The organism is Streptomyces sp. NPDC051976 (assembly GCF_040680795.1).
Lineage (GTDB): Bacteria > Actinomycetota > Actinomycetes > Streptomycetales > Streptomycetaceae > Actinacidiphila.
Map to the genome: position 1 here is coordinate 1 of NZ_JBFAXL010000037.1, position 57671 is coordinate 57671.

Genomic DNA, 57671 nt, shown 5'->3' on the forward strand with positions numbered 1-57671 from the left:
TGGTCGGGAGACAACGCGTCTGCCCCATTGGGGCCGGTGGTGACCTGCAGCCCGGTCATGGGCTGGTCGCGCAGTTCCCCGCGCCCCTACGGGGCTTGACCTCTTCCGCTGGCGCAGCGCGCCTCAGGCGGTGGTGCGGCGGGGGGTGGTGAGGAGGTAGGGGGTGGAGTGGCGGGTGCGGTGGTGGGTGGACTGCCAGCCGCGGGCGGCGAGGAGCTGGGCGCAGCGGGTGAGGGCGTCCGCGGCGTCGGCGGGCGTGGGGGCGCCGCGCCAGGAGACCTCGGCCATGCCGTCGTCCTGGGCGGAGACGGTGACCGTGTAGCCACCGGTGGAGGTGGTGGCGGGCGGGCAGCCCGCCGCCTCCAGGGCCAGCGCCACGGCGTGGACCGGGCGTTCGCGCTCCCACGGCGCCGGTACGCCGGTCGCGCCGTCGAGCAGCACCGCGCGGATCTGCAGCAGCCCCTCCCAGGCCGCGGCGACCTCCGCCGCCCGCCGCGGGCCGCCGGGCGGAGCCGTCCCCGTACCGTCGTCGGCGGTGAACCCGCCACCCGGCGCGGGCGGTTCCGGCGCCGCGGCGGGCGCCGACACCGCCGCCCACTCGGCGCGCAGCCGCATCCCCTCGGCCGTCAGGTAATAGCTGTGGTGCCCGCCGCGGCCGTGCCGCACCGCCAGCCCGGCCGCCGCCAGCGCGGCACAGACGTCGGCCCGCGCCGCCAGGCGCCCCGTCGCCGGATCGGACCCGGCGACGGCCCGCCGCTGCGCGGGCGTCAGCGCTCTCGCCATGCGACCGGCCTTCCTCTCCGACGGTCACGGCGCCGACGGCGCCACCGACGGCAGCCGTCACCGCAGGTCTCCGCGGCCGTCACCGCACGCTACCGCCCGCCACCGACATTCACCGCCACGCGACCCCGCGCGACCACACGCCCCCGCGGCCCCGCGCGAGCAGTTCCCGGATTTCGCCGGTGAATTTCCCGACCCGCCCCCGCCCCCCGGCGAATGCGGCGCCGCACCGCTACCCGGCCGCGCCCGGCGCCCGGTACATGAAGGACTTCTCCTGTCGACGGACGGCGATCAGCCACCGTCCGTCGACACGCGCCAATTCGTCCGCGTACCAGATGCCGCAGAAGAGCACGCCGCCCTCGCCCGCGTCGGAACCGCCCGGCAGCACCAGCGGGTTGAGGCACATCGTGCGTGCGGTGGCGCGGTCGCCGTCGAGGGTGACCGCGCAGTTTCCGAGCAGATGCTGATACGCGGGAAATCCCGGCATCACCGAGCCGAGGAACTCCTTGATCTCCGGAAGGGTGCCCTTCGGGCCGCCGGTCGCGGTGTAGTCGATGACGGCGCCGTCGGTGAACACCGCGTCCAGCAGGCCCCATTGACCGGTGTCGACGGCATGGCTGTAAGCGGTCAGCAGATCCTGGATCTCCAGCCGGTCGGAGATCTCGCCGAGCGTGAGCATCATGCGGCCCCTCCTGCCCGCGCCCGGTCGGGCACGAAGGCTCCGCATGGATGGCATGCGCCATCGCAGAAGTCAAGAGGCGTGAAGGGGCGGCAGTCTGTGAAAAGCCGGAGAAAGGCCCGCTGCTGCGCCGGGCGCGAGCGGCCCCCGCCTAGGATCGAGGGATGGATCTTCGATGGCCGCGGCGAAAGCGGTGGTTCGCCGCAGCGGGGGCACTCGCGGTGCTGGTGGCGGGCGGCGCCGTCGCCGGTACGGCGGCGGCCGCGGGCGGCGGCGGATCGGTGCACCGCAGTGACGCGATGCTCGACGGCGCCGGCGGAGTACGGCTGGACACCTCGTACTTCACCGCGGGCGGCAAGGGCCGCAGGCCCGCGGTGCTGCTCGGGCACGGCTTCGGCGGCAGCAAGGACGACGTCCGCGGCCAGGCCGAGGCGCTGGCCAGGCACGGCTACGCGGTACTGACCTGGTCCGCGCGCGGCTTCGGCCACTCCACCGGCCGGATCGGCCTCAACGCGCCGAGCGGCGAGGTCGCCGACGTCAGCAAGCTGGTCGACTGGCTCGCCACCCGCCCCGAGGTGCGGCTCGACGCACCCGGCGACCCGCGCGTGGGCGTCACCGGAGTCTCGTACGGCGGCGCCGTCTCGCTGCTCGCGGCGGGCTACGACCACCGCGTCGACGCCATCGCGCCCCGGATGACGTACTGGAACCTCAGCGACGCGCTGTTCCCCGACGACGTCTACAAGAAGCTCTGGGCCGGGATCTTCTTCACCAGCGGCTCGACGTCCGGCGGGCTCTCCCTCGGCGGCGACACGTCCACCCCGGGCTCGACGGACAACGGCACGGGCGGCGGCACGACGGGCGGCACCACCGGCGGCGCGGGGCAGCCGGCCCCCGCCCAGGCGGCCCCCGGCGGGACCACCGCGAGCGATCCGCTCTGCGGCCGCTTCGAGCCGTCCATCTGCGCGCTCTACCAGCGGGTCGCCGAGGCGGGGAAGCCGGACGCCGCCGCGCGCGCCCAACTGGCGGCGCTCAGCCCGTCCGCGGTGGCGTCCCGGATCAAGGTCCCGGCGCTGATCGTGCAGGGCCAGACCGACTCGTTGTTCACCCTCGCCCAGTCCGACGCGATGGCCAAGGCGATCAAGGCCAACGGCGCCCCGGTGGCCGTCGACTGGATCGCGGGCGGCCACGACGGCGGCGACACCGAGGACTCCCGGGTCGACAAGCGCGTCACCACCTGGTTCGACCACTACCTCAAGGGCGAGACCTCGAAGGGCACGGGACCGGCCTTCCGCGTCACGCGCACCGGCGGCCTCAACTCCACCGACGGCAGCGTCGTCCTGCGCGGCGCCAGCGGCCCGCGCTATCCGGGTCTCGAGGGCGCGGCCGCCCACGCCGTCAACCTGTCCGGTGCCCGCCAGCGGATCACCAACCCGGCGGGCGGCTCCCCGCCGTCGATCTCCGGGCTCCCCGGCGCGGGCGGGCTCACCCAGCTCGCGTCGCTCGGCGCGAGCCTGTCGCTGGACTTCCCCGGCCAGTCCGCCCGGTTCGACTCGCCGCGGCTGCGCACCGGCACCCATCTCACCGGCACCCCCACCGTGGACGTACGGATCGCCACCGACGCCCCGGACGCGGTGCTCTTCGCGAAGCTGTACGACGTGGCGCCCGGCGGCAAGGAGACCCTGCCCGCCCAACTCGCCAGCCCCGTCCGTGTCGCCGGATCGCCGCAGGGCACCACCGTGCACCTGGCGCTGCCCGCCGTCGACCACGACTTCGTGGCCGGTCACCGGATGCGCCTGGTGCTGTCCACCACCGACCTCGGCTACGCCTCCCCGGCGGCGGCCGCCTCGCTGACGGTGTCACTGGCCGAACCCCGGCTGACCCTGCCGACCGACCCCGACCTGACCGCGGACGCCGCCGCGCTGCCGTGGTGGGCCTGGGCGCTGCCGCCGCTGGCGCTGGCCGTCGCCGCGGCACTGCTGCTCACCGGGCGCCGCCGGGTGCGGCCGCGCCCCGCCGACCCGGCGCTCGCCGCGATCCCGCTGCGGATCACCGGGCTGAGCAAGCGCTACGCCAAGTCGGCCGACCGGTACGCCGTACGCGATCTGTCGTTCACCGTCGAACCCGGCCAGGTGCTCGGGCTGCTGGGGCCCAACGGCGCGGGCAAGACCACGACGCTGCGGATGCTGATGGGCCTGATCCGGCCGGACTCCGGCGAGATCCGGGTGTTCGGCGAGGCGGTGCGGCCGGGCGCCCCGGTGCTGTCACGGCTCGGCGCGTTCGTCGAGGGCGCCGGATTCCTGCCGCATCTGACGGGCCGCGCCAACCTCGACCTGTACTGGCAGGCGACCGGCCGTCCCGCCGAGGACGCGCACCTGGAGGAGGCGCTGGAGATCGCGGGTCTCGGCGACGCGCTGGAACGCGCGGTGCGCACCTACTCGCAGGGCATGCGGCAGCGGCTGGCCATCGCGCAGGCCATGCTCGGCCTGCCCGACCTGCTCATCCTCGACGAGCCGACCAACGGCCTGGACCCGCCGCAGATCCGCGAGATGCGCGAGGTGCTGATCCGGTACGCCGCCGACGGGCGGACCGTGATCGTCTCCAGCCATCTGCTGGCCGAGGTCGAACAGACCTGTACGCACCTGGTGGTCATGGACCGCGGCCGGCTGGTCACCGCGGGGCCGGTCGCCGACATCGTCGGTTCCGCCGACACCGTCCTGGTCGGCGTCGAGGGCGAGGTGCCGCAGAGCGTGGTGGAGAAGATCGCCGCGCTGCCGGGCGTCGCCACCGCCGTACGCGAGGAGGACGGGCTGCTGGCCGTACTCGACGGGATGACGGCGTCGCAGTTCGTGGCCGAACTCGTCCGGCTGGACGTGCCGGTGGCCCAGGTCGGGCCGCACCGCCGCCTGGAGGACGCCTTCCTCACCCTGATCGGAGGCTCCGCGTGAGCGCCGCACCCGCCCCCGCGCCGGCTCCCGCGTCCCCCGGGGCGCCCGGGGGCCGTGCCACCGCGCACGGCTACCGGCCCGGCCGCACGCTGCGGCTGCGGGTCGAGGCCAGGCGCCAACTGCGCAGGCGCCGCACCATGATCGTGGCCGGTCTGCTGGCCGCGCTGCCGTTCATCCTGATCGCCGCCTTCGCGATCGGCGGCACCCCCAGCGGCGAGGGCCGCAACGGGCCCACGCTGATCGACACCGCCACCGCCTCGGGCGCCAACTTCGCCGCCACCTGCCTGTTCGTCTCGGCGGGCTTCGTGCTGGTGGTGCCGGTCGCGCTGTTCTGCGGCGACACCGTCGCCTCGGAGGCGGGCTGGTCCTCGCTGCGCTATCTGCTCGCCGCGCCCGTGCCGCGCACCCGGCTGCTCTCGGTGAAGCTCGCCGTGGCGCTCGGCTTCAGCGCGGTCGCCATCGCGCTGCTGCCCGCGGTCGCGCTGGTCTCGGGGACGGTGGCGTACGGCTGGGGCGACCTGGAGCTGCCGACCGGCGGGGCGCTGGCCTCGGGGGACGCGCTGCCGCGGATCGCCATCGCCGTGGCCTACATCTTCGTCAGCCAACTCGTCACCGCCGCGCTGGCCTTCTGGCTGTCCACGCTCACCGACGCCCCGCTGGGCGCGGTCGGCGGCGCGGTCGGGCTGACCATCGTGGGCAATGTGCTGGACGCGGTGACGGCGCTCGGCTCCTGGCGCGACGTGCTGCCCGCGCACTGGCAGTTCTCCTGGGCCGACGCGCTCCAGCCGACCATGGAGTGGTCCGGCATGCTGCAGGGCACCTCGGTCTCGGTGTCGTACGCCATCGTGTTCACCGCGCTCGCCTTCCGCGGCTTCCGGACCAAGGACATCGTGTCCTGAATCGGTCATGACCGCCCGCCGTCCACCAAGTGCCGTTGATGGAACGGCAAAGAAAACGCAAGCTGAGTAAAGCGGTCGGCAGCAAACAGTGAAGTCTCTTGTCCTGCGCATGATCTGTGGATGTGATCGCGACAGCCGTCTCGTGCGGTCGTACTCCACACAAGGAGAGTCATGCGCAGAGTCAGTCCGCGGCCCAGCGCCGCGGTCGCGGCCGCGGGGGCCACCGCCCTCACTGCCGCCGCCCTCATAGCCGCCCCGCTGGGCGGAGCGGCCACCGCGGCCCCCGCGCACGCCGCACCGGCCGTGAAGGCCGTACCCGCGGTCGTGGGCCACCAGCTGGTGAAGGGGGTCAGCAGCCCGCTCAGCACCGAGCAGTGCCAGGCCAAGTGGGGCATCAACTGCTACACCCCGCTGCAGTACCGTCAGGCATACGACCTGAAGCCGCTGTACCGCGCCGGGGTGACCGGCAAGGGGCGCACCATCGTGATCGTGGACTCGTTCGGCTCGCCGACGATCCAGCACGACCTGGACGTCTACAGCGCGCAGTTCGGCATCCCGAGCTCGCACGTGTCGGTCGTCAAGTGGGGCGACGTCCCGCCGTTCGACCCGACCAACCCGGACCACACCGGCTGGGCGGGCGAGACCACCCTGGACGTCGAGATGGCGCACGCCGTGGCGCCCGACGCGCACATCGTGCTGGTCGAGACGGGTGTCGCCGAGACCGAGGGCGTCACCGGCCTGCCGGAGATGATGGACGCCGAGAAGGCGATGATCGACCACGGCGTGGGCGATGTCATCACCCAGAGCTTCGGGGCCACGGAGAACACCTTCCCGGGCTTCGACAAGGGCGACTTCTCCAGCATCCAGAAGCTGCGGTACGCCTTCAAGGACGCGGCCAGGCACGGGGTGACCGTGCTCGCCTCCTCCGGCGACGGGGGTGCCACCGACTCCATGGCGGACGGTGCCACCGACTACCCGTACCAGGTGAACTCCTGGCCGTCGGCCGACCCGCTGGTCACCTCGATCGGCGGCACCCAGCTGCACCTGGACGACGCGGGCAACAGGACCGCGCCGGACAGCGTGTACAACGACTACGGCGCGGGCGGCGGCGGCCAGTCGCACGTCTTCGCCCGGCCGTCGTACCAGAACGGCGTGAAGTCGGCGGTCGGCGACCGCCGCGGCACCCCCGACATCTCGATGGCCGCGGCCGTCAACGGTGGCGCGTGGGTGTACAGCAGCTACGACCCGACGGCGGTCGGCTGGGACGTCTACGGCGGCACCAGCGAGGCCAGCCCGCTCTTCTCGGGCATCGTCGCGCTCGCCGACCAGCTCGCCGGCCACCGGGTGGGCGACATCCACCAGGCGCTGTACGCGCTGGCCAAGGGCAACAGCAAGTTCACCGGGATCGTGGACGTCGCCGACGGTACGAACAACTCGTACGACGGTGTCACCGGCTACACCGCGGTGAAGGGCTACGACATGGCGACCGGCGTCGGCACGCTGGACGCCGCGCGCTTCGTCCCGGCCCTGGCCGTGGCGAGCTGGCGGCGCTGACGCGCTGATGTACTGAAGCGCTGATGTACTGATGCGCTGACCCGCAGGTGTGGGGCGGTGGGGGCGGTGGCCGGGGATCCGGTCGCCGCCCCCGCTGTGCGAGGGCCCAACTCCATTATTTGTTAGGACCCTTGACAGTTAGGTGGTCCAGACCAACATTATTGGTCCAGACCAGGCAGGCCCCCCACCGTGAAGGGAGCGCGGTCCATGATCGGACCCGTTCGCAGACCAGTTCGCGCGCTGCTCGCAGGAGTCGTCACCGCGGCCGCATCCGCGGGAATCGCGTTGACCGGCGGCGCCGGCAGCGCGCACGCCGCCACCGCGCTGCCCACCCACATCGCCGCCCCCTACTTCGAGGCGTACAACGGCGACAGCCTCTCCGGGCTGGCGTCCGCCTCGGGCAACAAGTACCTGACGATGGCGTTCATCCAGACGCCGTCGGCCGGCTCGTGCACCCCGTACTGGAACGGCGACACCGGGCTGCCGATCGCCTCCTCCAGCTTCGGCTCCGACATCAGCACCATCAAGGCGGGCGGCGGCGACGTCATCCCGTCCTTCGGCGGTTACGCGGCCGACAACAGCGGCTCCGAGCTGGCCGACAGCTGCACCAACGTCAGCACCATCGCGGCGGCCTACGAGAAGGTCATCACCACCTACGACATCAGCCGGATCGACCTCGACATCGAGGACAACTCGCTGACCAACTCCGCGGGCATCGACCGGCGCAACAAGGCCGTCAAGATGGTCCAGGACTGGGCGGCGGCCAACGGGCGGCCGATCCAGTTCTCGTACACCCTGCCCACCACCACGCACGGTCTGGAGGGCGGCTCCGTCGGCTCCGGCAGCGGGCTGGCCGTACTGCAGAACGCGGTCTCCAACGGCGTGAACATCAACGTCGTCAACATCATGACGTTCGACTACTACGACAACGCCACGCACAACATGGCGACCGACACCGAGACGGCCGCCCAGGGCCTGCACGACCAGCTCGCCGCCCTGTACCCGTCGCGCAGCGACGCGCAGCTGTGGGACTCCATCGGCGTCACCGAGATGCCCGGCATCGACGACTTCGGGGCGGCCGAGACCTTCACCACCGCCAACGCCACCACCGTCTACAACTGGGCGGTCAGCAAGGGCATCAACACGCTGTCCTTCTGGGCGCTGCAGCGCGACAACGGCAACTGCCCCGGCACCGGCGGCCAGGACAACTGCTCCGGCACCACCCAGAGCACCTGGCAGTTCAGCCACACCTTCGAGCCCTTCAACGGCGGCACCACGCCTCCCCCCGTCAACGACTTCTCGGTCTCGCTCTCCCCGGGCTCCGGCTCGGTCGCGCCCGGCGGCTCCACCACCGCGAGCGTGCAGACCGCCGTCACGGGCGGCTCCGCGCAGTCCGTCAGCCTGTCGGTGAGCGGCGCGCCCGCGGGCGTCACCGCCTCCGTCAGCCCCGGCTCGGTCACCGCGGGCGGCAGCGCCACCCTGTCGGTCTCCACCACCTCCGCCGCGGCGCCCGGCACGTACACGCTGAGCGTCAAGGGCACGGCGGCCTCCGGCAGCCACACCGCGACCTACACGCTCACCGTCACCGGCTCCGGCGGCGGCTCGGGCAGCGTGGTGAACGGCGGCCTGGAGACCGGCAGCCTGTCCCCGTGGACCTGCCAGGCGGGCGGCGGCGTGGTCGCCACCCCGGCGCACTCCGGCAGCCACGCGCTGCACGCGGCGCCGACCTCCTCGCAGACCGGCCAGTGCGGCCAGACGGTCGCGCTGCAGGCCAACCACTCCTACACCCTCACCGCCTGGGTGCAGGGCCCGTACTCCTACGTCGGTGTCAGCGGCGGAGCCTCCGCCGAGACCTGGGCCAACGGCACCGGCTGGACCAAGCTGACGATCCCCTTCACCACGGGGGCCAACGGCACCGTTACGGTGTACCTGCACGGCTGGTACGGGCAGGGGAGCGTCTACGGCGACGACTTCGCGATCGCCTAGCCGCCCCTGGATTATCGATCGGCCGAACGGTCCTCTACAGTCTGAGCGGGCGTCTACGCGAATGTAGTCGGTAGGGCCGGGCACGCCTTCGGGCGGGCCCGGCCCCACCGGCGCCGCCACCGCGCACACCACCGCACAGACCAGGGGACGGGAACCCATGAGCGTCATCGGCGTCGGCCAGGCTGTCATTCTCGGCGTCGTGGAAGGAGTGACCGAGTTCCTGCCGGTCTCCTCCACGGGGCATCTGAAGATGGCCGAGGGGCTGATGAACATCCCGGTGGACGACGACGCCGTCGTCGGCTTCACCGCGGTGATCCAGACCGGCGCGATCGCCGCCGTGTTCGTGTACTTCTTCAAGGACATCAAGCGGTTCGTGACCGCCTGGCTGCGCGGGCTGGCCCATCGCGAGGAGCGTGACGACCACGACTACAAGTTCACCTGGTGGGTGATCTACGCGACCATCCCGATCGTCGTGGTCGGGCTGGCCGCCAAGCCGCTGATCGACGGCCCGCTCGGCTCGCTGTGGGTGGTCGCCTTCTCCCTGATCGGCGGCAGCATCGTCATGTGGGCCGCCGAGCAGATGGCGCGATTCAAGCGCGGCGAGGACCAGGTCACCCTCCAGGACGCCATGGTGGTCGGCACCTCGCAGATCCTCGCGCTGCTCTTCCCCGGCTTCTCCCGCTCGGGCGCCACGATCTCCACCGCGCTCATCCGCGACCTCGACCGGGTGGCCGCCACCCGGCTGTCGTTCTTCCTCGGCCTGCCCGCCCTGACCGGCGCCGGTCTGTACGAGCTCAAGGACGCCACCAGCGGCGGTGTGGGCGCCTCCGCGCTCATCGTGGGCACGGTGGTGTCCTTCGTGGTCGCGTACGCCTCCATCGCCTGGCTGCTGAAGTTCGTCGCCAAGCACTCGTTCAACTCGTTCGTGGTCTACCGGATCGTGGTCGGCGTGGTGCTCATCGGACTCCTCGCGAGCAACACCCTGGACGCCTGACCAGGCGCCCAACTCCGTTGAAAGGGCCCGGCCGTCACGGCCGGGCCCCTTTTTTTGGACGATAGTTCACGACTTATTTTTTGATGTGTATTGACTCGCCGACAGGTGACCCCTAGCGTCCACAGCGCATCGCGACCCCACAACGCGACTGAGGAGACAGGTGTGACCCAGGTCCCCAGCGTGCCCGGCACGCTCCTTCGCTCGATGAGCCGCCGCAGACGAACAGCCGTCCTGGCGACGGCGCTCCTGCTGCCGGTGACCGCCTGCATCGCGCTGGTCTCCGCCCGGGACGCGGGCGCGGCGACCATACCCAGCGCCCCGGCCACGGTCACCGACGTGGGCAGCGGCAAGTGCGTCGACGCCCGAGCCGCCGCGACCGCCAACGGCACGGCCGTGCAGCAGTACACCTGCAACGGCAGCTCGGCCCAGCAGTGGCAGTTCACCGCCACCGACAGCGGCTACTACCGGGTCGGCGTCTCCGGCGCGCCCAACCAGGTCTGGGACGAGACCGGTGTCTCCACCGCCGACGGCGCCCTCACCCAGCTCTGGCTGTACGGCGGCGGCGCCAACCAGCAGTGGCTGCCGGTCGCCGAGTCCGGCGGCTCCTTCCACTTCGTCAACCGCAACAGCGGCAAGTGCCTCGACGTGCCCGGCGCCTCCACCGCCGACAGCGTCCAGCTCCAGCAGTACACCTGCAACGGCACCGCGGCGCAGTCGTTCAACGTCAGCGGCAGCGGCGGCACCACCACGCCCCCCACCCAACCGCCGGGCAACACCCCCGACTTCGGCCCCAACGTGACGGTGTTCGACCCGTCCATGTCGGCCTCGTCGATCCAGTCGAAGATCAACTCGGTCTACAACGCCCAGGTCAACAACGAGTTCGGCACCCAGCGCAACGCCCTGCTGTTCGCCCCCGGCTCGTACAACGTCGACATCCCGGTCGGCTACTACACCCAGGTCTCCGGGCTCGGCCTGTCACCGGACGCGGTGTCGATCACCGGCGGCGGCGTCCATGTGGCCGGGCACACCAACGACGGCAACGCCACCCAGATCTTCTGGCGCGACGTCGAGAACATGTCGGTCAGCCCCAGCTCCGGCAGCACCATGTGGGCCGCCTCCCAGGCCGACCCGTTCCGCCGGATGGACGTGCACGGCGGCATGCTGCTCTACGACAACACCCACGGCACCTCGTCCAACTGGTCCAGCGGCGGCTACGTCGGCAACTCCCGGATCTCCGGCACGATCAGCTCCGGCACCCAGCAGCAGTACCTCACCAAGAACACCGCGATGGGCGGCTGGTCCGGCTCCAACTGGAACATGGTCTTCGTCGGTGACACCGGCGCACCCGGCAACAACTTCCCCAACCCGCCCTACACCACGGTCGCGCAGAGCCCGACCTCCAAGGAGAAGCCGTTCCTGTACGTCGACGGCTCGGGCAACTGGCAGGTGTTCAACCCCGCGCTGCGCACCAACGCCCAGGGTCCCGACTGGACCAACGGCACGCCCGCCGGGACCTCGATCCCGATCGACCAGTTCTACATCGCCAAGCCCGGTGACACCGCGGCCACGATGAACGCGGCGCTCTCCGCGGGCAAGAACCTGATCGTCACCCCGGGCGTCTACCACCTGTCCGCGCCCCTGAACATCACCCGGCCCGACACCGTCGTGCTCGGCCTGGGCCTCGCCACCCTGGTGCCGGACAACGGCGTCACCGCGGTCACCACCGCCGACGTCGACGGCATCGACATCGCGGGCCTGCTGATCAGCGCCAACACCACCAACTCCGCGACCCTGATGCAGATCGGCCCGGCCGGGTCCACCACGTCCCACGCCGCGGACCCGACCGTGCTGCAGGACGTGTTCTTCCGCGTCGGCGGCGACATCGCGGGCAAGGCCACCACGACCCTCGTCGTCAACAGCGCCAACGTCATCGGCGACGACCTGTGGCTGTGGCGCGGCGACCACTCCAACGGCGTCGGCTGGAACACCAACCCGGCCGCGCAGGGCCTGATCGTCAACGGCGGTGACGTCACCATGTACGGGCTGGCCGTCGAGCACTACGAGAAGTACCAGACCACCTGGAACGGCAACGGCGGCCGCACGTACTTCTACCAGAGCGAGACCCCGTACGACGTGCCCGACCAGGGCAGCTGGACCACCAGCGGCGGCGACCCCGGCTACGCCTCCTACAAGGTCGCCAACTCCGTGACCACCCACGAGGCATGGGGCGTCGGCGTCTACGCCTACCTCCGCGACCACCCGGAACTCGTCCTCGGCCACGCCATCGAGGTCCCCACCACCGCGGGCGTCAAGTTCCACGACATGGTCACCACCGTCCTCGGCGGCGCGGGCACCATCAACCACATCATCGACACCACCGGCGCCCAGGTCACCGCCAGCCACAACCACGAGACCTGGACGAACTACCCGTAAGACCCGAGCCCATGGGGCACGCCGGGAAGACGTGTAGAGACTGAGCCAAAGGCCGCGCCGGTATCGAAAGGGAGAACGCGCGGAGTCCCCGAGGAACGAGGGGTCGAGCACGATCGACCGTCGATATCGGGTCTGAGCGGCCGGAGGCGAAGGCTCGGCAAAGAAGCGTGGGGGGCCGGCCGGCCCAGGGGGCGCATCCCGTCGGCCGGCCCCTCACTCGTGCCGCGGGTACGGGGGGTCAGGTTGAGCCGCCCCTCCCGCAGGGCGCGGCCGACGAGCTTGTCGACGGCGTTGTGGCGCCCCCCTGTGGCGTGCCTGTGCCGAATAGGTGTACTCAGTAGACTGTAGACGAAAACCAATGCGCCACACCTGACCACGCAGAAGGGGGACGCAGATGCTGTCCACGGGACTGCCGTACGGCGCTGTGCCGAAACTGGAGCGCCCGGGACCCCTGCGTGAACGGGTGTACGAAGCCCTGCTCGAACTCATCAGCTCCCGCACCCTGCGCCCCGGCCAGCACCTCGTCGAGACCGAGCTGGCGGGTCATCTCGGGGTCTCCCGGCAGCCGGTGCGCGAGGCGCTGCAACGGCTGAACACCGAGGGCTGGGTCGATCTGCGCCCCGCGCAGGGCGCGTTCGTGCACGAGCCCACCGAGGACGAGGCCGACCAGCTCCTGGTGGTCCGCGCCCTGCTGGAGACCGAGGCCGCCAGGCTCGCCGCGGCCAACGGGCCCGCCGAGGGCCTCAAGCGGCTCAAGGAACTGTGTGTCGTGGGGGAGAAGGCGGTCGCCGCCGACGAGGTGGACGCCGTCGTCGCCGCCAACGCGGCCTTCCACGCGGAGGTCATGGCCCTCGCGGGCAACGCGGTGCTGGCGGAGCTGGCCGCGCAGGTGGACCGGCGGGTCCGCTGGTACTACACGCCCGTCGCCCGTACCCGCGGCATCCAGTCCTGGATCGAGCACCGTGAGCTGATCGACGCCATCGCGGCCCGCGACGAGGCCGCCGCCACCACGATCATGCGCGCGCACACCGAGCACACCCGGGCGTCGTACCACGAACGCGCGGACCGCGCCGACCGCGACTGACGGCCTGCGCCGGTACCGGTCGCGAAGGTGCCGGGGCACGGTCGCACCCCGCGGGCACGGACGTACCCCACCCGCTTTCCCGCGGCCGGCGCGCGGCCGGGGTGACCGCTGACACGCCCGATCGGAGCATGCCGTCCACCGCCATGGGTACGGGTACCGAACACCTTCTGAACCGCAGGCACCGGCTCGGCGCCACCCTGACGCCACTTGACCCGAACGCCGAATTCCCCAGGACCGGGGTCGCTATCGTCGCCTGTACGGACGCCGGGCCGGCGGCCGGGACGATGTCCGGCCTCCGGCCCGGCGACGCCCATGTCATCCGCGACGCGGGCGGGTGTGTCACCGACGACACGCTTCGCCCGCTCCGGCTCGGCCAACTGCGCGGCGCAACCACCGAGATCGTGCTGGTGCACCACGAGGACCGCGCGGTGGTCACGGACCCCGACGCCGACCCGCACGGCTGTCCGGCGCGGATCCGGCAGAGCAAGGAGCCGCCCCACAGCGACGTGGTGCGCGGCTTCGTCCACACGCGCGGTGGTGCGCCGCGCGAGATCCGCCCCCCGATGAGAGCGGAGTACAGATGACCCTCACCCTCAAGCCCGGAACGGCCTGGAGCGACGCGTGGCAGCGCGCGCTGCGGACCGCGCCCGAGGCGTTCCGCGACGACCGTGTGCTCAACCTCTGGGCCGGCCGGTGGCAGGCCGACGGCCGGGCGCTGCCCGCCACCTCGCCGGTCGACGGCAGCCCGATCGCCGGACCGCCCCGGCTGGACTCGGCCACCGCGCGCCGCGCGGTCGGCGCCGCGCTCGACGAGCACCGGCGCTGGCGCCATGTGCCGGTACCCGAGCGCGCGGCCAGGGTGTCGGCCACCCTGGACGCCCTCACCGAACACCGCGACCTGCTCGCCCTGCTGCTGGTCTGGGAGATCGGCAAGCCGTGGCGGCTGGCCCGCGCCGACGTGGACCGGGCGATCGACGGCGTCCGCTGGTACGTGGAGGGCATCGAGCCGATGCTGGACGGGCGTTCGCCGCTGGACGGCCCGGTCTCCAACATCGCGAGCTGGAACTACCCGATGAGCGTGCTGGTGCACGCCATGCTCGTCCAGGCGCTCGCCGGGAACGCGGTGATCGCCAAGACCCCCACCGACGGCGGACTTTCCTGCCTGACGCTGGCTGCGGCGCTGGCCCGGCGCGAGGGCATCCCGGTCACCCTCGTCAGCGGCAGCGGCGGCGAACTGTCCGAGGCGCTGGTCCGCTCGCCGGAGATCGGCTGTGTCTCCTTCGTCGGCGGCCGCGACACCGGCGGCCGGATCGCCACCGCCGTCGCCGACGTCGGCAAGCGGCACATCCTCGAGCAGGAGGGCCTCAACTGCTGGGGCCTGTGGGAGTACAGCGACTGGGACGCCTTCGGCGCGCAGATCCCCAAGCTCTTCGACTACGCCAAGCAGCGCTGCACCGCCTACCCGCGGTTCGTCGTCCAGCGGTCCCGCTTCGCGGACTTCCTGGCCGCCTACCTCCCGGCGGTGAAGTCGGTACGCACCGGCCACCCGTTGGCCGTCGCCGCCCCCGACGACCCGCTGCCGACCCTCGACTTCGGCCCGCTGATCAACGCATCCAAGGCCAAGGAACTCGCCGACCTGGTCGCCGAGGCCGTCGACCGCGGCGCGGTGCCGCTGCACCATGGCGCTCTCGACCCCGGCCTCTTCCTCCCCGGCCAGGACACCTCCGCCTACCTCGCCCCCGTCACCCTCCTCAACCCGCCGCCGTCCTCCCCGCTGCACCACACCGAGCCCTTCGGCCCGGTCGACACCATCGTCCTCGTCGACACCGAGGCCGAACTCCTCGCCGCGATGAACGCCAGCAACGGCGCCCTCGTCGCCGCCCTCTCCTGCGACGACCGGCAGACCACCGAGCGCTTGGCCGCCCAGGTCCGCGCCTTCAAGGTCGGCCGCGGCGGCCCCCGCTCCCGCGGCGACCGCGAAGAACTCTTCGGCGGCCTCGGCGCCTCCTGGCGCGGCGCCTTCGTCGGCGGCGAACTCCTCGTCCACGCCGTCACCCAGGGCCCCGCGGAGGAACGCCTCCCGGGCAACTTCCCGGACTACCAACTCCCGGCCGCATAGCAAAATCCCTGGCCGGCCCATCCCCCCACGGGTGGGCCGGCCAGGGGCCGGGGGTCGGTCCTGGGTCAGGCCAGGGTCGACGCCGCCGGGTCCCATGCCTCGGGCAGTGGTGGTACTGCCGGGGCGCCGGTTTCGAGGGTGCGGACGGTGTGCGCGTCGGCGGACTCCGTCACGGTCGCCATCAACTCCAGTACGTGCTGGGCCAGTTCGCCCGAGGCGCGGTGGTCGGAGCCGTCGCGGAGGGCGCGGGCCATGTCGAGGACGCCCATGCCGCGGCCGGCGGTGGAGCCGGTGACCGGGAGCTCGCGCCAGTCGTCCTCACCGAACGCCTGGACCAGGAGCGGTCCTTCGAAGGTGTTGGGGTCCGGAAGCGACAGCGTCCCCTCGGTGCCGGTGATCTCGATCATGCGGCGCGGCACCGCGGAGTCGAAGCTGAAGGTCGCCGAGGTGCTCGGGCCCGCGGCGAAGTCCAGCAGGGCGTGGACATGGGTGGGGACCTCGACGGCGAAGGAGGTGCCCTGCTGGGGGCCGGAGCCGATCACCCGGGTGGCGCGCGCCTGCCGGGCGGTGGCCGCCACCCGCGTCACCGGGCCGAACAGCGCCACCAGGGCCGTCAGATAGTACGGGCCGATGTCGAACAGCGGCCCGGCACCGTACTGGTAGAGGAACTCCGGGCTGGGGTGCCAGCGTTCGGGACCCGGCCCTTGGGTGACGGCGGTCGCGCTCACCGGCTCGCCGATCACCCCCGCCCGCAGTGCGCGCTGCGCGGACTGCAGCCCCGCCCCGAGGAAGGTGTCCGGCGCGCTGCCCACCCGCAGGCCCCTGGCCCGCGCGTCGGCCAGGATCTTCGCGCCGTCCTCCGGCGCGAGCGCCAGCGGCTTCTCACCGTAGACGTGCTTGCCCGCCGCCAGCGCCGCGCCGGCTATCTCGGCGTGCGCGGCCGGGATCGTCAGATTGACGACGATCTCCACCTCGGGGATGGCCAGCACCGAGGCGACATCGCCCCACGCGGGCACGCCGTAGGTCTCGGCCGCCGCCCGCGCCCGCGCCACGTCGAGGTCGGCGACGGCCAGTACGCGGATGTCGGGGAAGCCGGTCAGGGCCGTCAGGTACTGGGTGCTGATGACGCCCGCGCCGACCAGCGCGACGCCGACAGGACCACTGCTCATGAACCGTCCTCCAACGCGGTGAGATAGGCACGGCTGTCGGCGACGGCCTCGAAGATGTCGCCCGCGCAGGTGTCGAGTTCCACGATCCGCTGGGCGTCCGGCGCGGCGGCCAGGATGGACGGCACGTCGATGGCGCCCTTGCCGACCGCGGTGTGCGGCGCGTCCTTCACACCGGGGCCGTCCTTGACGTGCAGGGCCAGCACCCGTCCGCCGAGCGAGCGCAGCAGCGCGGGTACGTCGGCGCCGCCGACCGCGGCCCAGTAGGTGTCGACCTCCAGGAACACCTCGGGCGCCAGCAGGTCCGCCAGCTCCTCCAGCGCGGTGCGCCCCTCGAAGCGCGGCTCGATCTCCCACCAGTGGTTGTGGTAGCCGATCCGCACGCCGCGCTCGGCGGCCTTCTCCGCGAAGCCGTTGAGCAGGTCGGCGGTACGGCGAAGTCCGTCGGCGGTGGTGAACTCCTCGTGCGCGATACCGCCCGGGATGATCGCCAGATCCGTGCCGATCGCGGCGACCGCGTCGAAGACCTCCGCGGCCTCCTTGTCGAACAGCGCGTAGGCGTGCGTGCTGGACACGCTCAGCCCCAGGTCGTCGGCGCGCTTGCGGAAACCGGCCGGGTCGGCGGTCGGGTCGTACGCCTCGACGGCGGTGTAGCCGATCTCGGCGAGGCGGGCCAGTGTGCCGTCGCGGTCGGCGGCGAGCTGGTCCCGGAGGGTGTAGAGCTGGATGCTCAGGGGTGTGGCCATCGCGGGCGGTCCTCCTGGAAGTACGGGCGGTGGAACGGCGGGTGAGGGTGCGTCAGCCCACGATCAGCGGGCGCAGCGTGCGGTGGGCGATCTCCAGGCCCTGGGTGACCCGCCGCACGTCCCCGCTCCACACGGGGTCCTCGTGCTCGACGGAGAGCACTCCGGTGAAGCCGCCCTCGTAGAGCGTGTCGACGATCCGGCGCCAGTCGACGTCGCCGAGTCCCGGCACCCGGTAGCGCCACCAGCCGCTGTCCCAGCCGTCGGTGCGGGCCACCGAGCGGCCGAAGAACCCGTAGCTGTCGCGGGCCCGCGGGTCGAGCTGCGCGTCCTTGGCCTGGGCGTGCGGGATGCGGTCGATGTACGGCCTGAGCGCCTCGACCGGGTCGATGCCGAGCCAGAGCAGGTGCGAGGGGTCGTAGTTGAGATAGAGGCCGAGGCCGAACATCCACTCCCACAACTCGGGGGAGTAGGCGAGGTTGCCGGGGTAGCCGTCGGGGTGCCACCCCTCCATCACGCAGTTCTCGATGATGATCCGCACCCCGCGCTCGCCCGCGTACTCCACCAGGGAGGGCAGTTCGCGCTCGGCGAGCGCGATGTTCTCCTTGACCGTCAGACCGGGGTGGCGGCCGACGAAGGTGCCGACGTACGGCACGCCGAGCAGCGCCGCCGCGTCCACGTTGGCCCGTACGTGGGCGGCGATCTCGGACCTGCGGCTCTCGTCGGGGTGCAGGTTGTTCTCGTAGTACGCCAGCGACGACAGGGTCAGGCCGTGCTTGTCGAACAGGGCGCGCACCTCGTCGGCCCGCCGCTCGCCGAAGTCGGCCACGTCGATGTGGCTGGCCTCGAACTCCCGGGAACCGGTGGACGGCCAGGTGGCGACCTCCAGTGCCTCGTAGTCGTGCGCGGCCGCCCAGGCGGCGATCTCGTCCAGCGGGAGCTGCGGAAGGCAGGCGGTCAGGAAGCCCAGCTTCATTGTCAGGAGACCTCTTTCCAGGACCGGTCCGCCGCGGAGGCCAGTACGGCCTCGGTGAGGCGCACCATGCGGGCGGCGTCGTCGAAGGTGGGGCACGGCGCGGCCGCCGTGCCCCGGATCGCGCTGTGCACGTCGCGGACGAAGGCGGCGAAGCAGTCGAGATAGCCCATGGGGTGCCCGCCGGGCACCACCGACAGCCGGGCGGCTTCGGGGGAGAGGGTGGCGGGGTCGCGCAGCACCGCCGCGTTCTCGCCGCGGCTGCCGACGAAGAGTGACTCGGGGTTCTCCTGGTCGAAGGCGAGCGAGGTGCGGCTGCCGTCCACCTCGAACCAGAGCCGGTTCTTGCGGCCGGGAGAGATCTGCGAGACCGTCACGGACCCGGTGGCCGCCCGGTCGGTACGGAACAGCACCTGGACGACGTCCTCGGTCGCCGGGGTGCCGCCGTCCCGCTCCACCGTCTGGCTCACCGCGGTCAGTTCGGTGATCCGGTGGCCGGTCACCCACTCCACCAGGTCGCACCAGTGCGAGCCGATGTCGGCGAACGCCCGGGAGGGGCCGCCGGCGGCCGGGTCCACCCGCCAGTTGGTGTCGCCGGGTTCCGAGAGCCAGTCCTGGAGGTAGTGGCCGTGCACCAGCCTGACCTCGCCGGCCCGGCCGTCGGACACCCGGGCCCGCGCCTCGGCGGCCATCGGGTGGTAGCGGTAGACGAACGGCACCGCCGCCACCAGACCGCTCCCGGCGGCGAGCGACGCCAGCGCGTCCGCGTCCGCGGACGAGGTGGCCAGCGGCTTCTCGCACACCACGTGCTTGCCCGCCCGCAACGCCAGCGCGGCCAGCGGCGCGTGGGTGTCGTTGGGCGTGCACAGGTGCACCACGTCCACGTCGTCGCTGGTGACCAGCGACTCCGCGGAGTCGAAGGCGCGGTCGACGCCGAGCGCCGCCGCGGCCTCCTTGGCCCGTGCCGGGGTCGACGCGCTGATCCCGGCCACCGGGGCGCCGGCCCTGCGCACGGCGTCCAGGTGCACCCGCCCGATCATGCCCGCGCCGACGATCGCGGTGCGCAGCGCGGACGGCGGGGACTGCTGTGCAGGTGATGCGCTCTGGCCCACAAGTGCCTCCATTTCCGCTTCACCAGAACGCTAGCCACCACTCTTTCGGTTGACAATGGCAACATTTCCGCTAACTTCTGTCATAAATCAGCGCGGGCACGCGGCGGCGGGGCAGCAGCTCGGGCGGCGGCGCACAGGGGCACACAGCGAGGGGCGGCACAGGGTGACAGCGGCAGGCGAACGGCAGTTGACCGCGCTGAGCGAACTGGCCGGGCTGGTCGCGGGCGGCGCCACCCGGCGCAGCCAGCTCGCCACCGCCACCGGACTGTCCCGCGCCGCCGTCGCCCAGCGCGTCGACCTGCTCATCGCCCAGGGACTGCTGGTCGAGACCGGCACGGTCGCCACCGAGCGCGGTCGCCCGCCGCTCACCCTCCAGCTCGCCTCACGCACCGCGGTCGTCTGCGCCGTCGACCTCGGCGCCACCCACCGCACGGTCGCCGTCGCCGAACTCGGCGGCAAGGTGCTGGCGGAGGCCACCGAGGGCATCGACATCAACGACGGCCCCGAGCCCGTACTGACCGGCGTCCACGAGCAGTTGGGACAGCTGCTGGCCGACGCGGGGCACCCGGCGGAGCATGTCCGCGCGATCAGCGTCGGCGTACCCGGCCCGGTCGAGGCACGCACCGGCACCGTCATCCGGCCGCCGATCATGCGCGGCTGGGACGGCTACCGGGTGCCCGGCTTCTTCGCCGACCGGTACCGGGCGCCCGTGCTCGTCGACAACGACGTGAACATGATGGCGCTCGGCGAGTACGGCCACCGGCCGTCCACCGCCCACCTGCTGTACGTGAAGGTCGGCACCGGAATCGGCTGCGGCATCGTCTCCGGCGGCGTGGTGCACCGCGGCGCCTCGGGCGCGGCCGGCGACATCGGGCACATCCGGGTCCCGGGCCACGACGACGTGCTGTGCCACTGCGGCAACACCGGCTGCGTGGAGGCCGTCGCCTCCGGCGCCGCGATCGCCGCCACCCTGCGCGAGGCGGGACTGCCCGCGGAGCGCGCCTCCGACGTGGTGCGGCTGGTCGCGGCGGGCGACCCGCTGGCCCGCCGCCAGGTACGGCTGGCCGCCCAGCGGCTCGGCGACGTCCTCGCCTCGCTCGTCAGCTTCTACAACCCCGACACGATCGTGCTGGGCGGCAGCATCGCGGGGCTCCACGACGACCTGCTGGCCGACATCCGCGGCGCCGTCTACCGCCGCGCGCTGCCGCTCGCCACCCGTACCGTCGCCATCGAGACCACCCTGCTCGGCCACCGCGCGGGCATCGAGGGCGCCCGCCGGCTGGCCGTGCAGCACCTGCTGTCCCCCGAGGGCATCGGCCACATGCTGGCCGGGGCCGGAGCTGCGGCCGGTGCGGTGGCGGAAGCCCAGGCCAAGGGTTGACCTGCGCAACTCCTTCTGAGGTGTGGACCTTTGCCGGATCGGTCGCGTACCGCCTCGGTGTATGGGCATGCTGGTCTACATGGACGAGCGAGGCGACGATGTTCCTGCCTACCGGACGATCCGGATGACCACACCGGAGTCACCGGTCGCGGCGCTCGCCGACATCGAGGCGTGGAAGGCGAGAAAGACCTACCCGTCCACGCTCTTCGCCGGTGGCCCGGTCTTCGGCGTGGCCGTCGAGCGGGACGAGGGCGGCTGGGAGCTGCACCCGTACTTCAGCGGTCTGGCCCCGCAGGACGCCCGCGACAGCCTCGGCTCGCACTTCCGCCGGCTGTCCCAGCAGGCGGCCAAGGCCGGTGACACCGACGCCGAGGCGGAGTATCTGGCCGCCGGCGACCGGCTGGACTGGGAGCGCCTGGACGAGATGACGGTACGCGGCTGCCGCTACCGGGTGGTGCGCGCCGAACGCTTCATCCGGATGGGGCCCGACGGCCCGGAGCCGCCCCGTGACACCGACCCCGACCCGGGCGCGACCGGCCGGGCCGGTGAGGCGCTGGACCCGGCGGCGGGCCTGGTCATCGACCCGGTGCACGCGACCGGCGTCTCCGAGGGCGTCCTCAGGGTCGAACTGCTGGCCGCGCTGCGCAAGGGCGGCACCGTACCGGCCGACGTCCACCAGGACGCGCGGACCGCCGCCGATACCCACCCCGGGGGCGTGCTGCTGCCCGCCACCTTCATGACCGCCGAGCGCGAGGGCGGCCGCTGGCGCCCCGACTCCAGCGGTACGGCGACCACCCCGCAGTCCGCGCGCGACGGACTGGCCATGCAGCTGCGGGTGATGGTGCCCTGGCAGAAGGACCTCGGGCCGAGCGAGCGGGAGATCTACGCGCGGGCCGCCGACCGGCTCGACGCCGAGCGCCTCGACGAACTGGACGTCGCGGGGCGGCACTTCCGTATCGTCAGGGTCGAACGCCTGGTGCGCATCGGCCCGGACGGCCCGGAGGGACCCCGCCCTTCCGACGCCGACCCGACGCCCCCGGTGATGGTGCAGGACCAACAGCTGCGCGAGCGGGGCGTGTTCACCGGCGACGACGGGCCGGACGTCCAGGGCGCCGAAGGGCTCGGAGACGACGCGACCGCGGACGACGGCGGCGAACCCGACGAGCACACCCAGCGGTTCATCCGGCTCTTCGAGGAGGAGCGGCGGCGCCGCGACGCCGTGCGGGACCGCGCGGCCGACGGGACCGACGGCTCCGACGGGCCAGGGTCGGTCTGACGGCCCGCGGCCGAGGGCCCCAGCAGGGCGGCCTTCAGTGCACGGCCGCCGCCACGCTCCACAGATGGTGGGTGGCGTACGACCGCCACGGCCGCCACCGCTGCGCGCCCGCCGGGTCACGGCCGTCCGCGAGCAGGACGTCGGGGTCGCCGAGCGCCCGCATCCGGATGTAGCCCGCGGTCCGCGCGGTGATGCCGGGCAGTGCCAGCAGTGTCCGCTCCGCCTCCTCCCGGTCGACGCCCGGGTCGAGTACGACCGAGCGGTCACCGAGCGCGGCGGCGAGCGTCCGCAGCGTCTCGCACCGCTCCGCGGGCAGGCCCACCGCGTCGAGGGCCGCGCCGGTGAGGTCGGCGGCGCGCGGGAACAGCAGGGTGAGCGAGCCGCGAGCCGCGGGCAGTGGCTCACCGAACGCGGCCAGCAGCGCCTCGCCGTACCGCCGTGCCGCGGATGTCCCCTCGCCGAGCACCGCCCGTACCGCCAGCTCCTCCGGGTCGGCGGCGCCCGGCGCGCGCAGCCCGGGGCGGGCCGCCACCAGCGGGGCCAACTCCTCGTCGGCGCCCAGCCGTTCGGCCACCGCGAAGGGATCGGCGTCCAGGTCGAACAACCGGCGCACGCGCTGGGTGGCCGTGGTCAGATCGCGCAGGTCGCCCAGGTGCAGCCGGCACTCCAGCCAGCCGCCGTCCGCCTCCGGCCGCCCCGCGGCGCCGCCCGGCCGCTCGCCGACCTCGGCGATCCCCGCGCCGTGCGGCAGCCGCAGCGTCCGCCGGTAGGTGCGGGCACCGGGCTCACCGGTCACCTCCTCCACGCCGGGCAGCGCGCGGGCCGCGAGGAAGTCGAAGACCTGCGCGGCGGCGTAGGCACCGCGGTAGGCCAGCCGCAGCGGCACGCCCGCCGCGCCGTTCTCGGCGCCCGGGGCCGCGGCGCCGACCGGGCCGAAGCGCGAGTCCCGGCCGGGGCGGGCCGCCCGCAGCTCGGTCGGGGTGGCCGCGTAGATCTCCCGGATCGTCTCGTTGAACTGCCGCACACTCGCGAAACCGGCCGCGAAGGCGATGTCGGCGGCCTGCATCGACGTCGTCTGCAGCAGCACCCGGGCGGTGTGCCCCCGCTGCGCCCGGGCCAGCGCGATCGGGCCCGCGCCCAGCTCCGCGTTGAGCTGCCGCTGCACCTGCCGCGCGCTGTACCCCAGCCGCGTGGCCAGCCCCGACACCCCCTCCCGGTCGACGATCCCGTCCCCGATCAACCGGATCGCCCGCCCCACCACATCCGCCCGCGCGTTCCAGTCCGCCGACCCCGGCACCGCGTCCGGCCGGCACCGCCGACACGCCCTGAACCCCGCCCCCTGCGCCGCCGCCGCCGTCGGAAAGAACGACACATTCTTCCGCTTCGGCGTGATCGCCGGACAGCTCGGCCGACAGTAGATCCCCGTCGTGGACACCGCGAAGAAGAACACCCCATCAAACCGCGCGTCCCGGCTGCTCACCGCCTCGTACCTGCTGTCCTCGATCGTCATACACCCAGTATGCGGTCGCGCGATCCCGCGCACTGGCGGAAATCGGACGCGACGCTTTGCGCTGGCGCGCGGCGGGGCCCGGAGCCGAAGCGGACCGGCTACGCGCCGGGGCGGGGGCCAGCGCGGCGGAGGCGCGGGCCTGCGGCGGGGCCGCCACGCGGCGGAATTTGCGCGTACGCGCGGGGCGGACAGCGGGGCGGGGGTCTGGCGCCGGGCGTGGCGGGGCCGCGGTTTGGCACGGTCACCGGGGAGGACCCCGGCGTCATGCCGGTCAGCGGGGGCGGACTGCGCGGGGGCCGATGGTGGTGGCGCCGTTGGTGGTGACGCGGGTGCGGAGGGCGCGGTCGGCGGTGACGACGAGGCAGGGGCGGTCGGGGGTGGTGGTGTGGGCCTGGGCGGCGAGGTCGGTGATGAGGTCGTCGCCGCTGCCGGGGGCGGACTCGACGCGGACGCCGGGGACGGGTGGGATGCCGCGGGCGGCGCCTTCCACGACCAGGACGATGTCCAGCGGCCGGCCGCAGGCCCACTCGGGGGCGCCGCTGGTGGCGGCGAGGCCGTCCGTGGCCAGCGGGACGAGCGCGTCCCGCAGCCGCTCGGCCGCGCCGCGGCGGTCCCGCCACCAGCCGTCAGGGACCGAGCCGACCACGTTCGCCCCGTCCACGACGAGCAGCGGCGCCGCGGTCACGCGCCCGCCAGGTGCGGGAAGCGGAATTCGGTCCTGCTGCGCCGCACCTCGCCCGGGAGCAGCGTCGTGGACGGGTACTGCGGCCGGTTGGGCGAGTCCGGCAGATGCTGCGTCTCCAGGCACACCGCGCTGTGCGCGGGATGGCGGCGCCCGTCGGCGTCGCTGAGGGAGCCGTCGAGCGCGTTGGCGGTGTAGACCTGGATGCCCGGTTCCGTGGTGCGCACCTCCAGGGTGCGGCCGCTGTCCGGGTCGTGCAGCACGGCCGCGGTCCGCGGCGGCGCGCCGGGACCGGCCGCCGGCCGCAGCACCCAGCAGTGGTCGTACCCCTCGGCGGCCTTCACCTGGGTGTCGCCCGCCGCCTCGGCGGCCGCGAGGCCGTCCCCGATCGCCCGCGGCGAGGTGAAGTCGAAGGGCGAGCCGGCCACGGCCTGTTGCGGCCCCCACGGAATCGCCTCCGCGGTGACCGGCAGATAGTGGTCGGCGTCGATACGCAGCATGTGCCGCAGTATGCCGTCCGGCGGCGCCTGCCGCGCCGCGCCCGTGAGGTCGAAGTACGCGTGGTTGCAGAGGTTCACCACCGTCGGCCGGTCGGTCCGGGACGCGAAGTCCAGCGACAGCGTGCCCTCGTCGTCGAGCGCGTAGGTGGCGCTGACGTCCAGCGCGCCGGGGAAGCCCATGTCACCGTCCGGGCTGTGCAGCGTCAGCCGCAGCGCCCCGGGCAGCGGCTCCGCCCGCCACAGCCGCCGGTGGAAGCCGTCGGGCCCGCCGTGCAGGGTGTGGCCGCGGTCGTTGGCGGGCAGCCGGTGCTCCCGGCCGTCGAGCGTGAAGCGCGCCCCGCCGATCCGGTTGGCGTACCGGCCGACCAGCGCCCCGAAGTACGGGCTGCGGGTGGCGTACGCCGCCACGTCCGGCAGCGACAGCACCACGTTCGCGGACCGCCCGGCCGCGTCGGGAACGCGCAGGGCGTGCAGGATCCCGCCGTACGTGAGGATCTCGGCGCTCACCCCCGCGGCGCAGCCGAGCCGCCACAGCTCCACCGCCTGTCCGTCCGGGGTGGCACCGAAGGGTTCGCAGAGCGGGACGGGGCGCGGCATCGGCAGTCCTCGGGACGGGAGCGGGGGGCACGTACGAGTGCGGGACGACAAGGGGTGAGCGGGCGGCGGGGCACCGGAGGGCGACCGCGGTCCGCGTCCGTCAGCCGGATCTGGCCGCCGTCGACTCCCGGGCGACCAGCGTGTACCCGGGGGTGATCCGCTCCGGGCTGACCTGCGGGGTGCCGGTCAGCCTGGCCACCACGCGCTCGACGGCGAGCCGCGCGATGGACTGCTTGTCGGGGGAGACCGTGGTGAGCGCGATGGTCGAGAACCGGCCCTCCTCCACGTCGTCGAAGCCGACCACCGACACGTCCTGCGGCACCCGCAGCCCCCGCTCGACCAGCGCCCGCATCGCGCCCAGCGCCATCAGGTCGTTGTAGGCGAAGACCGCGTCGGGCGTCGGCCCGCGGTCGAGCAGCGCGTTCATCGCGGCGGCGCCGTCCCAGCGGCCGTAGCCGTCGGTCGCGGCCACCAGCGTGTCGTCGTGCGGCAGCCCGGCCGCGTCCAGCTCCTCGCGCCAGCCGCGAAGGCGCAGGTGCGCGGGTTGCCGGGCGCTCTCCCTGCGGGCGCCGAGGAAGGCGATCCGCCGGTGCCCGAGCCCGGTGAGATGGCGTACGGCGGTCCGCGCCGCCGCCACGTTGTCGATGGCGATCTGGTCGTACGGCGCGTCGTACTCCCGCTCGCCGAGCAGCACCAGCGGGGCGTCCTCGCTGCGGCCGAGCAGGTCCTCGGCCTCCAGCTCGATCGGGCTGAGGATGAGGCCGTCGATGACATGGGCGCGGAAGCCCTGGCAGACCAGCACCTCCTTCTCCCGCTGGCCCGCGGTGTGGTCGAGCAGCACCGTGTAGTCGTGCCGGGCGGCGGCGTCGATGACGGCGCCCGCCAGCTCGGCGAAGTACGGGTTCCCCAGCTCGGGGACGGCCAGCGCGATGATGCCGGTACGGCCCTTGCGCAGATGGCGGGCGGTGAGGTTGGGCCGGTAGCCCAGCTCGTCGATGGCCCGCTGGACCCGCTCCCGCATGCCGGGAGTGACATGCGGATAGTTGTTCACCACGTTCGACACGGTCTTGACGGAGACGCCCGCCAGTTGTGCGACGTCCTTGAGGCTGGCGCCCACGGATTTCCTTCCCTCGGCCGTCCTGGGAGGCACGGCGTTCCGGCCTCAGTCTGCGGGGTCCGGTTCCGTACCGGCGAGCGGCGGTGCGGAACCGGACCGGTCAGGTGCCGCGCCTGGCGGCGGACAGATAGCGCTGGGCGACCACGACCACGATCAGGAAGCCGCCGCTGACCACCGACTGGTAGGACGAGTCGAGCGAGCCGATCTGGTTGATCAGGTTCTGGATCACACCGAGCAGCAGTACACCCCACAGGGTGCCCGACACCGATCCGGCGCCGCCGACCAGCAGCGTGCCGCCGATGACGACCGCGGAGATCGCGTCCAGCTCCATGCCGACGCCGATGATGGTGACGCCCGACGACAGCCGGGCCGCGTTGAGCGCGCCCGCGAGCCCGGCGAGCACCCCGCTGAGCGTGTACACCAGCACCTTGGTACGGGCCACCGGCAGACCCATCAGCAGCGCCGCGTCACCGCTGCCGCCCACCGCGAACAGCGCCTGGCCGAACGAGGTGCGCTGCAGTACGACGCCGCCGATCCCGAACAGCGCCAGCGCGATCAGCACCGGGTACCCGAAGCCCCACACCGCGCCGCCGCCCAACTCCTGGAAGGTGGAGCCGCGCGGCACCAGATACGTGGTGGCGCCCTCGTGGGTCAGCGCGAGCAGCAGCCCGCGGGCGCCGAGCAGCGAGGCGAGCGTCACGATGAACGGCGCCATCCCGGCCTTCGCGACCAGCAGGCCGTTGGCCGCGCCGATCGCCCCGCAGACCACCAGCGGCACCAGCAGCGCGGGCAGCAGACCGTACTGCGACGCCCAGGCGGCCAGCACGCCGCCGAGGGCGAAGACCGAGCCGACGGACAGGTCGATGCCGCCGGTGATGATCACCATCGTCATCCCGAGGGCGACCACGGACAGGAACGACGCCTGGATGGTGATGCCGCGGACGTTGTCGAGGGTGGCGAAGGAGGAGAAGACGAAGGACGAGATCACGCAGAGCAGCGCGAGGACGGCCAGGACGCCCTGCCGCTGCAGGAGTTCGGCGGCGCGCTGCCGGCCGGAGGGGCGGGCCTCGCCCACGGTGGCGGGCGGCGGGCCCGCGGTGGCGGCGACGGTTGAGGTGACGAGGGTCTTCATCGGGATCGACGCTCCCGGGCGACGTAGACGGCGACGAGGATGATGCCCGCCTGGACCATCTGGGCGGTGGAGTCGTGCAGGTTGTGGGTGACGAGCGTGGCGTGCAGCAACTGCATCAGCAGCGCGCCGAAGACCGTGCCCAGCACCCGGACCGAGCCGCCGGTCAGCGGGGTGCCGCCGACCACGACGGCGGTGATGGCCGACAGCTCCATCAGGTTGCCCAGCGACGAGGGGTCGCTGGCGGTCAGCCGCGCGGTGGCCAGCACCCCGGCGAGGGAGGCCAGCACGCCGCACAGCACGTACACGCCGACGAGGACGCGCCTGACGGGCAGTCCGGCGAGCGCGGCGGCGGCCCGGTTGCCGCCGATGGCCACCAACTGGCGGCCGAAGGTGGTGCGTTGCACCAGGAAGGCGACGAGGAGGGCGAGGACGCCCGCGATCGCCACGACCACCGGGATCCCCAGCACGCTCTCGGTGCCCAGGTTCAGCAGGTCCTTGTTCTCGATCTGCTTGAGCTGCCCGCCGGCGATCACCAGGGCGAGCCCGCGGCCGCCGACGAAGAGCGCGAGGGTGGCCACGATCGGCTGCAGGCCGACCAGCGCCACCAGCGAGCCGTTGACCAGGCCGACGACCACTCCGGCGAGCAGCGCCACCAGCAGCGCGGGCAGCAGGCCGTAGCCGAGGTAGAGCGGCAGCACCGAACTGGCCAGCGCCATCGTGGAGCCCACCGACAGGTCGACGCCCTCGGTGCCGATCACCAGGGCCATGCCGAGCGCCACGATGACGACGGGGGAGACCTGGACGAGCTGGGTGCGCAGATTGGCGGTGGTCAGGAAGTGGTCGGTGAACAGGCCGTTGAACACCAGCAGCGCGGCGACGGCGGCGTACACGCCGTACCGCTGGAGCCAGTCGGCGGTGCGCGGGCCCGTGAGGCCGCGCGCGAGGGGGTACGGGGCCGAGGTCATCGCGGGTCCTCCTTCTGCCGGTCGCCGGCGGTCTCCTGCCCGGCCGCGGCCGGTTCCTCCGCCGCCGTGCCGGGCGCCTCGCCGGGCACTTCGCCGGCCGTCCCGTCCTCCGTGCCGGGGTCCGTGTCCGTGCTCGTGTCCGACTCCGCGTCCGTCTCGGCGAGTACGGCCAGCAGCGCGCCCTCGGAGACGTCGTCGCCGGTCAGTTCACCGGCGAGCGCGCCGGCGCGCAGCACCACGATCCGGTCGGCGCCCTCGACCAGCTCCTCGATGTCGGAGGAGATCAGCAGAACGGCCAGGCCCTCCCGGGCGAGTTCGTCGATCAGCGCCTGGACCTCGGCCTTGGCGCCGACGTCGATACCCCGGGTCGGCTCGTCGAGCAGCAGCACCTTCGGCTCCAGGCAGAGCCAGCGGGCCAGCAGCACCTTCTGCTGGTTGCCGCCGGACAGTTCGCCGACCTTCTGCTCGGGACCGGCCGCCTTGATCCGCAGCCGCTTCATGAAGATGTCGACGACCCGGTCCTGCCGCTGCCGGGAGACGATCCCGGCGCGGGAGAGCCGGGGCATCGCGGCGAGCACGATGTTCTCCCGTACCGACAGGCCCGGGACGATGCCCTCGGCCTTGCGGTCCTCCGGCAGCAGGCTGATCCCGGCGCGGATCGCGGCGGCCGGGGTGAGCCGGCGCAGCACCCGCCCGCCGACCCCGACCTCGCCGCCGTCCAGCGGCAGCGCGCCCGCCAGCGCCTTGGCCGTCTCGCTGCGCCCCGACCCCAACAGGCCGCCCAGGCCCAGCACTTCGCCCGGCCGCAGATCGAGCGCGATGTCCCGCAGCACATGACGGCGGGTCAGACCGGTCGCGGACAGCACCGGTTGGCGCTCGGCGGTGTGGCCCTCCTCGCCGAAGCTGGTGGCGCCGTGCCGCCGCACCTCGGCGATCTCCCGGCCGAGCATCAGCGACACCAGCCGCACCCGGTCGGTGTCCCGCAGATCGCCGGAGTGCACCAGCCGGCCGTCGCGCAGGACGGTGACGCGGTCGCAGATCCGGTACAGCTCGTCCATCCGGTGGCTGACGTACACCACCGCGATCCGCTGGTCGTGCAGTTCGCGGATGACCCGGAAGAGGGTGTCGACCTCGCGCGGTTCCAGCGACGAGGTCGGCTCGTCCATCACCACCACCGAGGCCCGCACCGAGACGGCGCGGGCCAGCGCGACCATCTGCTGGGTGCCCACGCCCAGGGTGTGCAGCGGGCGGCGCGGGTCGGCGGTGACGCCGAAGCCGCGCAGCAGCCGCGCGGTCTCGGCGTGCATCCGCGGGAAGTCGATGAGGCCGAAGCGGTTCTTCGGCTCGCGGCCCAGGAAGATGTTGCGGGCCACGCTCATCAGCGGGACGAGGTTCACCTCCTGGTGGATCGCGGAGATACCCGCCTGCTGCGCCTCGTGCGGCCGGTGGAAGGAGGCCGGGCTCCCGTTCAGCCGCAACTCGCCGTCGTCGGGCCGGTAGACGCCGGTGAGCAGCTTGATCAGCGTCGACTTGCCCGCGCCGTTCTCGCCGACCAGCGCGTGGATCTCGCCCGCGCGCAGGGTGAAGGAGACGTCGTCGAGCGCCACCACGCCGGGGAAGCGTTTGCTGACGCCGACGGCCTCCAGTACGGCCGCCGCCGGCGGCGGGCTCGGGGTGCCGGGCGGCGCCGACTGCGCCGCTGCGGCTTCGGGTGGTGCCATGGTCCTGGCCTTCCGGGATCGCGGGGGTGCGGGGCGGGTGCGCGGACGGGCGCGTGGGCGGGTTACGGGCCTGGCGTGGCGTCAGAACGCCCCGGCCACCGACGCCTTGGCATTGCTCTCGTCGTAGGCGCGGTCGGAGATGATGACGTTCTCCGGGATGGCGGTCCCGTCGTAGAACTTCTGCGCGGTGGCGAAGGCCAGCGGGCCGAACCGCGGGTTGGACTCGATCACCGCGTTGTACTGGCCGTTGACGATCGCCTGGACGGCGTTGCGGGTGCCGTCGACCGAGACGATCTTGACGTCCTTGCCGGGGTTCTTGCCCGCGCTCTTGAGCGCGGTGACCGCGCCGAGGCCCATCTCGTCGTTCTCCGCGTAGACGGCGGTGATGCCGGGCTTGGACTGGATGAGCTGCTCCATGACCTGCTGGCCCTTGTCCCGGGTGAACTCACCGGTCTGCTGGGCGACGATCTTCAGCCCGGGCGCCTTGGCGGCGATCTCGTCCGTGAAGCCCTTGGTGCGGTCGGTGGTGACGTTGTTGCCCGACGAGCCCAGCAGGATCGCGACCTGGCCCTTGCCGCCGGTCGCCTTGATCATCGCGTCCGCCGCCCGCTTGCCCTGTTCGACGAAGTCCGAGCCGAGGAAGGTGACGTAGTCCTTGCAGGAGGTCGCGTTGATCTTGCGGTCGATGGTGATCACCGGCACGTGCTTGGCCGCGGCGGCCTTCAGCGCCGGCTCCAGGCCGTCGGAGTTGAGCGGCGCCACGATGAGGAGCTGGGCTCCTTGCGCGAGCATGTCCTGGATGTCGCTGATCTGCTTGGGCAGTTGGGACTGCGCGTCGGTGGTGAGCAGCTTCTTCACGCCGAGCTTGGCGGCTTCGTCCTTGATGGACTGCGTCTCCGCGATCCGGAACGGGTTGTCCTCCTTCTCCGACTGCGAGAACCCGACGACCGCGTTCTTCAGGTCGATCTTCGGGGCGCCGTAGGCGGTGAGGGTGCAGCCGCTGCCGGAGTCCGTCGCCGAGGTGGTGACCTGCTGCTGCGCGGCCTGGTCGGAGCTGGACGGGGCGGCGCTGTCGCTGCTCTCGGACTTGGAGCAGCCGGTGGCGGCGCCCGCGGCCGTGGCGACCAGCAGGACGGCGGCGGCCAGAAGGCGGGTTCTGTGAATCGACATGCTCACGACACTCCTTCGTCGCGACGGCGGCAGCCGTCGAGGTGGTGCGGGGAGAGGATTTACAACGTTATACAGAGCCGGGAGCACGCCGACAAGCGGTCGTTCACGAAGATTTTCAATTGGGTCCGCAGCGCAAGGTGCGTGCCCCCGCTACGGCTCAAACGCGTCAGTGCCACTTCTGTCGTTGCTCTGGACATGCCCATCCGTGCGTGCTGTCATTCCGGGTGGCATCGACCTTTCCAACGTTGGAAGGAAAACGTTGCACGCCGGCTCCGCACCCCGGCGTGCCCGCCCCCGGCCCCCAGGAGCCGCCCTATGCCCCTGAACCGCAGACACTTCGTCAGCACCGCAGTCGCGGCCGGCGCCGCAGGTCTTCCCCTGCGCCCCGGCGGCCCACGGACAGGTCCGGCAGTGTCGCCCGGCTCCCCCCGGGCGACCGCCGCGACCGCCCGCGTCGCCCCCGCCCGCGGCGGTCTCTACACCCCCAACGCCGCACCCCTCGCCCCCACCGCCTTCCTCCGGCTGCCGCCCGGCGCCGTCACCGCCCGCGGCTGGCTCGACGGCCAGCTGCGCCTGCAACTCAGCGGCCTGTGCGGCCGGTACGCCGACCTCTCGCACTTCCTCGTCATGGACAACACCGGCTGGGTCCACCCGGACCACGTCGGCTGGGAGGAAGTCCCCTACTGGCTGCGCGGCTACGTCGACCTCGCCGTACTCACCGCGGACGCCACCGCGCTCGCCGCCGTACGCCGCTGGGTGGACGCCATCGTCGCCACCCGGCAGTCCGACGGCTTCTTCGGCCCGACTTCCCTGCGCACCTCACTGAACGGCGGCCCCGACTTCTGGCCGTTCCTGCCGCTGACCTGGGCACTGCGCAACTGGCAGGAGTACAGCGGCGACACGCGGATCATCCCGCTGCTGTCCGGGTTCTTCCGCTACATGAACGCCCAGGGCCCCGGCGCCTTCAACTCCAGCTGGGTGTCGGTCCGTTGGGGCGACGGCCTGGACAGCGTCTTCTGGCTCTACAACCGCACCGGCGAGAGCTATCTGCTCGACCTTGCCGACAAGATCCACACCAACGGCGCCAACTGGGTGAACAACCTGCCCTCACTGCACAACGTCAACATCGCCCAGGGCTTCCGCGAACCCGCCCAGTACGCGCTGCGCTCGCCGTCCAGCGCCCTTACCCAGGCCGCGTACCAGAACTACTCCGCGGTGATGTCGGCCTACGGGCAGTTCCCCGGCGGCGGCTTCGCCGGGGACGAGAACGCCAGGCCCGGCTTCGGCGACCCGCGGCAGGGCTTCGAGACCTGCGGGATCGTCGAGTTCATGGCCAGCCACCAGCTGCTGACCCGGATCACCGGCGACCCGGTGTGGGCCGACCTCTGCGAGGACCTCGCCTTCAACTCGCTGCCCGCCGCGCTCGACCCGGCGGGCAAGGCGGTGCACTACATCACCAGCGCCAACAGCGTCGACCTCGACAACACCCCCAAGTCGGAAGGGCAGTTCCAGAACGGCTTCGCCATGCAGGCGTATCTGCCCGGCGTCGACCAGTACCGCTGCTGCCCGCACAACTACGGCATGGGCTGGCCGTACTTCACCGAGGAGCTGTGGCTGGCCACCCCCGACCACGGCCTGGCCGCCGCGATGTACGCGCCGAGCAGCGTCACCGCCAAGGTGGGCGACGGCACCGCCGTCACCATCGACGAGACCACCGACTACCCCTTCGCCGACACCATCACCCTGAAGGTCACCACCCCGCACGCGCTGGCCTTCCCGCTCTACCTGCGCGTCCCCGGCTGGTGCGACGCCCCGCGGATCACCGTCAACGGCGCCGCGGTCAGCGCCCCCGCGGGCCCCGCCTTCACCGTCGTCAACCGCACCTGGAAGAGCGGCGACACCGTCTCCGTCCAGCTCCCGCAGCGCACCACCGTCCGCACCTGGCCGGCCAACCAGGGCGCGGTCTCGGTCGACCACGGGCCGCTCACGTACGCCCTCGGCATCGGGGAGAACTACGTACAGGTGGCCGGCGACGCCGAGTTCCCCTCCTACGAGGTGCACGCCACCACGCCCTGGAACTACGGTCTCGCCCTCGACACGGGCGCGCCGGTCTTCAGCGGGGGCGGCGGGTCGCTGGGCGCCAACCCCTTCACCCACGGCGGCAGTCCGCTGCGCGTCACGGCGCCCGCCCGCAAGATCGCCGAGTGGACCGCCGACGGCCAGCATGTCGTCAAGCCGCTGCAAGCCAGTCCGGCCCGCAGCACCGCCGCCGTCGAGACCCTCACCCTGATCCCGATGGGCGCCGCCCGGCTGCGCGTGTCGGCCTTCCCCACCGCGACCCCCGACGGCCACCAGTGGACCGCCACCGGCGACTACCGGCGGCTCCGCAACCGCAACTCGGGCAAGGTGATGGGTGTCGACCTGATGTCGACGGCGAACAGCGCGCATGTCGTGCAGTTCGACGACAACGGTACCGCTGACCACCTGTGGCAGCTGGTCGACAACGGCGGCGGGTGGTTCAGGATCCGCAACCTGAACTCGGGCAAGGTCATGGGTGTCGACCTGATGTCGACGGCCAACAGCGCGCATGTCGTGCAGTACGACGACAACGGCACCGCCGACCACCTCTGGCAGTTCGTGGACAACGGCGACGGCTGGTTCAGGATCCGCAACCAGAACTCCGGCAAGGTCATGGGCGTGGACCTGATGTCGACGGCCAACAGCGCGCATGTCGTGCAGTACGACGACAACGGCACCGCCGACCACCTCTGGCAGTGGGTCTGACCCCGTACGCCCGCCCGTACCTCCCCTCCCCGCAACGCCCTGACCCCCCGCTGTGCGCTGCGCACCCCACCACCTCTGACCAGGACGGAATCCGCACCGTGACCTCCGAGCACACCCCCACCCCCCGACCGGGCCGCCGTGATCTGCTGCGGTGGACCAGCGCGCTCACCGCGGCGGCGGCCACCGGCGGCCTGTTCACCGCGGGCACCGCCACCGCGCACGCCGCGAGCCCCGCCGCGGCCCCGGCGGGCACCGCCGCGCCCGCCGCCTCGGCCTTCGCACCCGTACGGCCACCCGCCGTACCGCTGGCCGTCCGCTCCATGTATCTGTCGACCTGGCTGCCCGGCGACAACCTGGCCGGGACCTGGCCGACCTTCTGGAACGGCCACATCACCGCGATCTGCGGTCTGGCCAGGATCGACGGCGCCGCCTATGTCTTCGCGGGCGCCCCCGCGCTGCCCGGCGGCCCCATCCTGACCGCCATGCAGCAGGTCTCGCTGCAACTCACCGCGACCCGCTCGGTCTACACACTCACCGGTGGCGGTGTCACCCTGACCGTCACCTTCTTCTCACCCGTCGACCTCGGCAACCTGCGGCGGCAGTCCGTACCGCTCAGCTACGTCACCGTGCGCGCCGCCAGCAGCGACGGCCGCGCCCACACCGTCGACGTGCACCTGGACGTCTCGGGGGAGTGGGCGCACGGCGACAACAGCACCCCCATCACCTGGGACATGCAGCAGGCCGGGCGGATGACCGTACTCAGCGCCCAGCCCGCCACCCCCGGTGTGCTGCAGGAGCACGGCGACCAGGCGTCCTGGGGCAGGGTGGTGCTCGCCACCCCGAGCGGCACCGGGGTCACCGCGCAGATCGGCCAGGACACCGTGGTCCGCGCCGCCTCCGCGGGCACCGGACGGCTGGACGGCTCGGTGGACACCGCCAAACCGCGGGCGATCAGCGACCGCTGGCCGGTGCTCGGCCTCAACCGGGACTTCGGCACCCTCGCCGCCGGCGCCTCCTCACCGGAGTTCACCGTCACCCTCGGCCATGTCCGCACCCCCGCCGTCAGCTATCTCGGCGCCCAGCTCCAGCCGTGGTGGACCCACTACTGGGGTTCCTGGACCGACATGGTGGCCTGGTTCGACGCCGACCACGCCGAGGCGCTCGCCGCCGCCACCTCCCTCGACCAGCGGATCCAGCGTGACGCGGCGGCCGCGGCGGGCGGCGGCACGACCGGCGAGCACTACGCCGCCGTCTGCGCCCTCGCGCTGCGTCAGGCCGTCGCGGGCACCGAACTCGTCGACCGCGGCGGCAGCCCCTGGGCGTTCCTCAAGGAGATCTCCTCCGACGGCAACATGTCGACGATCGACGTCACCTACCCGGCCTTCCCCGCCTACCTCTACCTGTCGCCGAGTTATCTGCGGCTGCTGCTGGAACCGCTGCTCGACTACCCCGAACACGGCGGCTGGCCGAAGGAGTTCGCCGAGCACGACCTCGGCTCCGGCTACCCCAACGCCAACGGCCACAACGACGGCAACGAGGAGGACATGCCCGTCGAGGAGTCGGCGAACATGCTCATCATGGCCGCCGCCCTCGTCCAGCGGCTGCCCACGGGCGAGGCCACCACCTTCGTCCGTACGCACTACACGATCCTGCGGCAGTGGGCCGAGTACCTGACCGCCAACGCCCTCGACCCCGGATTCCAGAACCAGACCGACGACTTCACCGGGTTCATCGCCCACAGCGCCAACCTCGCGCTCAAGGGCATCGTCGGCATCGGGGCGATGAGCGTCATCGCCGCGGCGAACGGCAGCACCGCGGACGCGGCCCGCTACGCGACCGTCGCCCGCGGCTACACCAGCCAGTGGACCACGCTGGCCCAGGACTCCTCGGGCACCCACCTCAAGCTCGCCTACGACCAGGACGGCACGTGGAGCCTGAAGTACAACGGCTTCCCCGACCGGCTGCTCGGCCTCGACCTGGTCCCCACCGGCGTCGCCGCCCAGGAGGCCGCCTGGTACGGCGCGCACGCGGGCACCTACGGCATCGAACTCGACCCGCGCAACGACTACACCAAGGGCGACTGGGAGGTGTGGACCGCGGCCTGGCTCGCCGACCACGGCGCCACCCGGGACATGCTGGTCAACGGCGTCTACAACTTCGCCAACACCACACCGCAGCGCGTGCCGTTCAGCGACTGGTACGTGGTCGCCAGCGCCGCGCAGCGCGGCTTCCAGGACCGCCCGGTGGTGGGCGGGATGTTCGCGCTGATGCTGCCGCCCGCCCGGTCCACGGTCAGCTGGCACCGCATCCAGAACCGCAACTCCGGGAAGGTGCTGGCGGTTTCGGGCATGTCGCTCGCCGACAGCGCCGAGGTCACCCAGTACACCGACAACGGCACCGCCGACCATGTCTGGACCCTGCTCGACAACGGCGACGGCACCGTGCGCATCGTCAACCGCAACAGCGGCAAGGTGCTCGCGGTGCACGACCAGAGCACCGACGACGGCGCCCACGTCCAGCAGTACCAGGACAACGGCACGCCCGACCACCTGTGGCGGATCGTCGCCAACGGAAACGGCGACGGCTGGTCGAAGATCGTCAACGTCCGCTCCGGCAAGGTGCTCGCGGTCGACGGCATGTCGCAGGCGGACGGCGCCCAGGTCACCCAGTGGACCGACAACGGCAGCGCCGACCATCTGTGGAAGCTGATCTGAGCCCCGTTCCCCCCCGTTCTCCCTGCTGTTACCGCTCTCTGACAGGAGGTCAGATGCTGCTCGCCCTCGCCGCGGTCGTGGTCGGCGCCGCCGCCCAGACCGTGGCGGGGTTCGGCTTCGCGCTGGTGTGCGCCCCCGCGCTGGTGGCCCTGCTCGGACCGGGCGCCGCGGTGCGGACCGTCATCACCCTGTCGTGCGTGATCAGCGCGCTGGTGCTGGTCCGGGCCCGGCGGCACGCCCGGTGGCGCGACGCGGTGCTGCTCGCCGTGCCCGGCATGGTGCTCGCGGTGCCGCTGGCCGCGGCCGTGCACCGGGCCGACGCCCGGGTCCTCACGGTGGCGGCCGGGGTGGTCACCCTGCTCGCCGTCGCCGCCCTCGTCCGCGACCTGCGCCCACGCTGGCTCGGCGGCACGCTCGGCGCGGGTGTGGTCGGGGCGGTCAGCGCCGCGATGAACGCGCTGGGCGGACTGTCGGGGCCCGCCGCGGCCCTCTACGCGGTGCACCGCCGCTGGCCGCCGCCCGCCGTGACCGCGACCCTCCAGGTCTTCGGCCTGCTGCTGAACGCCGCCACCCTGACCACCCTCGGCGGCCCCACCCTCGACTGGCGGCTGTGCGCCGCGCTGCCCGTCGGCTGGGTGGCCGGGACCGCGCTGTCCCGGCGGCTCGACGCCGCCGCGACCCGGCGGGTCGTGCTGGCGGTGGCCACCGCGGGCGCCATGGCCGCCGTCGCGCGGGGCCTCACCGGTTGAGCGGCGGCCGAGTCGGTCGGGGCCGCCCGGTGCCTCCGCGATCGCCCCGGCCGACCCGGCCGCCGCTCAACCGCCCACGCGCGGCCACCACGTCAGCACGGCTGCCGCCACGCGTCGAGCGACAGATGCTTGACCATCGAGCTGAACCCCAACCGCCGGGTCGCGGCACAGAACTGACCGGCCTTCAGCTCGTACTCGACATGGAAGACCGGCTTGCCCGCCGCGATGAAGGGCGTGAGCGACGGGCACTCGTCGTACTGCGCGCACTGCTCGTCGACCGAGAAGTCGAAGTCCCCGACCAGCGGCGCCACTTGGTCGAGATCGTTCTTCAGCCCGACCGCCAGGCCGCGCTCATGGGCGAGCGTGGCGATCATCCGGTTGTACGCGAGCTGGTCGGCGGCCGTCAGCGGGAAGCCGGTGGTGTTGGTGTAGCCGTCCAGCAGGTCGGGCTCCACCGCGTCGAAGCCCTTGCTCCGGCACATGTCGAAACGCGCGGCCATCAGGGGGCGCAGCCGCCCCACGGCCCGGATGTCGAGCCAGCGTTCACCGTTCCAGCCGTCACCCTTGCCCATCAGCGCGGCCGGGAACGCCTTCGCGTCCGGCCGGAACGACTCCCAGGCACCGGCGTTGACGTAGCAGATCACCTTGCGGCCCGCCGCGTGCAACCGGCGCACCACGGCGGCGCTGTTCTCGAAGCCGTCGATGTCGTAGACGGGTACGTCCACGGTGGTGTCGACGGTGCCGCTGAGCTGCCACTGCCAGGGTGTGCCCGCCCGCGGGTGCCAACGGGCGTGCGCGGCGGGCCCGTTGGTGGCAGCGGCTGACGGGCTGGGGGTGGGCCGCGCGGCGCCGGGGACCGCGGCGCGGGTCGTGGGCGCCGGGCCGGTGGCGGTCGGCGCCGCGGTCGCGGTCCGCGGCGCGGCCGAGTCGTCCTGCCGCTGCCCGGACGACGAACAGGCGGCCAGGAGGACCAGCGCGAGGAGGGCCGCGACGCGCGCGGGACGAAAGGGCCGCTCGTGATCCACAGGACACACCCTAGGGGTCATGGCCCCTGATCCGTTGGCCCGGGGGCGGTTCGCCAGGGATTCGGCAAACCGCCCGGCACCGCGCAGTGCACCGCCGCGCCGCGCGCCGCCGCCGTCCTGGCGACCCGCCCGCCGGGCCCGCCGCCGTTTCCGCCGGGCACTTCGTACACCAGGTGGCAGAAGCGGCCGGGCGGCTGCCCGGCGGTCCAGGCGGGGACGGTGGCGCCCAGATAGTCGGCCCACCGCCCCTCGAAGGTGACCAGCAGATCCGCGCACCTCGCGTACCCCGGATCCGGGTGCACCCCCGGGTTGAGCACCACCGTCCGCGCGCCGCACAGCCGCGCGGCGCGGGCCAGCCGGCGGTAGTACGGCAGCCGGTCGGCGCCCGACGCGACCCGGTCGGCGAACACCCCGGCGACGCCGTACCACGCGCGGTGCCGCCGCACATCGCGCAGGACGGCGCCCGCCCGCCGCTCGCCGTACCGGGTGTCGACATAGCCGAGCACCCGGACCCCGGCGTCGCGCAGCCGCCCGGCGGCGGCCGTGTAGACCGGGTCGGGCCGGTCGCCCGGCCCGTCGGCGGCGTTCAGCACCACGCCGTACAGCCGTGGCGCCGCCGCCTCCAGCGCACGCCACCCGGCGGGGGCCACCGCCGGGTGGACGTACATGGGCACCAGCAGCGAGCCGCGGGTGCCCGGTCCGCCGGGCGTGCCGTTCACCGCGCGATCGTCCCCAGCGGCTCCACGGCGACCGGTGCGACGGGTGCGGCGGTACGGGCCGGGACCGCACGCCACAGCGCGGTGAGCGCGTCACGCAGGGTACGGGTGGGGCGCCAGCCCAGCGCGGACGCCGCCAGAGCGATGTCCGCCCGGTGCCAGGACACCTCGGCCGAGCGCTCCGAACCCTGCCCCGACTCCTCGATCCGCCCGCGGAAGCCGCTCACCTCGGCCAGTTCACGGGCCAGCGCGCGGACCCGGGTCGCCTGCCCCGAGCCGATGTTGACGATCGGCGGCAGCGGGCCGGGAGCGGTGACGGCCAGCGCCACCGCGTCCGCCACGTCGGTGGTGTCGACGAAGTCGCGGTACGCGGCGAGGCTGCCGGTGCGCACCACGCCGTCCCGCGGGGTGTCGCGGATCGCGGCGGCCAGCCGGCCGGGCAGCCCGGCGACCGGGGCGCCCGCGCCGACCGGGTTGAAGACCCGCAGGGCCACCGCGTCCAGCCCGGAACCCGCCACCGCGAGGGTGCCGGTCAGCTTCGAGGCCCCGTACACACCCGTGGGCCGGGTCGGCGAGGACTCGGAGAGCGGATTCCCGACCTCCGTGGCACCGTACTCGCCCGCCGAACCCAGGTGCACCAGGCGGGCGTTGGGCGTGGCGAGCGCCATCGCCTCGCACAGTGCGGCGGGCCCGCGGGCGTTCGCCGCGCACAGCTCGGTGGGCGCACCGGCCACCATCCCCGTGCAGTTGACGACGGCGTCCGGCGCGAGCGCGGCCAGCGCCGAGGCGAGCGTCCTGACCGGCACCGTCGCCAGGTCGGCGGTCAGGTCGTGCCCGGCCGAGCGGCCGCCGCGCAGCAACCGCACACCGGCCAGCGCGCCCAGCACGGCGGTCACCGGTTCACCGAGGAAGCCGCCGCTGCCGAGGACGAGGACCCGGGTGGGCGCCAGACCGGCGTCACCGGCGGGTTCCACGAAGCCGCCACCGTCGCGGTCCTCGCTTGCGTCGAAGACGTGCATCCGGTGTCACGCCCCCTTGAGCAGCAGCTCGCGGCGGCTACCGAACTCGGCGTTGGCGCGGTCGTAGTCGTCGGGCCGCCCGATGTCGAGCCAGTAGCCGTCGAAGTCGTAGGCGCGCGGCGGGTTGCCCGCGGAGAGCAGATCGAGCACGACCTCGTCGAAGCCCAGGGGCAGGCCGGGGGTGTAGCGGTCGAGCGTGTTGCGGGAGACGCCGTACACGCCCATCGAGACGCGGTAGTCGACGCTGGGCTTCTCGGTGAACGCCACCACCTCGCCCTCGTCGGTGGTGAGCACCCCGAAGTCGATGCTGACCGTACGGGCGTACGTGGAGACGGTGAGCGGTGCGCCGGACCCCTGGTGGGTGTGGAGCACGTCGGCGAAGTCGAGGTCGGTGAGCACGTCGCCGTTCATCACCAGGAAGTGCTCGGGGAGTTGGCCGAGCATGGTGAGCAACGGGCCCATGGTGCCCAGCGGGCTGTCCTCGGTGACGTAGTCGACCTCCATGCCCCACTGGGAGCCGTCGCCGACGTAGGCGCGGATGATGTTGCCGAGATGGCCGATGGCCAGGGTGCAGCGCCGGAAGCCGGATCCGGCGAGCTGGCGGAGCACGATCTCCAGGATCGCGTGGCTGTCGCCGATCGGTACGAGCGGCTTGGGCAGCGCGGTGGTGTAGGGCCGGAGCCGTACGCCCTTGCCCCCGGCGAGAATGACTGCGTGCATGGTGGTGCCCCCCTGCGGTCGATGCGCGGTGATGGGTGGTGGGTGGGTGTGTGCTGCGGGTCAGACGTTGTAGTCGGTGGTCTTGTAGCGGGCCAGGTGCGCGGGGTCGCGGAAGAAGTCGATGGTGCGCCGCAGCCCTTCCTCCAGGCTGTGCGTGGGGGCCCAGCCGGTGGCCGCCCGCAGCCGTGAGGCGTCGCAGACCAGCCGCATCACCTCGGAACCCGACGGCCGCAGACGCCGCGGGTCCTCCCGTACGGCCAGGTCGGTCTCCATCAGCTTCCCGATCAGGTGCACCAGGTCGCCGACGGAGATCTCGCCGCCGGTACCGGCGTTGAAGGTGCGGCCGACGACCTGCTCGGCGGGCGCGGTGCCGACCGCCAGGAACGCCGCCGCGGTGTCGGCCACGTAGTTGAAGTCCCGGGTCGGCCGCAGATCGCCCAGCGTCACCTCCGTCGCGCCGCCCGCGACCTGGCCGATCACCGTGGGGATGACGGCCCGCATCGACTGCCGCGGCCCGAAGGTGTTGAACGGCCGCAGCGTCACCACGGGCGTACCGAAGCTGGCGTGGTAGGCGTCCGCCAGCCGGTCCCCGCCCGCCTTCGATGCCGAGTACGGCGACTGGGTGGAGATCGGGTGGTCCTCGCTGATCGGTACGGTCTGCGCGGTGCCGTACGTCTCGCTCGTCGAGGTGTGCACCAGCCGCGGGATGCCGTACTCCCGTACCGCCTCCAGAACGTTGAGGGTGCCGCCGACATTGGTGTCGACGTAGCTGCGGGGCGCGCGGTACGAGTACGGGATCGCGATCAGCGCGGCCAGGTGGTAGACGGTGTCGCTGCCCGCCACCAACTGCCGTACGGAGCCCGGGTCGCGGACATCGCCGAGCACCACCTCGACCTGGGCGAGTTCGTCGGCGGAGAGCAGCTCCAGCCAGCCGTGCGACGCGAACGAGTTGTACTGCACCATCGCGCGCACCCGGCGGCCCGAGGCGATCAGCGCCTGGACCAGATGCGAGCCGATGAAGCCCTCCGCGCCGGTGACGGCCACGGGTGTCTCGGTGGACATGGTGAATCTCCTTGGAAAGGTGATGAGTTGACGTACGGGGAAGGAAAGTGACGCGGGGGAGGAGCGCAGCGGCCGGTCAGCGGTGGGTGGTCACCCGTCCCGTCAGCGCCGTGGCCACCCCGAGCAGGACGGTCGCGGCGGCGGCGCAGACCTCGACGAGCACCGTGCCGGGGGGCGCGGTGTGCGCCGCCAGCAGGACGACGGCGGTCACCGCCGCCGTACCGAGCACACAGGTGCCGGTCCAGGGGCGGCCGCAGGACTGCAGCAGCAGTGCCAGCCAGAGCGTGGCGCCGAGCGCCAGCAGTACACCGAGGTGCGGGGTGTCCCAGGCGGGCGCGCCGGGCACCAGCAGCGCCTCGGCGCCCGCCAGCGCGGCGAGCGCCGCCGCGTATCCGAGCAGGCACGCGACCAGCACCGGCCAGGCCCGGCGCAGCAGCCGCTCCCGCACCCCGGTCCTGCGCAGCGCCCGCAGCGACCGGCTGCGGAACCGGTAGAGCAGCCACTCGGCCACCCCCATGCTGACGGTGAGCGCGGCCACGAACTCCCCGGCCAGCGCGGCGGCCACCACCAGCCCGCCGCCGGCGAGCCCGGCCAGCCCGTGCGGCAGCGACAGATACGGCGACAGCGTCTCGTCGCTGTCTGTACCGGCGTGGGCGTCACCGTCGGGAGCTTGCCTGCGCCGTCGCAGCGCCCGCCATGCGCGCCGCGCGCCGCCGTCGGTACCGCCGCCTGTACCGGTGTGCGCGCCGCCGTCCGGAGTGCCGTTGGCATTCCTGGGCCGCCGCAGCGCCCGCCAGCCGCGCCGCGGGCTGCCGCCCTCGGGCGTGGCGTCGTCGGCGGGGACCGCGCGGAGCGCCGTGGTCACGGCCGCGGTGGTCGCGGCGGCCACCGTGGCGGCGAGCAGGGCGGCGACGGCGGGTGAGGGGAGGGCGCTGGCTCCGGCGAGGACGGCCACCGACAGCGGCGCCAGGACGTGGAGCAGCGAGCGCTCCCGGCCGAGCACCAACAGCACGGTGGCGGCGGCCACATAGAGCGACTGACCGGCCGCGAAGGCCAGGGCGGGCAGCCGGGAGGGGCCCGCGACGGCCGCCGCCGCGAGGGTGGCGAGCAGCGCCCCCGCTGCCGCCCCGGACAGCAGGCAGCGGACGGCGGTCCTGGGGTGGTGCAGCAGCAGGTGGAGATGGGCCCGGTGGGCGAGCCCCTGGTTCCAGCCCCAGCCGACCAGCGCCGCCGCGCCCCACGCGGCGACCGCCCGCGAGACGCCGAACGGCCCGCCACCGCCGCCCGCCCAGCGCCCACCGAGCACATAGGCCACACCCGGCAGCGCGAAGGTCAGGCCGCGCAGCACACAGCGCGACACGTCCGCCCGCCACGGGTCGTCCCCGGGCTCCGGTTCGGGGAAGGCGCGCGGCACGATCGCGAACAACTCGCGGGCCAGCGAGAAGATGTCGGGATGGCCGTAGACCCCGGTGAGCTGCTCCTCGGTGAGTCCCTCGGACTCCAGGACGGCCGCGATCTCGTCCGGGTGGACGGCCGCCGCGCAAGGCCCGTTGAGCCGCTCGGCCAGCTCGGCGACCGGGTCGGTGACCGCCCACGACGGCGCCCTGCGACGCCCCGACAGCCGGGGGAGCGCCGCCGAGACGCCCCCGGCCGCCGCAACCCCGGCCGTATCGCTCGCCGTACCACCCGTCTCACCCCCGGCGCCGACCAGGGACAGGGGCCCGCTCACCGGCCGTCACCCGCCGCCACCGCGGCTGACGTGTCGTCAGCAGCCGTGTCCGTGCGGCGGATCCGGGACATCCAGGTGACCCCGCCGTAGAGCCGTGCGGACTGCTCCTCGACCGCCGTGAGGCCGTGGTAGATGCCGCGGAAGGCGTCGATCGTCTGCCGCAGAGTGAACTGGTCGATGACCCGCAGCCGGGCCTCCCAGCCCAGCTTCGCCCGCCGCTCGGGGTCGCGCAGCAACTCCAGCGCGGCGTCCGCCATCGCCCGCGGATCGCGCGGCCTGACCACCAGACCGGTGTCGCCGACCGCCTCGCGGACCCCGCCCACATCGGTCGAGACCGTGCAACGCCCGCACGACATCGCCTCGATGAGCGTGAAGGGGAAACCCTCGCTGATGCTGGAGAGCATCACCACCTGCCCGGCGGCGTACGCGGTACGGATGTCGTCGACGCGGCCCTCGAAGGTGACCGCGTCGCCCGCGCCGACCGCCTCGGCCAGCGCCACGCACCGCTCCCGGTACTCCTCGCCGCCGCGCGGTGTGCCGCCGAAGATCCGCAGCCTGGCCGCCGGTATCTCGGCTCTGACCAGTGCGAACGCGCGGATCAGCGTCTCCAGGTCCTTGATCGGGTCGATCCGCCCGGCCCAGGCCAGCGTCGGCACCTCGGGTTCCGGCCCGGCCATCGGGAAGGCACCCGGGTCGACCCCGTTGTAGACGGTGCGGATCCGCTCGGGCTCGGCGCCGCCGTACTCCTCCCAGCGGCGGTTGTAGCGGTTGCCCGGGGTGATCAGCGCGCTGTTGCGGTACGTCTCACCGGACAGCAGCCGGAAGAAGCCCAGCATCAGCGCCTTCACCGGCCAGCGGAACGGTCCCGTGCGGTAGCCGAGATACCGCTCGCGCTGGTAGACGCCGTGCTCGGTGAGCAGCAGCGGGGTGCCGTGCCGCTCGTGCGCCACCAGTCCCGGCAGGGTGGCGAGCCCGCCGCTGACGGCGTGCGAGACACCGCCGGGCGGCGGGGCCGCGGCCAGCGGGCGCAGCAGGTGCTCCAGCAGGTCGGTGCCGCTGAGCGCGTCGGCCTGGGTGGGCGCGGCCGCCGCCACGGTGGTGCCCGGCCTGGCCCACAGCCGGGCCAGGGTGCGTAACGCGGCCTCCGAACGCAGGCCGGCCGAGAGCGTGCCGCTGTCGGCCCACCGGGCCAGCGCGTACAGCTCGGTCCCGAAGCGCTCCCGCGGCTGGGTGTCCTGGCCCTCCTCGTGCAGCAGCGCGAGCAGGAAGCGTTCCCAGGTCGCCAGGAACGCCCGGCGGTCGCGTCCGCGCGGCTCCCTGCCCTCGGGCGTGGCGCCCCACAGCGGCACCACGTCGAGACCCGAGACGTTCGGCGGCAGCCGCCACACCGACTTCTCACGGCCGGTGCCGGTGACCGCCACGACCCGGAAGCCGACGTCCGGCATTCCCTGGACGAGCTGGTCGCACCAGACACTCACCCCGCCCGCGCTGTGCGGGTACGTGCCTTCGGTCAGCAGCGTCACCTGCGCGGTGCGCGACGGCGGCTGCTCGCCGATGATTGCGTGCATGAAGATGAAGTCCCCCTGACCCCTGGACAGTTGTCCCCCGCTGCCTGGATGTCGCGTCGCCGGGGTGCGGGCGCGGCGTCGGCCGCCCCGCCCGCACCCCCGCCGGTCAGCGCCTGGCGCCCGGCCCGTACGGCTGGGCCTTCGCCACACCGCTCGGTACCGGCAGCCGCTTGGCGGACGGCCGTACCTTCGCCGCGGTGACGGTCTTCACCGTGGTGGTCGCCGTCAGCGGGACCGCCCCGCTCGGCACGGTGAGCGTGACGCTCGTCTGCAGCAGCCCCGGCTGCGTCCAGCCGGAGAGCGCGCCCGCGTAGGCGCTGCCGAAGGCCGTGGTCCCCAGCACCTGGGCCTGCCGTGTCCCGGTGGGCATCGTCGCGGTCACCTGGGTGCCGCTCGGCGAGGTGATGGTGACGGCGTTCCCGATCCGGTACGCCGTGACCGCGCCGGACTTCACGGCGTTGTCCCAGGCCGTACGGCGCTGCAACTCGGTGGCGATGTCCGCGGTGCGCAGGTTCACCGTCGGGGTACTGGCCGCGAACAGCGCCGCGTAGTCGCCGAGGATGCGCTCCAGCACCGGGTAGGCGATCCGCTCCTCAGCCAGGTTGGACTGGTGCATGAAGTGCGGCCGCGGGTTGTTGCCCAGCACGTGCCCCAGGTCGATCCTGGCCTCCAGCGGCACGATGTACGACGCGTAGCCGGTGCCGGTGTCCAGCGGCGCGGGCAGGCAGGTGGAGGTCGCCGAGCCCTCGCACACCCCGCTGCCGCCGTCCGCGGCGCTGGTGTAGATGTAGTTGTACTCGTCGGTCTCCTCCGCGGCCGTCCCTGCGTTGTAGAAGACGTTCATCGGGAAGCGCGGGACCGTCAGCGCCGGACCGACCTGCCGCTGCTGCGGCTCACGGGAGTTGTCGCTCGCCAGGTACTTCACGCCCAGCGACGACAGGGCCGGGGCCAGGTTGGGGTTGTCGGTGGGCTGCTGCGGCAGCGTGACGAGCCCGGAGTGCTCACCGGTCACCAACTCGGTGTTGTTCAGAGACAGTCCGTGGGAGGCGGCCCAGGTCCTGTTGTCCTTGACCGCCGCGGTGATGTCCGCCTTGCTGACCCACTGCGTGTTGCCGGCCGCGTCCGTCTCGCAGCGCCACGGCACCACGGTGACGTCCTGCACGCAGCCCAGGAACGGGTGCAGATAGGTGTGGTTGACCCAGCGGTAGGTGTTCTTGTCCGCGACGAGCTGCTGCGCCAGCGGGTCGGTGGTCACCGAGTGGTCCGCTTTCCAGTCCTCGCTGCCACCGCCGTTGAAGACGAAGTCGAAGGTCAGGCCGTGCGCCTGCGACCACTGCCTGGCGTACTGCGCGTCGGCCGCCGTCATCCGGATCGGGTTCGGGTCGTCGCCGCCGCCGGGGGCGCAGTCCACGTCGCCCGGAGTGCAGTTGAGCGCGGTGTCCCAGCGGTCGTCGGCGAGGAAGACGTCGTCGACCTGCACCTCGAAGTAGTTCCGGTCGGCGCCCAGGTGGATGCCCTGGGTCATCCACTCCACGATGCCGCGGGCCAGCAGCCGGAACTGCTCCTGGTACTGGTTGTAGACGAAGGTCATCACCAGTTCGCTGCGGCCGTCGTGCGTGTACTGGCCGACGAGCACCCCGCGCGAGTCGGTACCGGGGATCGGCGCGTCCACCAGCGGCGTGAAGTCGGCCCCGGCCGCCTGGGTGGCGAGCGGCGTCGCCAGGAAGCCGTAACTCTCCGACACCGTCGGCGAGTTGTCCTCAAACGGCACCGCGCCGCGCAGATATCCGAAGGTGCCCGCCGCACCCTGCGCGGTCACCTGCCCGGTCGTCCCGTCCAGGGAGCCGATGTACCCGGGATTCTGCGCGTAGTTGAGGCCGACGTCGGGGCGCGCGTAGGTGTACGCGTCCACCTGCCGGATGTTGAACTGCGCCTCGTACGTGGCCAGCGCCGCCATCTCGGCGGAACCGGCGCCGAACGGGTTGTCGTTCGGCAGTACCACCGCCTGGAACTTGGCCCGCGGCCGTCCCGAGACGGTGTCGCTGAGGAACGCCGCGTCGATCACCGGCCGGCCGGCGTCGGCGAGCCGCACGGTGGTGTACGGCGTCCCCGCGCCGTCCAGTTCCGCGGTGATCGCCTGCGTGGCCGGCTGGCCGTCGTCGACGACCAGCACACGAAGGTCGATCCGCGGTGCGGTCGCGGCGCCCGCCGCGACCGGGGACACCGCGAGAGCCACCAGCGCCGCCGCACTGGCGACGGCGCCGGAGCGCAATGCTCTGCCCATAAGTCCTACCTCCCCCGGAAGGCGCGCCGAATTCGGCACAGCGCCCTCCCACTGTCGACGGCCGATTCCCGGCCGCTTTTCCGGGGACCATGGTGGGGCACAGTGCGGAGAATCCGTGACCATTCGGGGGAGGTGTGAGGTGCGGATGGGGCGCACAGTGAATTGCGCCGCCCTCGCTACCGCTTCTACCTGCGCTTTCTGTGAATGTCATGAGCGCGGCACGAGTAGATCATCACGCTAAATGATGAATACTCGGCCGAATGTGCGATTGTCTTCACGGTGACGACAATTGATCGCGCTCGCGTTCGGAATACCACTCGATACGATCGTCTCGGCATATGATCGGGCCGCGATGCGGCCCGCGGGGAAATGGGGATACGGGAGTACGGCGATATGCCGGTGGCCGCAGGGAAGTGTGTGATTCAGGAAGTGAGTGCGGCCCGTGTGCACGGCCCGTACACACCCGAGGGGTCGCAGGTCAGCCCGCGGTCCCGCTGCGCCTGCGTCACGCCGCGCACGGTCGCCGCGTCGTAGACACCCGTGGTCGACACATAGGTGAACCCCTGGCCGAACAGCAGGCGTTGCAGCGTGGTGACATCAGGTCCGCTGTCGCCCGCGCGCAGCGTGCGGGGCGCGGCGGGCGCGGTGCCCGGCGTGTCGCCGGGAGCACCGGGCGTGCCGGGAGCACCGGTCGCGGAGGGCGTCGGCGCGGCGGACCCATCGCCCGCGTCCGTACCCGGTGCCGACGTCAGCGCCGGTTCCGCCACCGGTGTCCCGGACGCCCCGTGCCCGGCGGCGGGCCGCCGCATCCCGTGCGGGGAACCGGGCGGCAGCGCGCCGGCCACCGGCCGCGTCCCCCCCAGCGGCTGCGCGGTCGCCGGTACGGGCACCCGCCGGTCCACCGGGTCGGGCGCGCTCGACCGCGGCCACGCCTGCCAGGCCACGGCCGCCGCCAGCGCCACCACCGCGACGGCCAAGCCGCCCAGCACCAGCGGCCGTTCGTGCAGGCGCTCGCGGCGGTTGTCGCGTCCGTGCGCCCGGACGACCAGGCGGCCGTCCTCCGTGGCGGGGAACACCACGTCGATCACATCCGGCGGCTCGCCGCCGGTCGCGGAGAGCGGAACGGCCACCGCCGTCGGCGCGTCGTCGAGGAGTATCGGCCGCCCGCCCCGCGGGTCCCGCGCTGTTCTGTCGTCATCCATGCCCATCACCGGTTTTCCCTCACGCCACTGCAGAATCATCCCCACCCGAGAAAACTCGCGCACAACAGGGTGCGGGATCATGGGTGCCCCCGCCAAGAGGGCCTGCCCGCCCAGGAGTCGTGGGTCCGGCGGCCGTGCGTCAGGTGACGGTCCGTCGGACGTCCCCTGTTTGGTAGCAGTGGAGGGCCCGCCTCCGGGTCCGTTCCGCGGTTGCTGCCCGCGGTGGAGCCCGAGGCGGCACAATAACGTTCCTGCTCCGCGCCTGCGCATGGGTGACAGTACGGCGCTCTCCGCGCTACCGCTCAGTAGAGCGGCGGCCCTTCAGCAAGGCGGTGGCCCTTCGGTACAGCGGCGGCCGCTCAGTAGAGCGGCGGCGCGGGCGGGGCCGGCTGCGGGCTCGGCTCGGGGGTGGGCGGAATCGGGTCGGGCGCCGGCGAGGGCGGCGACGGCTCGGGGCCCGGCGGTGTCGGCACCGGATCGGGCGCGGGACCGGGGACCGGGCGCGGCACCGGCGACGGGCCCGGATCGGGCCCGGGCGCGGGGTCGGGCCGCCCCGGATCCGGCGGCGCCGGGAACGGATCGGGATAAGGGCTGGTCATCGCTGCTCCCTGGGAGACAGGCGGGGACGGCGGGTCCGTTCCCGCGGCTGGACACGACTCGTACCCGTTCATCGCGCGCCCATGCCGCACGCCCCCCGCGCGCGCTCCCGTCGGAGTGAACCGGGCACCCACCCGCAACTGTGCGCCCGCCGCGGCTGTCTGTGCCCTCAACTGAACCCTGCCGGAAGGAGCGGCGATGACCGACGCATGGGAACGCCTCGAGGAACCAGGTCTGGTGCACGTGCTGATCACCGCCCGTGACGAGTGCAGTGCGTACCGGGTCTTCGACGCGCTCGTCGACCGCTTCCCGGCCGTCGACGCGGCGCCCGGTCCCGAACGGCAGGGCCTCGTCGTCCTCGCGGTGCTGGCCCCCACCGGCCGCGCCGGTGAGCGCTGATCCCTCGTGGCCGCACCGCTGCACGCGGCGGCGCACGGGCGTCGTCGGCATCATTTCCGCCCCTCCCGTACCAGCGTACCGGTGGATAATGGCCTTCATGTCGACAAACTGGGACGAAGCCTCCAAGGTGGTCGGATGACCGTCTCGCGCCCCCGGAGTTGTGCATGACCGGACGCGACCGCCCGGTCCGGGTGGGTTACGACCCCCGGGTGGGCCTGCAGAGCGGCCGATCGAGGGAACCGGTGATCGGGCCGGGGGAGCGGCTGGCCATGAACGGCATGGGCAGCTTCGACTGGGACCTCGACCAGGGCACCTTCGACCTCGACGAGGCCGGGCTCGAGGTCTTCGACCTGCGGCCCGAGGAGTTCGACCGCCGCCCCGACTCGCTGGTGCTGCGGGTGACGCCCGAGGAGGGCGCCCGGCTCGACGCGGCCCTGCGCAAGGCGCTGCAGTCCGGCCGCCGCAGCTACGGCGGCTACTTCCAGGTCACCCGGCGCGACGGCGTCAAGCAGTGGACCCACACCCAGGGCACGATCCTGCGCAATGAGCTGGGCAACGCCTACCGGGTCGTCGGCATCGTCAGGAACGCCACCGACGAGCTGGACCAGATCCCGATGGCGACCACCGTCCCCCGGGCCGTTCCCGAGCGCCGCACCCTGTCCACGATCGTCCGCCGCGCCACCGAGGCGCTCTCCCACGCCGTGACCGTGGACGACGTCATCGCGGTGCTCACCGGCGCGGGCGGCCTGGAGCGCTTCGGCGCCGACGGCCTCACCCTGGGCCTGGTGGAGGGCGGCAACATCCGCATGGTCGCCATGAGCGGCGACAGCATGGTCCGCTACGAGGGGCTGCAACTGCGGCGGCTGGACGAGTCGTTGCCGCTCGCCGAGGCCGTCACGACCCAGCAGCCGCGGTTCACGACCTCGTTCACAGAGCTGGGAGAGCGCTTTCCGCTGATCCGGCCCTACCTCGGCAAGGCCGACCTCGACGCGGCCGCCTTCCTGCCGCTGATCGCCCAGGCCCGCTCGATCGGCGGGCTCGCGCTCTTCTACCGCAGCCGGGAGCAGTTCAGCCGCGAGGACCGCGAGCTGTACGCGGCGCTCGCGGGCATCCTCGCCCAGTCGCTGCAGCGCGCGATCCTCTTCGACCAGGAGCGGGAGTTCGCCACCGGACTGCAGGCCGCGATGCTGCCCCGGCACATCCCGCGCTTCGACGACGTCGAGATCGCGGTGCGCTACCACTCCGCGTGGAGCGGCCGGGAGGTCGGCGGCGACTGGTACGACGTGGTCGCGCTGCCGCAGAACCGGGTCGGCCTGGTCGTCGGCGACGTCCAGGGCCACGACACCCACGCCGCCGCCGTGATGGGCCAGCTCAGGATCGCCCTGCGCGCCTACGCCGCCGAGGGCCATCCGCCGTCCACGGTGCTGGCCCGTGCCTCCCGCTTCCTCGCGGAGCTGGACACCGAACGCTTCGCCACCTGCGCCTACGCGCAGCTCGACCTCGCCACCGGCAACGCCTGGGTGGCCCGCGCCGGCCATCTGGGACCGCTGGTGCGGCACACCGACGGCCGCACCGGCTGGCCCAACGTACGCGGCGGGCTGCCGCTGGGCCTGGCCACCGCGCTCGACCTGCACGAGTTCCCCGAGACCCGGCTGGACCTGGTGCCCGGCGAGACCCTGGTGTTCTGCACCGACGGGCTGGTCGAGGAGCGCGACCTCGACATCACCATCGGCATGGAGGCGCTGGCCGAGGCGGTGCACTCGGGGCCCGGCGGCGCCGAGGCGCTCGCCGACCACCTCGCCGACAGCCTCTGGGAGCGCTGGGGCTCCAACGACGACGTGGCGCTGCTGATCGTGCGCCGGGCCCCCGACCCCGGCACCTCACGGGCCCCGCGGATGCACAGCTACGTCCACCAGGCCGACCCCGAGGGCCTGGCCGACGCCCGCTCCGCGCTCCGGCAAGCGCTCTCCGACTGGGGCATGTCGGAACTCGCCGACGACGTCGAGCTGGCGGCGGGCGAACTGCTGGTCAACGTCCTGCTGCACACCGAGTCCGGCGCCGTCCTCACCCTGGAGGTGCTGCCGGAGCCGGTGCGGCGGGTACGGCTGTCGGTGCAGGACCGCTCCAGCGTCTGGCCGCGCCGCCGCTCCCCGGGCGAGGCGGCCACCTCGGGCCGCGGACTGCTGATGATCGACGCGCTGGCCGCCCGCTGGGGCGTGGAGCCGCGCGGCGACGGCAAGGCGGTGTGGTGCGAGTTCGCCCCCGGGGAGGGGACCGCGGCGCTCGCCGGGTCCGCGAACGCCGCGGGCGGCTGAGGCACACACGCCCCGGCCGCCCGCGTCGTACGCCGTGCCTTGCTCAACTCACGGTCAGCGCCGTGTCGTCGATGACGAAGGACGTCTGCAGCTTCGAGCCCTCGACGCCGGTGAACTTCACCGTGACCGTCTGGCCCGCGTACGCGCTCAGGTCGAAGGAGCGCTGGGTGTAGCCGCTGCCCGCGTTGAGGTTGGAGTACGTGGCCAGGGTGCCGAGCACCGTGCCCGAGGAGTTCAGCACCTGCGCCTTGAGCGTGTCGTAGGCGGTCGTGGTGCTGGTCTCCGCGGTGTCGACGTGCAGGTAGAAGGACAGGCTCGCCGAGCAGCCGGACGGGATCGCGACCGACTGCGAGAGGGTGTCCGTGGTGGCCGTGCCGTAGCCGTCCAGCCACGCCTTGTACGAGCCGCTGTGCGCCGGCTCGGAGCTGTCGTTGTTGATGACGCCGCTGGAGGCCGACCACGACGAGGAGCCGGACTCGAAGCCGGGGTTGGCCAGCAGCTGGCCGCCGGTGCAGGTGCCGCCACCGCCGGTGGTCCCGCCGGTCGTCGTCCCGCCCGTGGTGGTGCCGCCGGTCGTGGTGCCGCCCGTGGTCGTCCCGCCGGAGCCCGAACCGGCCAGCCACGCAGTGGCGTTGAGCGCGAGGGCCGCGTCGGTGCCCGCCGGGTCGTCCCAGCCGTTGAAGAGCGTGTTCCCGGACTGGCCGGTGCCGTCGTCGGCCGGGGAGCTGTCACCCCAGATGGCGACCCGCCCGCTGCCGAAGGTGCTGGTGGCGAAGAACGCGCCCGTGTTGCCGGACGAACCGGTGTGGTAGAGCAGGCCCTTGACGTTCGGGTTGTCGGCGGGCTTGAGGGTGAAGGTCGTGCCGTCGCGCAGGATGCTGCCGGTGACCGTACCGAACGGGCCGTGCAGCACCGGGTCGGACGCGTCGCTGATCGCCCGCGGGTTGTCGGTGCTGATGTCCAGCAGGTCGACGGAGAAGCCGAACGGGTCGGTGTTGTCGACCCCGTTGCTGGTCAGCAGGTCGTTGATGACACACGGCGAGTCGCAACCGTCGTTGTTGCGGTCGCTGTTGTTGTGGTCGCTGATCAGGAACAGGCCGCCGCCGTTCTGCACGAACTTCATCACCGCGGTCTTCTCCGCGGCGCTGAGCTTCACGTTGGGCTCGGGCAGCACGAAGGTGTCGAACTTGCTGAGGTCCTGCGCGTTGGACGAGTCGCCGTAGGTGATCGTCCGGCCGGAGGGCAGGGTGTCCAGCACGTAGCCGCCGGACTTCTGCAGCGCCACACCCCAGGCGGAGAAGGCGCCGGTCCAGTCGGTCTCCTTGGTGGGGGCGGAGTTCTGGCCGAGCGGGTCGGGCTGGCTGGTGCTGATGATCCAGTCGGCGTTGCCCGCGGTCTCGGCCTTGGTGTTGTCGAAGAGCACGTGGTGCGTGGTCGCCGCGGCGGGCGCGGCCGCCGGAGCCGGGGCCGCCTGGGCGTTACCGGTCGAGAGGGCGGCGACACCCAGGGCGAGGGTGCCCAGGGCGGCGGTCGCGCCGATCAGCACGCGACTGCGGGACGTACGGGAGCCAAGCATCCGTCAACCTCCGGGTGGGGGGCGGTGAGTGGGGGTGCGGGAGATGATTCTGCGCGCGTAGAACCGGTGGCCGGTGTGGCACGCGTGACGGTTGGGTGAACGCTTTGGGTCGGATCCGAAGAAGGGGGCATCCGACAGATGTGCCGGTGGGGGAGCCGTGCCCGGTCCGCCCGCGGACCGCAGCTGTCGCGCGCCTGGGTGGCGCGCGGCAGGATGGAACGGTGGCCGCAGTCTGCCCGCTACGAGGAGTGATCCCATGCCCATCGCTACCGTCAATCCCGCGACTGGTGAGACCCTCCGGACGTTCGACCCGATCGACGCCGCGGAGATCGAGATCCGTCTCGAACGGGCGGAGAGCGCATTCCGCACCTACCGCACCACGGACTTCGCCACCCGGGCGGACCTGCTGAACGCCGCCGCGGACCTGCTCGACAAGGAGCAGGACGAGATCGCGCACACCATGACGACGGAGATGGGCAAAACGCTGGTCGCCGCTCGCGCGGAGGCCGCCAAGTGCGCCAAGGCCATGCGCTGGTACGCCGCCAACGCCGAGCGGCTGCTGGCCGACGAGCACCCGGCCACCGCCGACATCGCGGACTCCGGCGCCGGGGCGGCGTACGTCCGCTACCGCCCGCTGGGCGTGGTGCTGGCCGTGATGCCGTGGAACTTCCCGCTGTGGCAGGTGGTCCGCTTCGCCGCCCCGGCGCTGATGGCGGGCAACACCGGGCTGCTCAAGCACGCCTCCAACGTCCCGCAGACCGCGCTCTACCTGGGCGAGCTCTTCCACCGCGCCGGATTCCCCGACGGCTGCTTCCAGACCCTGCTGGTCGGCTCGGACGCCATCGAGAGCGTGCTGCGCGATCCGCGGGTGGCCGCTGCCACGCTCACCGGCAGCGAGGGTGCCGGGCGGGCGGTGGCGTCGGTGGCGGGCGACGAGGTGAAGAAGACCGTGCTGGAGCTGGGCGGCAGCGATCCGTTCGTCGTGATGCCGTCCGCCGCCGCGGAGCTGGACAAGGCCGTCGCCACCGCGGTCACCGCCCGGGTGCAGAACAACGGACAGTCCTGCATCGCCGCCAAGCGCTTCATCGTCCACCAGGACGTGTACGACGAGTTCGCCGACCGCTTCACCCGCGCAATGAGCGCGCTGCGGGTCGGCGACCCCCTGATGGAGTCCACCGACGTCGGCCCGATCGCGACCGAGCAGGGCCGCGCCGATCTGGAGGAGCTCGTCGCCGACGCGCTCTCCCACGGCGCCACCGCGCTGTGCGGCGCCCGCCGCCCCAAGGCCCTGCCGCCCGGCTGGTTCTACGAGCCGACCGTGCTGAGCGGGATCGAGGGCTCGATGCGCATCCACCACGAGGAGGCGTTCGGCCCGGTGGCCACCCTCTACCGGGTGCCCGACCTGGACAGCGCGGTCGACGTCGCCAACGACACCCCGTTCGGCCTCAGTTCGAACGTCTGGACCCGCGACGAGGACGAGCAGCGGCGTTTCGTACGCGATCTGCAGGCCGGTGGCGTCTTCTTCAACGGGATGACCGCCTCGCACCCGGCGCTGCCCTTCGGCGGCGTCAAGCGCTCCGGCTACGGGCGCGAGCTGGCGGCCGACGGCATCCGCGCGTTCTGCAACGTCACGACCGTCTGGTACGGGCGCTGATCCGGCGCTGGTCCGCGCTCGGCGTCGTCGCATGTCGTGTCTCCCGGTGGTGGGGGAGCGGGAGGTGGCGGAGGGGTGCGCTACGCGCGTCACTGTAGACGTATGACGCGACCCTGACAACGACTTGGGGGCTCCGACCGGCCCGGACGCACCACCGCCGCTCCGGGACAGGCCATCGGCCCCGGAGCGGCGGTGGGAGTCAGCCGCGGATCTGGACGTGCCTTTCTCCGCGCCTCAGCAGCTGAGGACCGGCCCCGCCCAGTCGGCGTGGTCGTAGGTGTTGCCGTCACCGCCGTCGGTGACGACGAGCTTGAGTTCCGTACCGCCGCTGAGGTCCGCGGTGAGGTGGTGCGCGGTGTCGTTGTCGGTGACCACCCCGCTGTCGGCGACCTTGGTGCCGTCGCGGTAGATCTGGAAGTCCACCGAGCCGCCGGCCGTGGACTCGTCGTCCACCCCGACGTCCGTGCTGAGCGACGAGCAGGCGCCGCCCAGGTAGTACGTGAGGGTGCTCGCCGCGTGCACGCCGAGCCCCTTGGCGTAGGTGGCGCCGCCGATGGTGAGCGTCCTGCCGTCGCCCGCGGCCTGTTCGCCGTTGCTGTGGTCGCGCTCGACCGGGCCCCAACCGCTCACCGCCGACGTCCAGTTGAGGTCGCTGAGGGCGTGCGTCCCGGCCGACGGGCCGTTGCCGCAGCTCATCTTGGCGTCGGCCCAGTCGGCGTGGTCGTAGCTCATCCCGTCGCCCGCGTCCGTCACGACCAGCCGGAGCGTGCCGCCGCCGGTGAGGTCCGCGCTCAGATGCGCCGCGGCGTCGTTGCCGGTCCGGGTCCCGCTGTCGGCGACCTTGGTGCCGTCCCGGTAGACCTGGAAGTCCACCGAGCCGTTGCCGCCCACCTCGTCGTCCACTCCCACGTCGACCGACAGGTTCCTGCACAGCCCGCCGAGGTAGTACGAGATGTCACTGGACGCGTGGACGCCGAGTCCCTTGGCGTAGGTGGCGCCGCCGATGGTGAGCGTCTTCCCGTCGCCCGCGGCCTGTTCGCCGTTGCTGTGGTCGCGCTCGACCGGGCCCCACCCGCTCACCGCGGAGGTCCACGACAGGTCGCTCAACTGGTCGAGGCCGGTCGGCGGCGGCACCGGGCTGCCCGGCGTCACGCGGTACATCACGGTGCCGTGCGCCGGCACCGAGGCGCTGATCGCCCCGGTCGTGCTCGAAGTCGCCTTCGACCACAGGTCCTTGAGGGCGTACGAGGTCGCGCCGCCGACGCCGATGTCCTGCGCGGTGGTGCTGACCGTCCTCGCCGAGGTGTTCTCGTTGGTCAGCGTGACCGCGCGGTCGCCGTTCGCCAGCGGCTTGGACATCACCACCAGGCCACCGGAGTTGGAGACCACCGTGCCCTGCTTGCCCAGCGAGTCCTGGTCCACCGCGATCACGTCGGTGTTCTTCAGGATCGTCATGGTGGCGGCGCTCGCGCTGCGGATGTCGCTGCCGATCAGCAGCGGCGCGGCCATCTGCGACCAGAGGCTGAAGTGGGTGCGGTACTCGGTGTCGGTCATCCCGCCGTTGCCCACCTCCAGCATGTCCGGGTCGTTCCACGCGCCGGGCTTGGCGTACGGCGCCAGCGACTGGTTCTGATGGGCGATGTTGATCATGCTCGACCAGTTGTCGCTGATGTCACCCGTGGTGCGCCAGGAGTTGCCGACCGCCGGGGCCCAGTTCCACGGCTGGTTGGAGCCCCACTCGCAGATGCTGTAGAGGATCGGCCGCCCGGTGGCCTTCAGCGCGTCGCCCATCGCCTTGTAGCGCTGCTGGGCGTCGACGCCGTTGTTGTTGCAGTTGTCGTACTTGAGGTAGTCGACACCCCAGGAGGCCCACAGGTTGGCGTCCTGCTGCTCGTGGCCCAGGCCGCCGGGGAAGCCCGCACTGTTGCAGGTCTTGGTTCCCGCGCTGGAGTAGAGGCCGAACTTCAGGCCCTTGGAGTGCACGTAGTCGGCCACGTTCTTGATGCCGCCGGGGAAGCGCGCCGGGTCGGCGACCAGGTT

At 72.8% G+C, this 57671-nt stretch carries 43 protein-coding genes (1 of these 43 running past the window's edge); 17 read left to right on the plus strand and 26 right to left on the minus strand.

Annotated elements, in window-relative coordinates; all coding sequences use genetic code 11:
- Positions 1 to 123: 123 nt before the first annotated feature.
- Both AB0M29_RS29730 and AB0M29_RS29735 read right to left on the minus strand, forming a co-directional pair.
- Positions 124 to 783 carry a hypothetical protein gene (locus AB0M29_RS29730; RefSeq protein WP_365388151.1) on the minus strand — a complete coding sequence of 220 codons (660 nt, stop codon included), beginning with the start codon at positions 781 to 783 and terminating at the stop codon, positions 124 to 126.
- A 229-nt stretch (positions 784 to 1012) separates the two neighbouring features.
- On the minus strand, positions 1013 to 1462 hold the full coding sequence (locus AB0M29_RS29735; protein WP_365388154.1) for a nuclear transport factor 2 family protein: 450 nt from the start codon (positions 1460 to 1462) through the stop codon (positions 1013 to 1015).
- Positions 1463 to 1623: 161 nt separating this feature from the next.
- Between AB0M29_RS29735 and AB0M29_RS29740 the strand changes: the two genes are divergently transcribed.
- From AB0M29_RS29740 to AB0M29_RS29780, 9 genes are all read left to right on the plus strand, one after another.
- A complete protein-coding gene (locus AB0M29_RS29740) occupies positions 1624 to 4404 on the plus strand; it encodes an alpha/beta fold hydrolase (RefSeq protein WP_365388156.1) in 2781 nt (926 codons plus the stop codon).
- Positions 4405 to 4493: 89 nt separating this feature from the next.
- Positions 4494 to 5303 (plus strand): ABC transporter permease, encoded by an 810-nt coding sequence (locus tag AB0M29_RS29745; RefSeq protein ID WP_365388283.1) that lies wholly within the window; start codon positions 4494 to 4496, stop codon positions 5301 to 5303.
- Positions 5304 to 5474: 171 nt separating this feature from the next.
- Positions 5475 to 6857, plus strand: a complete 1383-nt coding sequence (locus tag AB0M29_RS29750) for a S53 family peptidase (RefSeq protein WP_365388158.1) — start codon at positions 5475 to 5477, stop codon at positions 6855 to 6857.
- A gap of 207 nt (positions 6858 to 7064) precedes the next feature.
- Positions 7065 to 8843 carry a glycosyl hydrolase family 18 protein gene (locus tag AB0M29_RS29755; protein WP_365388160.1) on the plus strand — a complete coding sequence of 593 codons (1779 nt, stop codon included), beginning with the start codon at positions 7065 to 7067 and terminating at the stop codon, positions 8841 to 8843.
- A 157-nt stretch (positions 8844 to 9000) separates the two neighbouring features.
- Positions 9001 to 9837: an undecaprenyl-diphosphate phosphatase gene (locus AB0M29_RS29760; RefSeq protein WP_365388162.1), complete on the plus strand. Its 837-nt coding sequence runs from the start codon at positions 9001 to 9003 to the stop codon at positions 9835 to 9837.
- Between the two features lie 204 nt (positions 9838 to 10041).
- Entirely contained in the window at positions 10042 to 12270 is a 2229-nt protein-coding gene (locus AB0M29_RS29765; RefSeq protein WP_365388285.1) for an RICIN domain-containing protein, read from the plus strand.
- 394 nt (positions 12271 to 12664) lie between these two features.
- A complete protein-coding gene (locus AB0M29_RS29770; RefSeq protein WP_365388164.1) occupies positions 12665 to 13354 on the plus strand; it encodes a GntR family transcriptional regulator in 690 nt (229 codons plus the stop codon).
- Between the two features lie 128 nt (positions 13355 to 13482).
- On the plus strand, positions 13483 to 13938 hold the full coding sequence (locus tag AB0M29_RS29775) for a hypothetical protein (protein WP_365388167.1): 456 nt from the start codon (positions 13483 to 13485) through the stop codon (positions 13936 to 13938).
- On the plus strand, positions 13935 to 15473 hold the full coding sequence (locus AB0M29_RS29780; RefSeq protein ID WP_365388169.1) for an aldehyde dehydrogenase family protein: 1539 nt from the start codon (positions 13935 to 13937) through the stop codon (positions 15471 to 15473). Before AB0M29_RS29775 ends, AB0M29_RS29780 begins: the two co-directional genes overlap by 4 nt.
- Positions 15474 to 15538: 65 nt before the next feature.
- On the opposite strand, the gene AB0M29_RS29785 is transcribed toward AB0M29_RS29780, so the two are convergent.
- The 4 genes from AB0M29_RS29785 to AB0M29_RS29800 are packed head-to-tail and all read right to left on the minus strand — an operon-like array spanning position 15539 to position 19479.
- Entirely contained in the window at positions 15539 to 16642 is a 1104-nt protein-coding gene (locus AB0M29_RS29785; protein ID WP_365388171.1) for a Gfo/Idh/MocA family oxidoreductase, read from the minus strand.
- The gene (locus AB0M29_RS29790; protein WP_365388173.1) at positions 16639 to 17385 is read right to left on the minus strand and encodes a sugar phosphate isomerase/epimerase; all 747 of its coding nucleotides are present in this window, start codon (positions 17383 to 17385) and stop codon (positions 16639 to 16641) included. Before AB0M29_RS29790 ends, AB0M29_RS29785 begins: the two co-directional genes overlap by 4 nt.
- A gap of 52 nt (positions 17386 to 17437) precedes the next feature.
- On the minus strand, positions 17438 to 18358 hold the full coding sequence (locus AB0M29_RS29795) for a sugar phosphate isomerase/epimerase (RefSeq protein WP_365388176.1): 921 nt from the start codon (positions 18356 to 18358) through the stop codon (positions 17438 to 17440).
- 2 nt (positions 18359 to 18360) lie between these two features.
- Positions 18361 to 19479 carry a Gfo/Idh/MocA family oxidoreductase gene (locus AB0M29_RS29800; protein WP_365388177.1) on the minus strand — a complete coding sequence of 373 codons (1119 nt, stop codon included), beginning with the start codon at positions 19477 to 19479 and terminating at the stop codon, positions 18361 to 18363.
- Positions 19480 to 19630: 151 nt separating this feature from the next.
- Between AB0M29_RS29800 and AB0M29_RS29805 the strand changes: the two genes are divergently transcribed.
- Together AB0M29_RS29805 and AB0M29_RS29810 are read left to right on the plus strand one after the other, a co-directional pair.
- Entirely contained in the window at positions 19631 to 20848 is a 1218-nt protein-coding gene (locus AB0M29_RS29805; protein WP_365388179.1) for an ROK family protein, read from the plus strand.
- Positions 20849 to 20927: 79 nt separating this feature from the next.
- Positions 20928 to 22124: a DUF5954 family protein gene (locus tag AB0M29_RS29810; RefSeq protein ID WP_365388181.1), complete on the plus strand. Its 1197-nt coding sequence runs from the start codon at positions 20928 to 20930 to the stop codon at positions 22122 to 22124.
- Between the two features lie 34 nt (positions 22125 to 22158).
- On the opposite strand, the gene AB0M29_RS29815 is transcribed toward AB0M29_RS29810, so the two are convergent.
- The 8 genes from AB0M29_RS29815 to AB0M29_RS29850 form a co-directional block, all read right to left on the minus strand.
- Entirely contained in the window at positions 22159 to 23634 is a 1476-nt protein-coding gene (locus tag AB0M29_RS29815; protein WP_365388183.1) for an AlkA N-terminal domain-containing protein, read from the minus strand.
- Positions 23635 to 23905: 271 nt separating this feature from the next.
- Positions 23906 to 24319, minus strand: coding sequence for an NTP pyrophosphohydrolase (locus tag AB0M29_RS29820; protein ID WP_365388185.1), 414 nt, complete (start codon positions 24317 to 24319; stop codon positions 23906 to 23908).
- Complete coding sequence (locus AB0M29_RS29825; protein WP_365388187.1) at positions 24316 to 25413, minus strand: aldose epimerase family protein; 1098 nt, start codon at positions 25411 to 25413, stop codon at positions 24316 to 24318. The genes AB0M29_RS29820 and AB0M29_RS29825 overlap by 4 nt, the downstream gene beginning before the upstream one ends.
- Positions 25414 to 25513: 100 nt before the next feature.
- Positions 25514 to 26530 (minus strand): LacI family DNA-binding transcriptional regulator, encoded by a 1017-nt coding sequence (locus AB0M29_RS29830; protein ID WP_365388189.1) that lies wholly within the window; start codon positions 26528 to 26530, stop codon positions 25514 to 25516.
- Positions 26531 to 26630: 100 nt separating this feature from the next.
- Positions 26631 to 27662, minus strand: a complete 1032-nt coding sequence (locus AB0M29_RS29835; RefSeq protein ID WP_365388192.1) for an ABC transporter permease — start codon at positions 27660 to 27662, stop codon at positions 26631 to 26633.
- A complete protein-coding gene (locus AB0M29_RS29840) occupies positions 27659 to 28627 on the minus strand; it encodes an ABC transporter permease (RefSeq protein WP_365388194.1) in 969 nt (322 codons plus the stop codon). Before AB0M29_RS29840 ends, AB0M29_RS29835 begins: the two co-directional genes overlap by 4 nt.
- Positions 28624 to 30348 carry a sugar ABC transporter ATP-binding protein gene (locus AB0M29_RS29845; RefSeq protein ID WP_365388196.1) on the minus strand — a complete coding sequence of 575 codons (1725 nt, stop codon included), beginning with the start codon at positions 30346 to 30348 and terminating at the stop codon, positions 28624 to 28626. The genes AB0M29_RS29840 and AB0M29_RS29845 overlap by 4 nt, the downstream gene beginning before the upstream one ends.
- Positions 30349 to 30429: 81 nt before the next feature.
- Positions 30430 to 31518, minus strand: coding sequence for an ABC transporter substrate-binding protein (locus tag AB0M29_RS29850; RefSeq protein ID WP_365388197.1), 1089 nt, complete (start codon positions 31516 to 31518; stop codon positions 30430 to 30432).
- 315 nt (positions 31519 to 31833) lie between these two features.
- Between AB0M29_RS29850 and AB0M29_RS29855 the strand changes: the two genes are divergently transcribed.
- The 3 genes from AB0M29_RS29855 (at position 31834) to AB0M29_RS29865 (ending at position 37765) form a co-directional block, all read left to right on the plus strand.
- Positions 31834 to 34302, plus strand: a complete 2469-nt coding sequence (locus AB0M29_RS29855; protein WP_365388199.1) for an RICIN domain-containing protein — start codon at positions 31834 to 31836, stop codon at positions 34300 to 34302.
- Positions 34303 to 34400: 98 nt separating this feature from the next.
- A complete protein-coding gene (locus tag AB0M29_RS29860) occupies positions 34401 to 37016 on the plus strand; it encodes a DUF5127 domain-containing protein (RefSeq protein WP_365388201.1) in 2616 nt (871 codons plus the stop codon).
- A 53-nt stretch (positions 37017 to 37069) separates the two neighbouring features.
- Positions 37070 to 37765, plus strand: coding sequence for a sulfite exporter TauE/SafE family protein (locus tag AB0M29_RS29865; RefSeq protein ID WP_365388203.1), 696 nt, complete (start codon positions 37070 to 37072; stop codon positions 37763 to 37765).
- Positions 37766 to 37857: 92 nt separating this feature from the next.
- Here the strand turns inward: AB0M29_RS29865 and AB0M29_RS29870 are convergent, their stop codons facing one another.
- From AB0M29_RS29870 to AB0M29_RS29915, 10 genes are all read right to left on the minus strand, one after another.
- Entirely contained in the window at positions 37858 to 38790 is a 933-nt protein-coding gene (locus AB0M29_RS29870; protein ID WP_365388205.1) for an endo alpha-1,4 polygalactosaminidase, read from the minus strand.
- Between the two features lie 17 nt (positions 38791 to 38807).
- Entirely contained in the window at positions 38808 to 39458 is a 651-nt protein-coding gene (locus AB0M29_RS29875) for a spherulation-specific family 4 protein (RefSeq protein WP_365388287.1), read from the minus strand.
- A gap of 47 nt (positions 39459 to 39505) precedes the next feature.
- Entirely contained in the window at positions 39506 to 40525 is a 1020-nt protein-coding gene (locus AB0M29_RS29880; RefSeq protein WP_365388207.1) for an NAD(P)-dependent oxidoreductase, read from the minus strand.
- 6 nt (positions 40526 to 40531) lie between these two features.
- Positions 40532 to 41245: a sugar phosphate nucleotidyltransferase gene (locus tag AB0M29_RS29885; protein ID WP_365388208.1), complete on the minus strand. Its 714-nt coding sequence runs from the start codon at positions 41243 to 41245 to the stop codon at positions 40532 to 40534.
- Positions 41246 to 41305: 60 nt separating this feature from the next.
- Positions 41306 to 42307 carry an SDR family NAD(P)-dependent oxidoreductase gene (locus tag AB0M29_RS29890; RefSeq protein WP_365388210.1) on the minus strand — a complete coding sequence of 334 codons (1002 nt, stop codon included), beginning with the start codon at positions 42305 to 42307 and terminating at the stop codon, positions 41306 to 41308.
- 76 nt (positions 42308 to 42383) lie between these two features.
- Positions 42384 to 44036 (minus strand): hypothetical protein, encoded by a 1653-nt coding sequence (locus AB0M29_RS29895; protein ID WP_365388212.1) that lies wholly within the window; start codon positions 44034 to 44036, stop codon positions 42384 to 42386.
- Entirely contained in the window at positions 44033 to 45604 is a 1572-nt protein-coding gene (gene pelF, locus AB0M29_RS29900; protein ID WP_365388214.1) for a GT4 family glycosyltransferase PelF, read from the minus strand. The genes AB0M29_RS29895 and pelF overlap by 4 nt, the downstream gene beginning before the upstream one ends.
- A gap of 106 nt (positions 45605 to 45710) precedes the next feature.
- Positions 45711 to 47888, minus strand: a complete 2178-nt coding sequence (locus AB0M29_RS29905) for a hypothetical protein (RefSeq protein ID WP_365388216.1) — start codon at positions 47886 to 47888, stop codon at positions 45711 to 45713.
- A 422-nt stretch (positions 47889 to 48310) separates the two neighbouring features.
- The gene (locus AB0M29_RS29910; RefSeq protein ID WP_365388217.1) at positions 48311 to 49090 is read right to left on the minus strand and encodes a peptidoglycan-binding protein; all 780 of its coding nucleotides are present in this window, start codon (positions 49088 to 49090) and stop codon (positions 48311 to 48313) included.
- Between the two features lie 359 nt (positions 49091 to 49449).
- Entirely contained in the window at positions 49450 to 49689 is a 240-nt protein-coding gene (locus tag AB0M29_RS29915) for a hypothetical protein (protein WP_365388219.1), read from the minus strand.
- A gap of 196 nt (positions 49690 to 49885) precedes the next feature.
- On the opposite strand from AB0M29_RS29915, the gene AB0M29_RS29920 reads away from it, so the two are divergent.
- Positions 49886 to 50086: a hypothetical protein gene (locus AB0M29_RS29920; protein WP_365388220.1), complete on the plus strand. Its 201-nt coding sequence runs from the start codon at positions 49886 to 49888 to the stop codon at positions 50084 to 50086.
- Between the two features lie 269 nt (positions 50087 to 50355).
- Positions 50356 to 52401: a SpoIIE family protein phosphatase gene (locus tag AB0M29_RS29925; protein WP_365388290.1), complete on the plus strand. Its 2046-nt coding sequence runs from the start codon at positions 50356 to 50358 to the stop codon at positions 52399 to 52401.
- A 43-nt stretch (positions 52402 to 52444) separates the two neighbouring features.
- On the opposite strand, the gene AB0M29_RS29930 is transcribed toward AB0M29_RS29925, so the two are convergent.
- Entirely contained in the window at positions 52445 to 53977 is a 1533-nt protein-coding gene (locus tag AB0M29_RS29930; protein ID WP_365388221.1) for a hydrolase, read from the minus strand.
- Positions 53978 to 54233: 256 nt separating this feature from the next.
- Here AB0M29_RS29930 and AB0M29_RS29935 point away from each other — a divergent pair, with 256 nt between their 5' ends.
- The gene (locus AB0M29_RS29935; RefSeq protein ID WP_365388223.1) at positions 54234 to 55631 is read left to right on the plus strand and encodes an NADP-dependent succinic semialdehyde dehydrogenase; all 1398 of its coding nucleotides are present in this window, start codon (positions 54234 to 54236) and stop codon (positions 55629 to 55631) included.
- A 234-nt stretch (positions 55632 to 55865) separates the two neighbouring features.
- Here AB0M29_RS29935 and AB0M29_RS29940 read toward each other — a convergent pair whose 3' ends face one another.
- Positions 55866 to 57671 carry the 3' portion of an NPCBM/NEW2 domain-containing protein gene (locus AB0M29_RS29940; protein WP_365388225.1) on the minus strand. It continues 354 nt past the right edge of the window, so the window shows 1806 of its 2160 coding nt (coding positions 355-2160); the start codon falls outside the window, past its right edge — the gene reads right to left on this strand; its stop codon occupies positions 55866 to 55868.

Coding starts and splice junctions, on each gene's coding strand:
- AB0M29_RS29790 (WP_365388173.1), bottom strand. CDS start 17,385: ATGGCCACACCCCTGAGCATCCAGCTCTACACCCTCCGGGACCAGCTC.
- AB0M29_RS29800 (WP_365388177.1), bottom strand. CDS start 19,479: ATGGAGGCACTTGTGGGCCAGAGCGCATCACCTGCACAGCAGTCCCCG.
- AB0M29_RS29880 (WP_365388207.1), bottom strand. CDS start 40,525: ATGCACGTCTTCGACGCAAGCGAGGACCGCGACGGTGGCGGCTTCGTG.
- pelF (WP_365388214.1), bottom strand. CDS start 45,604: ATGCACGCAATCATCGGCGAGCAGCCGCCGTCGCGCACCGCGCAGGTG.
- AB0M29_RS29905 (WP_365388216.1), bottom strand. CDS start 47,888: ATGGGCAGAGCATTGCGCTCCGGCGCCGTCGCCAGTGCGGCGGCGCTG.
- AB0M29_RS29875 (WP_365388287.1), bottom strand. CDS start 39,458: ATGTACGTCCACCCGGCGGTGGCCCCCGCCGGGTGGCGTGCGCTGGAG.
- AB0M29_RS29845 (WP_365388196.1), bottom strand. CDS start 30,348: ATGGCACCACCCGAAGCCGCAGCGGCGCAGTCGGCGCCGCCCGGCACC.
- AB0M29_RS29920 (WP_365388220.1), top strand. CDS start 49,886: ATGACCGACGCATGGGAACGCCTCGAGGAACCAGGTCTGGTGCACGTG.
- AB0M29_RS29890 (WP_365388210.1), bottom strand. CDS start 42,307: ATGTCCACCGAGACACCCGTGGCCGTCACCGGCGCGGAGGGCTTCATC.
- AB0M29_RS29735 (WP_365388154.1), bottom strand. CDS start 1,462: ATGATGCTCACGCTCGGCGAGATCTCCGACCGGCTGGAGATCCAGGAT.
- AB0M29_RS29795 (WP_365388176.1), bottom strand. CDS start 18,358: ATGAAGCTGGGCTTCCTGACCGCCTGCCTTCCGCAGCTCCCGCTGGAC.
- AB0M29_RS29755 (WP_365388160.1), top strand. CDS start 7,065: ATGATCGGACCCGTTCGCAGACCAGTTCGCGCGCTGCTCGCAGGAGTC.
- AB0M29_RS29785 (WP_365388171.1), bottom strand. CDS start 16,642: ATGAGCAGTGGTCCTGTCGGCGTCGCGCTGGTCGGCGCGGGCGTCATC.
- AB0M29_RS29765 (WP_365388285.1), top strand. CDS start 10,042: ATGAGCCGCCGCAGACGAACAGCCGTCCTGGCGACGGCGCTCCTGCTG.
- AB0M29_RS29775 (WP_365388167.1), top strand. CDS start 13,483: ATGCCGTCCACCGCCATGGGTACGGGTACCGAACACCTTCTGAACCGC.
- AB0M29_RS29910 (WP_365388217.1), bottom strand. CDS start 49,090: ATGGATGACGACAGAACAGCGCGGGACCCGCGGGGCGGGCGGCCGATA.
- AB0M29_RS29915 (WP_365388219.1), bottom strand. CDS start 49,689: ATGACCAGCCCTTATCCCGATCCGTTCCCGGCGCCGCCGGATCCGGGG.
- AB0M29_RS29750 (WP_365388158.1), top strand. CDS start 5,475: ATGCGCAGAGTCAGTCCGCGGCCCAGCGCCGCGGTCGCGGCCGCGGGG.
- AB0M29_RS29885 (WP_365388208.1), bottom strand. CDS start 41,245: ATGCACGCAGTCATTCTCGCCGGGGGCAAGGGCGTACGGCTCCGGCCC.
- AB0M29_RS29935 (WP_365388223.1), top strand. CDS start 54,234: ATGCCCATCGCTACCGTCAATCCCGCGACTGGTGAGACCCTCCGGACG.
- AB0M29_RS29850 (WP_365388197.1), bottom strand. CDS start 31,518: ATGTCGATTCACAGAACCCGCCTTCTGGCCGCCGCCGTCCTGCTGGTC.
- AB0M29_RS29865 (WP_365388203.1), top strand. CDS start 37,070: ATGCTGCTCGCCCTCGCCGCGGTCGTGGTCGGCGCCGCCGCCCAGACC.
- AB0M29_RS29855 (WP_365388199.1), top strand. CDS start 31,834: ATGCCCCTGAACCGCAGACACTTCGTCAGCACCGCAGTCGCGGCCGGC.
- AB0M29_RS29770 (WP_365388164.1), top strand. CDS start 12,665: ATGCTGTCCACGGGACTGCCGTACGGCGCTGTGCCGAAACTGGAGCGC.
- AB0M29_RS29810 (WP_365388181.1), top strand. CDS start 20,928: ATGGACGAGCGAGGCGACGATGTTCCTGCCTACCGGACGATCCGGATG.
- AB0M29_RS29925 (WP_365388290.1), top strand. CDS start 50,356: ATGAACGGCATGGGCAGCTTCGACTGGGACCTCGACCAGGGCACCTTC.
- AB0M29_RS29815 (WP_365388183.1), bottom strand. CDS start 23,634: ATGACGATCGAGGACAGCAGGTACGAGGCGGTGAGCAGCCGGGACGCG.
- AB0M29_RS29730 (WP_365388151.1), bottom strand. CDS start 783: ATGGCGAGAGCGCTGACGCCCGCGCAGCGGCGGGCCGTCGCCGGGTCC.
- AB0M29_RS29740 (WP_365388156.1), top strand. CDS start 1,624: ATGGATCTTCGATGGCCGCGGCGAAAGCGGTGGTTCGCCGCAGCGGGG.
- AB0M29_RS29780 (WP_365388169.1), top strand. CDS start 13,935: ATGACCCTCACCCTCAAGCCCGGAACGGCCTGGAGCGACGCGTGGCAG.
- AB0M29_RS29760 (WP_365388162.1), top strand. CDS start 9,001: ATGAGCGTCATCGGCGTCGGCCAGGCTGTCATTCTCGGCGTCGTGGAA.
- AB0M29_RS29840 (WP_365388194.1), bottom strand. CDS start 28,627: ATGACCTCGGCCCCGTACCCCCTCGCGCGCGGCCTCACGGGCCCGCGC.
- AB0M29_RS29835 (WP_365388192.1), bottom strand. CDS start 27,662: ATGAAGACCCTCGTCACCTCAACCGTCGCCGCCACCGCGGGCCCGCCG.
- AB0M29_RS29825 (WP_365388187.1), bottom strand. CDS start 25,413: ATGCCGCGCCCCGTCCCGCTCTGCGAACCCTTCGGTGCCACCCCGGAC.
- AB0M29_RS29930 (WP_365388221.1), bottom strand. CDS start 53,977: ATGCTTGGCTCCCGTACGTCCCGCAGTCGCGTGCTGATCGGCGCGACC.